This is a genomic window from Microcystis sp. M_QC_C_20170808_M9Col, from assembly GCF_007095495.1.
GTDB classification, from domain to species: Bacteria; Cyanobacteriota; Cyanobacteriia; order Cyanobacteriales; family Microcystaceae; genus Microcystis; species Microcystis aeruginosa.
Genome location: NZ_SFBZ01000243.1, coordinates 1 through 53,214 on the forward strand (window position 1 = coordinate 1; position 53,214 = coordinate 53,214).

At 41.8% G+C, this 53,214-nt stretch carries 42 protein-coding genes; 24 read left to right on the forward strand and 18 right to left on the reverse strand.

Annotated elements, in window-relative coordinates; genetic code table 11:
- A partial coding sequence (locus tag EWV68_RS14085) for a DUF2887 domain-containing protein (protein WP_287170169.1) occupies positions 1-304 on the forward strand: 304 nt, incomplete at its 5' end.
- A gap of 68 nt (positions 305-372) precedes the next feature.
- Here the strand turns inward: EWV68_RS14085 and EWV68_RS14090 are convergent.
- Positions 373-684 carry a hypothetical protein gene (locus tag EWV68_RS14090; protein WP_287170170.1) on the reverse strand — a complete coding sequence of 104 codons (312 nt, stop codon included), beginning with the start codon at positions 682-684 and terminating at the stop codon, positions 373-375.
- Positions 685-1,224: 540 nt separating this feature from the next.
- On the opposite strand from EWV68_RS14090, the gene EWV68_RS14095 reads away from it, so the two are divergent.
- The gene (locus EWV68_RS14095; protein WP_061432262.1) at positions 1,225-1,557 is read left to right on the forward strand and encodes a DUF4164 family protein; all 333 of its coding nucleotides are present in this window, start codon (positions 1,225-1,227) and stop codon (positions 1,555-1,557) included.
- A 104-nt stretch (positions 1,558-1,661) separates the two neighbouring features.
- Positions 1,662-3,014 (forward strand): TIGR03279 family radical SAM protein, encoded by a 1,353-nt coding sequence (locus EWV68_RS14100; protein WP_287170171.1) that lies wholly within the window; start codon positions 1,662-1,664, stop codon positions 3,012-3,014.
- A 143-nt stretch (positions 3,015-3,157) separates the two neighbouring features.
- Here EWV68_RS14100 and EWV68_RS14105 read toward each other — a convergent pair whose 3' ends face one another.
- Complete coding sequence (locus EWV68_RS14105) at positions 3,158-3,952, reverse strand: MlaE family lipid ABC transporter permease subunit (RefSeq protein WP_287170173.1); 795 nt, start codon at positions 3,950-3,952, stop codon at positions 3,158-3,160.
- Positions 3,953-4,138: 186 nt separating this feature from the next.
- Here EWV68_RS14105 and EWV68_RS14110 point away from each other — a divergent pair, with 186 nt between their 5' ends.
- The gene (locus EWV68_RS14110; RefSeq protein WP_287170175.1) at positions 4,139-5,323 is read left to right on the forward strand and encodes a class I SAM-dependent rRNA methyltransferase; all 1,185 of its coding nucleotides are present in this window, start codon (positions 4,139-4,141) and stop codon (positions 5,321-5,323) included.
- Here EWV68_RS14110 and EWV68_RS14115 read toward each other — a convergent pair.
- A complete protein-coding gene (locus tag EWV68_RS14115) occupies positions 5,290-5,700 on the reverse strand; it encodes a VOC family protein (protein WP_287170176.1) in 411 nt (136 codons plus the stop codon). The two genes, EWV68_RS14110 and EWV68_RS14115, sit on opposite strands and share 34 nt — an antisense overlap.
- Positions 5,701-6,134: 434 nt before the next feature.
- Between EWV68_RS14115 and EWV68_RS14120 the strand changes: the two genes are divergently transcribed.
- A complete protein-coding gene (locus EWV68_RS14120) occupies positions 6,135-6,944 on the forward strand; it encodes an SDR family NAD(P)-dependent oxidoreductase (protein ID WP_012264659.1) in 810 nt (269 codons plus the stop codon).
- A 61-nt stretch (positions 6,945-7,005) separates the two neighbouring features.
- Here the strand turns inward: EWV68_RS14120 and EWV68_RS14125 are convergent, their stop codons facing one another.
- The 5 genes from EWV68_RS14125 to EWV68_RS14145 all read right to left on the reverse strand — a co-directional run bounded on the left by EWV68_RS14125 (position 7,006) and on the right by EWV68_RS14145 (position 13,599).
- Positions 7,006-7,872, reverse strand: a complete 867-nt coding sequence (locus EWV68_RS14125; RefSeq protein WP_061432369.1) for a 6-pyruvoyl trahydropterin synthase family protein — start codon at positions 7,870-7,872, stop codon at positions 7,006-7,008.
- 389 nt (positions 7,873-8,261) lie between these two features.
- Complete coding sequence (locus tag EWV68_RS14130) at positions 8,262-8,435, reverse strand: type II toxin-antitoxin system HicB family antitoxin (RefSeq protein ID WP_072319767.1); 174 nt, start codon at positions 8,433-8,435, stop codon at positions 8,262-8,264.
- 8 nt (positions 8,436-8,443) lie between these two features.
- Positions 8,444-8,947, reverse strand: a complete 504-nt coding sequence (locus tag EWV68_RS14135) for a hypothetical protein (RefSeq protein ID WP_287170177.1) — start codon at positions 8,945-8,947, stop codon at positions 8,444-8,446.
- A gap of 8 nt (positions 8,948-8,955) precedes the next feature.
- Complete coding sequence (locus EWV68_RS14140; RefSeq protein ID WP_002794452.1) at positions 8,956-9,552, reverse strand: hypothetical protein; 597 nt, start codon at positions 9,550-9,552, stop codon at positions 8,956-8,958.
- Positions 9,553-9,612: 60 nt separating this feature from the next.
- Entirely contained in the window at positions 9,613-13,599 is a 3,987-nt protein-coding gene (locus tag EWV68_RS14145; RefSeq protein WP_287170178.1) for a magnesium chelatase subunit H, read from the reverse strand.
- 727 nt (positions 13,600-14,326) lie between these two features.
- Here EWV68_RS14145 and EWV68_RS14150 point away from each other — a divergent pair.
- The 4 genes from EWV68_RS14150 (at position 14,327) to EWV68_RS14165 (ending at position 18,640) form a co-directional block, all read left to right on the forward strand.
- Complete coding sequence (locus EWV68_RS14150; RefSeq protein ID WP_287170179.1) at positions 14,327-14,758, forward strand: HEPN domain-containing protein; 432 nt, start codon at positions 14,327-14,329, stop codon at positions 14,756-14,758.
- A gap of 7 nt (positions 14,759-14,765) precedes the next feature.
- Positions 14,766-16,106, forward strand: coding sequence for a KGGVGR-motif variant AAA ATPase (locus EWV68_RS14155; protein ID WP_287170180.1), 1,341 nt, complete (start codon positions 14,766-14,768; stop codon positions 16,104-16,106).
- Positions 16,107-16,112: 6 nt separating this feature from the next.
- The gene (locus tag EWV68_RS14160) at positions 16,113-17,609 is read left to right on the forward strand and encodes a P-loop ATPase, Sll1717 family (RefSeq protein WP_012264671.1); all 1,497 of its coding nucleotides are present in this window, start codon (positions 16,113-16,115) and stop codon (positions 17,607-17,609) included.
- Positions 17,610-17,764: 155 nt separating this feature from the next.
- A complete protein-coding gene (locus EWV68_RS14165) occupies positions 17,765-18,640 on the forward strand; it encodes an N-acetylmuramoyl-L-alanine amidase-like domain-containing protein (RefSeq protein WP_287170181.1) in 876 nt (291 codons plus the stop codon).
- 203 nt (positions 18,641-18,843) lie between these two features.
- On the opposite strand, the gene EWV68_RS14170 is transcribed toward EWV68_RS14165, so the two are convergent.
- The 8 genes from EWV68_RS14170 to cobW form a co-directional block, all read right to left on the reverse strand.
- Positions 18,844-20,019: a hybrid sensor histidine kinase/response regulator gene (locus tag EWV68_RS14170; RefSeq protein WP_061432272.1), complete on the reverse strand. Its 1,176-nt coding sequence runs from the start codon at positions 20,017-20,019 to the stop codon at positions 18,844-18,846.
- A 219-nt stretch (positions 20,020-20,238) separates the two neighbouring features.
- The gene (locus EWV68_RS14175; RefSeq protein WP_002758488.1) at positions 20,239-20,685 is read right to left on the reverse strand and encodes a response regulator; all 447 of its coding nucleotides are present in this window, start codon (positions 20,683-20,685) and stop codon (positions 20,239-20,241) included.
- Positions 20,624-22,930, reverse strand: a complete 2,307-nt coding sequence (locus tag EWV68_RS14180) for a sensor histidine kinase (protein ID WP_287170182.1) — start codon at positions 22,928-22,930, stop codon at positions 20,624-20,626. The genes EWV68_RS14175 and EWV68_RS14180 overlap by 62 nt, the downstream gene beginning before the upstream one ends.
- A 345-nt stretch (positions 22,931-23,275) precedes the next feature.
- Positions 23,276-24,049 carry a hypothetical protein gene (locus EWV68_RS14185; protein ID WP_061432274.1) on the reverse strand — a complete coding sequence of 258 codons (774 nt, stop codon included), beginning with the start codon at positions 24,047-24,049 and terminating at the stop codon, positions 23,276-23,278.
- A gap of 90 nt (positions 24,050-24,139) precedes the next feature.
- Positions 24,140-24,367 carry a hypothetical protein gene (locus EWV68_RS21920; RefSeq protein WP_002784868.1) on the reverse strand — a complete coding sequence of 76 codons (228 nt, stop codon included), beginning with the start codon at positions 24,365-24,367 and terminating at the stop codon, positions 24,140-24,142.
- On the reverse strand, positions 24,364-24,588 hold the full coding sequence (locus tag EWV68_RS14190) for a hypothetical protein (protein WP_061432275.1): 225 nt from the start codon (positions 24,586-24,588) through the stop codon (positions 24,364-24,366). The genes EWV68_RS21920 and EWV68_RS14190 overlap by 4 nt, the downstream gene beginning before the upstream one ends.
- 608 nt (positions 24,589-25,196) lie before the next feature.
- Entirely contained in the window at positions 25,197-27,248 is a 2,052-nt protein-coding gene (locus EWV68_RS14195) for a M3 family metallopeptidase (RefSeq protein WP_287170183.1), read from the reverse strand.
- 653 nt (positions 27,249-27,901) lie between these two features.
- Entirely contained in the window at positions 27,902-28,936 is a 1,035-nt protein-coding gene (cobW, locus tag EWV68_RS14200) for a cobalamin biosynthesis protein CobW (protein WP_287170184.1), read from the reverse strand.
- A 203-nt stretch (positions 28,937-29,139) separates the two neighbouring features.
- Between cobW and EWV68_RS14205 the strand changes: the two genes are divergently transcribed.
- Positions 29,140-29,328: a hypothetical protein gene (locus EWV68_RS14205; RefSeq protein ID WP_002801713.1), complete on the forward strand. Its 189-nt coding sequence runs from the start codon at positions 29,140-29,142 to the stop codon at positions 29,326-29,328.
- A gap of 40 nt (positions 29,329-29,368) precedes the next feature.
- On the opposite strand, the gene EWV68_RS14210 is transcribed toward EWV68_RS14205, so the two are convergent.
- Positions 29,369-31,273, reverse strand: a complete 1,905-nt coding sequence (locus EWV68_RS14210; RefSeq protein ID WP_287170185.1) for a polysaccharide biosynthesis protein — start codon at positions 31,271-31,273, stop codon at positions 29,369-29,371.
- Positions 31,274-31,663: 390 nt separating this feature from the next.
- On the opposite strand from EWV68_RS14210, the gene crtH reads away from it, so the two are divergent.
- The 10 genes from crtH (at position 31,664) to EWV68_RS14260 (ending at position 46,799) form a co-directional block, all read left to right on the forward strand.
- Positions 31,664-33,175 (forward strand): carotenoid isomerase, encoded by a 1,512-nt coding sequence (gene crtH, locus EWV68_RS14215; protein ID WP_287170186.1) that lies wholly within the window; start codon positions 31,664-31,666, stop codon positions 33,173-33,175.
- A gap of 207 nt (positions 33,176-33,382) precedes the next feature.
- Positions 33,383-35,062: an ABC1 kinase family protein gene (locus EWV68_RS14220; RefSeq protein ID WP_287170187.1), complete on the forward strand. Its 1,680-nt coding sequence runs from the start codon at positions 33,383-33,385 to the stop codon at positions 35,060-35,062.
- Between the two features lie 141 nt (positions 35,063-35,203).
- Entirely contained in the window at positions 35,204-35,689 is a 486-nt protein-coding gene (locus EWV68_RS14225) for a DsrE family protein (RefSeq protein WP_061432281.1), read from the forward strand.
- Between the two features lie 555 nt (positions 35,690-36,244).
- Positions 36,245-37,969 (forward strand): diflavin flavoprotein, encoded by a 1,725-nt coding sequence (locus tag EWV68_RS14230; RefSeq protein WP_287170188.1) that lies wholly within the window; start codon positions 36,245-36,247, stop codon positions 37,967-37,969.
- Between the two features lie 189 nt (positions 37,970-38,158).
- Positions 38,159-38,659 carry a phosphate-starvation-inducible PsiE family protein gene (locus EWV68_RS14235; protein ID WP_061432370.1) on the forward strand — a complete coding sequence of 167 codons (501 nt, stop codon included), beginning with the start codon at positions 38,159-38,161 and terminating at the stop codon, positions 38,657-38,659.
- A 242-nt stretch (positions 38,660-38,901) separates the two neighbouring features.
- The gene (locus EWV68_RS14240) at positions 38,902-40,647 is read left to right on the forward strand and encodes a diflavin flavoprotein (RefSeq protein WP_287170189.1); all 1,746 of its coding nucleotides are present in this window, start codon (positions 38,902-38,904) and stop codon (positions 40,645-40,647) included.
- 117 nt (positions 40,648-40,764) lie between these two features.
- The gene (locus EWV68_RS14245) at positions 40,765-41,484 is read left to right on the forward strand and encodes a hypothetical protein (protein ID WP_061432284.1); all 720 of its coding nucleotides are present in this window, start codon (positions 40,765-40,767) and stop codon (positions 41,482-41,484) included.
- A gap of 5 nt (positions 41,485-41,489) precedes the next feature.
- Positions 41,490-41,762 carry a hypothetical protein gene (locus EWV68_RS14250; RefSeq protein ID WP_061432285.1) on the forward strand — a complete coding sequence of 91 codons (273 nt, stop codon included), beginning with the start codon at positions 41,490-41,492 and terminating at the stop codon, positions 41,760-41,762.
- 330 nt (positions 41,763-42,092) lie between these two features.
- The gene (locus tag EWV68_RS14255) at positions 42,093-42,836 is read left to right on the forward strand and encodes a DUF1995 family protein (protein WP_287170191.1); all 744 of its coding nucleotides are present in this window, start codon (positions 42,093-42,095) and stop codon (positions 42,834-42,836) included.
- Positions 42,837-43,010: 174 nt separating this feature from the next.
- A complete protein-coding gene (locus EWV68_RS14260) occupies positions 43,011-46,799 on the forward strand; it encodes a DUF7149 domain-containing protein (protein WP_287170192.1) in 3,789 nt (1,262 codons plus the stop codon).
- A 56-nt stretch (positions 46,800-46,855) separates the two neighbouring features.
- On the opposite strand, the gene bioD is transcribed toward EWV68_RS14260, so the two are convergent.
- Positions 46,856-47,530: a dethiobiotin synthase gene (gene bioD, locus EWV68_RS14265; RefSeq protein WP_002763308.1), complete on the reverse strand. Its 675-nt coding sequence runs from the start codon at positions 47,528-47,530 to the stop codon at positions 46,856-46,858.
- 360 nt (positions 47,531-47,890) lie between these two features.
- On the opposite strand from bioD, the gene ilvB reads away from it, so the two are divergent.
- The 4 genes from ilvB to prmA all read left to right on the forward strand — a co-directional run bounded on the left by ilvB (position 47,891) and on the right by prmA (position 52,944).
- Positions 47,891-49,744 (forward strand): biosynthetic-type acetolactate synthase large subunit, encoded by a 1,854-nt coding sequence (ilvB, locus tag EWV68_RS14270; protein WP_287170193.1) that lies wholly within the window; start codon positions 47,891-47,893, stop codon positions 49,742-49,744.
- A gap of 335 nt (positions 49,745-50,079) precedes the next feature.
- Positions 50,080-50,229: a hypothetical protein gene (locus tag EWV68_RS14275; RefSeq protein WP_287170195.1), complete on the forward strand. Its 150-nt coding sequence runs from the start codon at positions 50,080-50,082 to the stop codon at positions 50,227-50,229.
- 107 nt (positions 50,230-50,336) lie between these two features.
- Positions 50,337-51,914, forward strand: coding sequence for a phosphoglycerate dehydrogenase (gene serA, locus EWV68_RS14280; RefSeq protein WP_194033139.1), 1,578 nt, complete (start codon positions 50,337-50,339; stop codon positions 51,912-51,914).
- Between the two features lie 133 nt (positions 51,915-52,047).
- Positions 52,048-52,944 (forward strand): 50S ribosomal protein L11 methyltransferase, encoded by an 897-nt coding sequence (gene prmA / locus EWV68_RS14285; protein WP_061432292.1) that lies wholly within the window; start codon positions 52,048-52,050, stop codon positions 52,942-52,944.
- Positions 52,945-53,214 lie beyond the last annotated feature (270 nt).

Sequence of the window (53,214 nt, forward strand, 5' to 3'; positions counted from 1 at the left end):
AGAACTTTTAGAATTGATAGAGACAATTTTGGTTTATAAGTTACCCCAAGTCAGTAGAAAGGAGATAGAAGCGATGTTTAGTTTAAGTGATTTAAAACAAACTAAAGTGTATCAGGAAGGTAGAGCGGAAGGTAGAGCGGAAGGTAGAGCGGAAGGTAGAGCGGAAGGCCGACAAGAAGGCGAATTAGCGGCAAAATTAGCCTCTATTCCTCGTTTATTGGCATTAGGATTAAACTTTGAACAGATAGCACAAGCTTTAGAATTAGAGATCGAACAGGTTAGACAAGTAACTCAAGGGGAATAGGAAAAGTTCAAAGCGATCGCATTTTAATAATGGTTTCCCAATCTCGATAGCTATCGATCAACAGTAAATTATTCTCCGAACTTTGATAAACTGATACGATTGCCGGTGGCTATCTTTTGCCGGTAGCCATCAAGTAAAAATCGGCAACCCCGAAAATCTCTCAAGTCTTCTGTAGCTAAAGAGAAATCAAAAGTACAAACCCAATAAGACAAAATTATTCCTAATCTGCCTTCTTCTAATTCGCTGACTGCCACTATTTGATTATCAGTATTTCTTAAAACAATTGTCCCATTTTTGTATATATCCGTAAATCCGCCAGTTGCTATACACGGACTACCGACTTGCCATTGATTATTAATTGGCATTAAGTAGGGAGGCACAATTATTTGTAGGATGGGTTAGCGGTAGCGTAACATAATCGGGCGTTGGGTTTCATGCTTCAACCCAACCTACGTTCTTGCCATTGATTATTAATTGGCATTACTTGTTTAAATATTGTCATAGATCCAGTGAGAGTATTAACTGGACTAGCTATTACTGCTTACTGCATGGCAACCAACAAAAATGTGGACAAAGCTTTAATCATATACAACTTCAAAACTAATACAAATATTCCACAACGCCTTATTGTATTTTTACTGAAAATTTTTTATAACATTTTTAAATTATGTACGTTATAACTATTAAGATTATTAAACCAATCTTAGTATTTGAGTATTAATTACTTACTTTTTTATTGGTGCTATAATATTTTTAACTTTATTTAAATAAAAGTCATGCAAAAAATACAAGTGATTCCAAGAAAAGGTAGTTCCAATTAATCTTAACCCCTAATAGGGATTGAAACTTGGAGGCAAAAATCAGCGATACTGATATTGAGATCACGATGGTGAATCCAGAAGAGATAAAGGAGACAGAAAATGGATAACGAAACCGTCACTTATTCCCTAGAAGCAGTTCTGACAAGGATTGAAGGGAAAATTGACTCTCTGGAAAAACGGATCGATGAGAGATTTGATAAGGTAGATAAGAGATTTGATAAGATAGAAGAACGGTTGACGAAAGTGGAAATAGGACAAGTCGAACTCAAAGGGGAGATTAAAGCCTTAGATGAGCGACTAACCACAGAAATTAAAGGGTTAACTGCAAGAGTTGCCTATCAGGAATTTACCAATCGGGGGATTCTCATCGCTCTGGTTGTGGCCATTTTAGGAGGGGCTGCTAAACTTTTTGGTTTTTTCCCCAATCCCTAACAGCGATCGCCCTAAAATGCTGTAGAATTAGCTTGACAAAAGTGAGATGCAGCCAAAGACTCTCTGGGAAATGCAGTTAAATAATTGGATGGCGACCTAAAAATATGAGTGAATTAACTATTCGTCCAGCTAAAATTACTGGTGTCATCCCAGATTCGATCGCCGCCGAGGTGGGTTTTGAAATCGGGGATGCGCTCGTCTCTATCAATGGTAATCGTCCCCGGGACTTAATCGATTATCAATTTTTATGTGCCGATGAATTTTTAACCCTAGAAGTGCTTGATAGTCAGGGCAAAAATCACCGGATAGAAATCGAAAAAGATTATCATGAAGACTTAGGTTTAGAGTTTGAAACTGCCCTTTTTGATGGCTTAATTCAGTGTAATAATAAATGTCCTTTTTGCTTTATCGACCAACAACCAGAGGGCAAAAGAGAAACTTTATACTATAAAGATGATGACTATCGCTTAAGTTTTCTCTATGGCAGTTATTTAACCTTAACTAATCTCACCTCAAAAGAATGGCAGCGGATCGAAAAGATGCACATATCACCGCTTTTTGTGTCCGTTCATGCCACGGAACCCGATCTGAGGATTCGTCTCTTAAAAAATCCCCGCGCTGGTCAAATTTTAGACCATTTAAAATGGCTACAAGCCAGACAATTACAAATTCATGCCCAAGTGGTAGTTTGTCCCAATATTAATGATGGAATTCATCTCGAAAGAACCCTGTTAGATCTGGTTTCTTTTCATCGGGGAGATATTCCCTGTGTGGAGTCGATTGCCGTAGTTCCCGTGGGATTAACCCGCTTTCGTCCCCAAGAAGATGAATTAATTCCCGTTAGCCAAGAAAAAGCGCGAGAAGTGATCGAACAAGTCCAAACTTTACAGAAACAATTTCGTCAAGAATTTGGCAGTAATGTGGTGTGGTTAGCCGATGAATGGTTTTTAATTGCCCGAGTCGATTTACCACCTCAATCTCACTACGAAGACTATCCCCAAATCGGTAACGGAGTTGGCTCGATTCGTCAATTTATTAGGGATTTCCAGAAGACAGCCAAGAAGTTATTACCCGCTCAAATTACTCCCTCTAGACGGTTGGTATGGGTAGTGGGAAATGCGGTAGAACAAGCTTTTCAACCCCTAGTTAAACAGTTAAATAATCTGCGGGGTTTAACCGTGGAATTAGTGGCTTTAAATAGTGATTATTGGGGTCAGGAAATCACGGTTACGGGTTTATTAACCGGGCAAGATATTCTCAAAGGATTACAAGGTAAAAATCTTGGGGATGGGGTTTTATTACCCTCCCTAATGCTCAAGCATGGGGAATCGGTATTTTTAGATGATTTCACCCTAGAAACTGTTATTAATCAGTTAGGAGTCCCTATTTATCCAGTCCTGGGAGTGGAGGAATTAATTAAAACTTGTCTCACTCTCAATCCCTTGAACAGATCCTAATCTTGAGAATAGACAATTATCAGTAATCGGTGATCAGATTTGAGTTTTTAGTGAGCGGTATTAAGTAGAAAATTGCCGTTTTCTTGGCACTGATTACTGATTACTGATTACTGATTACTGATTACTGATTACTGATTACTGTCTTAGCCTAGCTCCACATTACCTGTCCCTTGAAACATCAGCCAAGAGAGGAAAAAATTAGCCACAAAAATCGCTAACAAAGAAGTTACCACAGCCGTGGTAGTAGATTGACCAACTCCTTTAGCACCGCCGGTGGTGGTTAAACCCCAACTGCAGCCGATAATAGCAATTAAAATCCCAAAAATTAGGGACTTTAACATAGAACTAATTAAATCCCATGTTTCCAGAAAATTTTGGGCTGATTGTAAGAATAGGGAATAGGAAATACCGTAAAGACTATCGGAAATAAATAAACCACCCAGTAGCCCTGTGACTAAAGAGATAATAGTGAGCAGGGGTAACATTAAACTACAGGCAATCACCCGGGGAATGACCAAATAATCGATCGGATCGGTTTTTAAAATATATAAAGCGTCAATTTGTTCTGTTACTCGCATTGTACCAATTTCGGCGGCAAAAGCCGAGCCAACTCTCCCCGCCACCACCACCGCGGTTAAAACCGGGGCTAATTCTCTTGTTAAAGCCAAGGAAAGGACTCCCCCAACAAAACTACCCGCCCCAAAAAAAATAAATTCTCTGGCTACCTGAATAGTGAAAACCATACCCACAAAAGCAGCAGTAATTAGGGCAATTGTCAAGGATTCTGGCCCCACAATACTCATTTGTTCCAGAGTATTACGCCGGTGGATTTTGCCATTAAGAATATGTAAAAAAGTTTGTCCCGCTAACAAACCGGCAGCCCCCAAACGCTGAAACCATAAACTTAAACCACTGGCAGCATCACTTTTTCTTGGCATTTGTCGAGGGACTATCGCTAAAATCTAACTTATTATAGGCGAGAATTCCCTCTGATTATCCCTCGATTGTGGCGACTTGCTTTGATGCCACTCGATCGAGGGATAACAAACCATGGTTTTGTGCTGCTGGCAGGGGATAATAGAATTATCTAGTAGCCGTCAGCTATCAACCCTGATTCTTTATCCATGCCAGATTTAGCGAAAATTATCCTGAGAAACCATAAAATTGATGCTGTTAAACGATTCCATCCTTGGATATTTTCCGGGGCGATTAAAGAGATGGAGGGAGAAGTCAAAGAGGGTGCTATCGTTGAGGTTTATAGCGATCGAGGCGAATATCTAGCCACTGGACTGTATAATCCTAGCAATATTGCCGTTAAAATTCTTTCTTTCCAAAAAGTCAGCGATATTGCTCAATTATTTCTCGAAAAATTCCAGAATGCCTATCAGCTGCGGCAACAAATCGGTTTAGTGGATAACCCGAAAACTAACTGTTATCGCTTAATTAACGCGGAAGGAGACGGTTTACCCAGTTTAATCGTCGATTGGTACAATGGCACGGCGGTTATTCAAGCTTATTCCCTAGCTTTATACCAACGTCTCGATCTGATTGTCGATTGTCTGAAAACTATCTACGCTGACAATTTACGGGCAGTTTACGATAAAAGTGCCGCAGTTTTGGCGAAAAGCGCCCATATCTCCGAGAATAAATACTTATTTGGTCAAAAAAACGGCAATGAGGTGTTAGAATCCGGCCATCGCTTTATTATTGATTGGGAAAAAGGACAAAAAACGGGATTTTTCCTCGATCAAAGGGAAAATAGAGCAATATTAGCCCAATATTGTCAGAATAAACGGGTTTTAAACACTTTTTCTTATTCTGGCGGCTTTTCCGTCTATGCTATGCAAGCGGGGGCTGCCCTAGTCCATTCCGTTGATAGTTCCCACGGTGCGATCGATCTTACCGAAAAAAATATCGCCCTGAATAATCTCGGTGAAGTTCCCCATCAATCCTACAGCGCCGATGTTTTTAACTTCCTGCGCGACTGTCAGGAGGATTACGATCTGATTGTCCTCGATCCCCCCGCTTTTGCCAAAAGTATCCAATCCCGTCATCAGGCGGTTATGGCTTATAAAAGATTAAATCAGCAAGCTTTCCAGAAAATTCGCCCCCAAGGTATTATTTTCACCTTTTCCTGTTCCCAAGTGGTTAACGAAGAACATTTTCAGGGGGCTGTCATGGCGGCAGCCATTGAATCGGCTCGCCCAGTGCGAATTTTAGCACGTTTAAGCCAACCGGCGGACCATCCCACCAGTATCTATCACTCGGAAGGTTCCTACCTGAAAGGATTGGTTTTAGCGGTGGATTGATGGAAAATTAAACGATTACCATCCGGATCATAGATGTAGATTTCCGGACCGTGGGAAGCCTGGCTAATTTCTCCCCTAGCACCATAGCCGATTTCGCTCCAATGCTCGAGGGCTTTTTCGAGACTCTCCACCTCGAAACAAATGCTCATGCCACTGCCCCTAGAATCGCTAAATTCGTCTCTGTGGGACTCTTTAGGGCAAAAAAGACCTAGTTTAAGGTTAATCAGCCTAAATTCCGCATAAACGTCGGCAAGGTAGGGGTTTGGTTCCTGTTGCAACAGTTGACGATAAAACTGCACCGAGCGATCGAAATTACTCGTTCCTAGGACAATAAAAGCCTCTGTGTAATTGAATGGACTATCGGGGGGGTTATTCATTGGGGTTGGGGATTAGGAGATGGGAGATTGCCCAAAAGATATACTTCAGTGCGGTGAAGATGTCAAGTCCCTTGTACTGCCAATAGTAGTCGCGTCCATTGCCAGACTTTCTATCTCCCTCGGTAGTAAGCTCTTTAAAATACCTATATCTGCAAGTCCCCTGGGGTTTCCATCCGATCGAGGATCACCCTGAGCGTTCATCCGATCGAGTGATTTTGGGGAAAAAGTGTTAAAAAAGATTGCTGTTTGTAAAGACAACTGTTACCGTGGGTTCAAGAGTGCGCTTTGAAGGAGGAAAAATCCCATGCACCCTAACCTATCCATCTATCCCTCGATTGCTTCGCTACTTATGTAGGGTATAGATGCACAAATCAAAGATTTCAGAAGCAAAACCAATAAATTCCCGTACTGTTGCTTAAAACAGGAGTTTGATCATGAAATTACAGGGAAAAACTGCCCTAGTCACGGGGGCATCCCGGGGTATTGGACGAGCGATCGCCTTAGAATTGGCCCGACAAGGTTTAAGCAGAATTGTGATTGTTGCCAGAGATCAAGAGCGATTAGAAAAACTAGCCAAAGAAATTGAGTCCCTAGGGGTCATTGCCACACCTTTAGCCCTAGATTTAACCGAAAATGACCTTGTTAGTCCTTCAATTATCCGCGTTTGGCAAGAATGCCGCGGCATTGATATCCTCGTTAACTGTGCCGGTATTGCCCATCAAACCCCCTTTCTACGCTCGCAATTTTCGCAAGTGCAAGCAGAAATATCTTTAAATCTGATGGCCCTGTACACGGTTACTCGCTTAATTGCCCGCCGGATGGCAATTCGGGGACAGGGAACGATTGTCAATGTTTCCAGCATGATGGGTAAAATTGCCGCTCCTAGCTTTGCTACCTACTCGGCCACCAAATTTGCCATTTTGGGTTTTAGTCAAGCTCTCAGGTCGGAATTACGGGAACACAACATCAAAGTTGTCACCCTCTTACCCTCTTTAACCGATACGGATATGGTGCGAGAATTGCAGTTATTTCGATGGTTAAAACCGATGAGCGCCGAAGAAGTCGCCCAAACCCTAATTACCGGGTTAAATAGGGAAAAAACGGAAATTGTCGTCGGTTGGCAAAGTCATCTAGCTCTTTGGTGTCAAAAATTGGCCCCGAAACTGCTCGAGAAAATTGTCGATTTAGCCTCTCCCTTACGCCAAAGCAAAGGAAAGCGAGGATGGCGAGAAGTGTTTAACTAGGGTTTAATTAAATCCATCAGGGTGAGCCATGCTCACCCTAATCACCTTAACTAACAGGCAATTAAACGGCTGTCAGGGTTTTTTCTAGAAGTTGTCGGGGAGCTTGAACCAAACCACGACAGTGGATTTCCGCAGAATTATTGGGACTTTCAATCAGTTTAACTTTATCTAATTCGGCTCCTAATTGGCGGATCCGTTCCCCTAATAGTTGAGCGATATGTAAGGCAATATTTTCTGCGGTGGGAACCACTTCGGCAAAGTAGGGAATATCCTTATTTAAAAAAGCATGATCGAAGGGTTCTACTACCAATTCATCGATCGCTTTTTGTAAATCCCCTAGATCTACAATCATACCGGTGCGGGGATCGATTTCCCCCGCCACGGATACTTCTAGGTGATAATTATGGCCATGACCGTTTACCCTGGCGCATTTGCCGTAGATTTCCGAGTTTTGTTCGAGGGTTAATTGCGGTAAAGCCAAACGATGGGCGGCGCTAAAATGGGTTTTGACGGTTAAAGTTGCTTCCATATCTTTTCCTTGATATTCTGCCCACAATTCGGGGTGTTCAAATAGTTGAATTTTGACTAATGGTAAATAGGGTGCTAATCTTTGCCAGATAACTCTGGCGATATTTTCTGTGGTGGGTAGGGTTTGCTGAAATTCCGGCCAGACTTGATTGAGATAGGAGTAGTCTAATTGACTGGTTATCTCTCGTTTAATTACCTGTTTCACGGTGGAGAGATTCTCCACCATGCCATAAGGATTGAGTTCTTTGTATAGGGAGACGTATAATTCGTAATTGTGACCATGACCGGGAAAACGGCTACCAAGACCAAAACGTCTTTGATTTTCGGCTTCGTCCCATTCTGGTAGATAATAGCGATGGCTGGCTGAAAACCGCGCTCGACGATTGATGATGCAATCCATAAATGTGGGCGATCGATGACTTTGTAAAGTTACGTTAAGAGTAACCCTTTCTAGCATAAACCAGTTTTGTCCCCTCCTGCTTGCGGACCGGAGAAAGTTATCCCTCAATTCCAGCAGAATGCGATCGCTGTGAGTCGATAGTGAGAAAATTTATCTTTGAGAAGGTGAAGGAATTACTTTTTTACCACTATGATAAACTGTCTCTATCCATAACTTTCTAGCTCCCTCAATTCTTCTTTAGGAGCAATCGAGATGGGATACTTTAGTGGGCAAAAAAGTAAATTCGTAGGTCGGGTTGAGGTCACGAAACCCGACAGAAACCCTCAGTTGTTGGGTTTCACTTCGTTCAACCCAACCTACGCAAAAAGATCTACCAAAATAAACCGTCTCTATCCAAATTCGCTCGCTTCTTCAATATTAATAATCACTTCTTCTAAAGTTTCACCCTGACTCATACATCCGGGTAAATCGGGAATTAATGCCGTGTATCCGCCTTCTTCTTCGGGATAAATTGAAATCGGATATTTAAGAGACAGAAAGTATTCTAATATTGGTTGTTCCATCAATAGGTCTAAATAGGTCTAACTGAGTCGCCAATTTGAGGGTTTTCAAAAGGTAACGTTTCGGATAATTCCCATACTAGCAGTTTATTTAACAATTCACGATTTATTAGCTCGGATATTGGCTTTTTATCGTTCTTAGAATTCGCTCCTACGGCTCTTTTTAAGAATTTTCCTATCAAATCGGACGGGGTTTCTTGTTCTTTAAGCAACAACTCCAGCAATCTAGATCCTTTATTATTGGCTCTATCCGATTGTAAAATCGATATTTTTTCTTGAACAAAAGTAATTGTCCCCGTCCCTCTCACTAAGTCAAGATAGCCTAAAGACTCACCAGTCTGAGGATCTTTTATTTCCTCTTCGCTGGTATTGTAAACTAACATTCTTTGACCTTCTCGAATTCCACTAATTTCACCTCTATTGATCACTAATTTATAGTCGTCAATAACTTTGACAACTTTGGCGGGAAAGGTTCCTTTAGGAGATAAAATGGGTTTTTCGGCTACATTTTCCATATTTTCCTCTATGGTGAACTATGTTTTCTAAGAACGCCAGGTCTGACTCTGGTTTCTTGAATAATTTTTAAATCGTTACTCGCCAATCGATCTAGAATTACCTGATAGATTGTTTGAGGTTTGTCAATGATCGCGTGTATCTTGCCGTCCTTTGGATTAATATATTCAACAAAACCCTCTCCTATTAATCTTTCAAACCCATCTTCATCGGTATAATAAAAAGAGACAAGTAACTCGATCGTAAACAGACTAGAGGAATCAAGAAGGCATAAAATATTATTATTTCCTTGCTTTTGAGACCTCAAAATCCTGGGAGTAATTCCCTGTTTAATAATATTTTCTAAATTTTGGTTTACCTCCTGAAGTTGCTTAACTTCTGCCTCTAATTTTTGTTTCTGTCTAAGAAGTGTGTTAACAGCGCTTAACAAAGTGGCTATAAACAGTAGGGTGAAGAAACTGACAATAATTACTAGATCTAGAGGAATAGAAGTATTGAATGGATAACGAATTAAAGCAATACCTCCTAAAAATCCAAGAAGACCGAGTAAAACCCCTTGAATTTCGTTAAAACTAGACCAGATTAACCCCCAAAAGTTATTTTTCATCTTTTTTGAAAACTCAAGAGACCGGTGATTAGCCAGTCTCTCAAGTCTTATCTATCTATTCTACTCGATTCCTTCGATACGGTCCTCCACTTCTTGATAAAGTTCCTGTAAGCGGTCTAAATTCTCTTGAGAAGTTTCCCAGTAACCGCGACCATTAACTTCTAGCAGGGTTCCCACCATCTTGCGGAAAGAATTAGGATTGAGATTCATCAGACGCTGACACATTTCCTCATCTTGAATAAAGGTGGTGTTGACATCTTCATAAACCCAATTATCCACCGCGTCAGCAGTTGCCGACCATCCCATGGTATTAACCAAACGCTTCGATAATTCTCGGACTCCTTCGTAACCATGACTTAACATTCCCTCGTACCATTTGGGATTGAGTAACTTGGTGCGGGTATCCAAGCGCACGGTTTCCGATAAAGTACGCACCTGAGCGTTAGCGGTGGTAGTATCAGCAATATAGGCCGCCGGTTTTTTGCCATCATCGCGTAAACTAGCCACAACTTTTGTCGGGTCGGAGTCGAAATAGTGGGAAACATCGGTTAAACTAATCTCGCTAGAATCCAAGTTTTGGAAAGTTGCCTCCGCAGTTTTTAAAGATGCTTCAAACAACCGACGATTATCGGCCATCATCCCCGGATTATCCGAGTCGAAAGCAAAACCCTTGCGGTTGAGATACATATTCTGTAACTCTTTTTCGTCTTCCCAACTGCTATTTTCCACCGCGAGATTGATGTTAGAAGAATAGGAACCAGAAGCATTAGAAAAGATGCGGGTGGCTGCCTGTCGAACCGTTAAACCCATTTCTTTTGCTTGTGACCTAGCGTGTTTGCGGACATAATTCATCTCCACCGGTTCATTTGCTTCTGCAGCCATTTTTACGCCTTGGTCAAGCAAATTCATCTGATTAATAAATAAATCCCGGAAAACACCAGAACAGTTGACCACCACATCAATGCGCGGTCTTCCTAACTCCTCTAGGGGAATCAATTCCAGTTTATTCACCCGTCCCAAAGCATCGGGAAGAGGACGAACCCCCACCATCCAGAGAATTTGTGCTAGGGATTCCCCATAGGTTTTGATATTATCCGTTCCCCAGAGAACACAAGCGATGGTTTCGGGATATTTACCGCCATTATCCAGTTTTTGCCGTTCTAACAGACGATCCACCACGATTTTAGCCGATTTTACCGCCGCTAGGGTCGGGATAGACTGGGGGTCTAAAGCGTGGATATTTTTACCCGTCGGTAAAACTCCGGGGTTGCGGATGGGGTCGCCACCAGGACCGGGAAGAACGTATTCCCCTTCCAATGCTTTTAATAGCGCCCCTAATTCATTATCAGCACAGACCTGTTCTAAACAGAATTCTAGGTATTCAAACAGGGGTTTTAACGCCACTGGATCAACTTGTGGATAACCCATCTCATGTAAAGTTTCCAGCCAAGGCGATCTTTTGCCTATATTCAAGAAATTCAGCTTAGAAAGCATCGATACCCGACCTGACCCGTCGGTTTGGGACTTGACTAAAGTTGCGACGGCAGCGCGAGTCGCTAGGGTGATGTTTTGCAGTAATTCCACATCCTCTAACACACCTCGATCGCTATTGCGATAAACTTCCTCTAGATCCCGGCCGATGCTGTTGGCAATAATTCGGGGTAAGGAAAGTAAATCGTCTTCTTCCCGGTCTAAACTGGCAATATTGACCAAAGTTGCCACCGCCTCTTCCGCTGAGGGGGGTTTCCCGATAACGTGCAGTCCGCAGGGAAGCAAGCGCGATTCAATTTCCATCAGTTTACGATAGACCGAACCGACAATATTATCCCGTTCCTCTTGACTGAGATAGGCGGTGTCACCATCAGGTAAACTTATATCTTTGTCGAGATTGACTAATAAACATTTATCGACAATGGTATTGACAATTTGCACCCCACGCCCACTATCCTTCAGGGTTTGGTAGGAACCGATCAACTCGCTTAGTTCTTTTAACCCTTTGTAGAGTCCAGCATTTTCTGCGGGGGGAGTGAGATAGGAGATGGTTTCCGCATAACTGCGACGTTTAGCGATCGTCGCTTCGCTGGGGTTATTAGCGGCATAATAGTAGAGATTGGGAATCATCCCGATGAGGTTATCGGGGTAGCATTCCCCAGACATTCCCATCTGTTTCCCCGGCATAAATTCTAGGGATCCGTGGGTGCCAAAATGAAGAACCGCGTCTGCTTTCCAGACTTGATTGAGATAGGTGTAGTAGGCTGCAAAACCGTGGTGGGGACTAGCAGAACGAGAAAATAGCAGACGCATGGGATCCCCTTCATAACCGAAGGTGGGTTGAACCCCAATAAAGACGTTACCGAATTCTTTGCCGTAGATTAACAGATTTTGTCCATCACTGTTGAGATGTCCCGGTGGTGGTCCCCAATTTTCCTCTAAACGGACGGAATAGGGGGTTAAGCGTTCGTATTCCGGTACGGACATCCGATAGGCGATATTTAGCTCTGGACTATGGTATTGTGCTTGAGCATCATGGATTACCGCTTCCATCAGTTCTCGGGGAGATGCGGGTAAGTCCTGCAAGTCATAACCGTTATTTTGTAACGCTTGCATCACTTCGTAGATAGAACCGAACACATCTAGATAGGCTGCGGTTCCCACATTCCCTTTATCGGGGGGGAAACTAAAGACGGTGATGGCGACTTTTTTGTTTAGTTTCGGTTTCTTTCTTAGGTTAGCCCATTTTAGCGCCCGTTGAGCGATCGCTTCTACCCGGTCCTGTAAAGCGATCGCTTTACCCGTGGCCCCATCCCGGCCCGATAATATAATAGGTTCGATCGCACCGTCTAATTCGGGAATAGCAATCTGTAGCGCCACTTGAATCGGGTGTAACCCCAAATCGCTTTCTTCCCATTCCTGGGTGGTTTGAAAAACTAGCGGTAACGCGCACATATAGGGACGATTGAGACGTTTTAAGGATTCTATCGCTTTCGGGTGATCTTGTCGCGCTGGACCTCCCACTAAAGCAAATCCTGTCAGGGAAATTACTGTGTCAACGATGGCAACCGCTTCCACTCCTTTTAAGCTTTTATCCCAGAAATATTCTTCTACGGGTTTGGAAAAGTCTAATCCCCCAGCAAAAACAGGAAGTACTCGCGCACCCATAGACTCGAATTCCTGCACGAGAGCGACATAATGAGCGTCATCACCAGTAACGAGGTGAGTTCTCTGTAAAATTAAGCCAACACAGGGAGCCAAGGGGTCTTTGAGGTCATCGGGAATATCACTGCGGTTATTGTACCAAGCGAAGTATTCCTTGACATCCTCGAACATTTTCATCGATAAAGGATGCCAGATACCCAGATCCGGATAAACTACCGGTTCCTTGTAAACTACGCTGTCATCTTTGTTATCAAAGACGTACTTATCGGCCAACATTAACAGGAAGTTCTCTAAATTTTCTGCGGAACCTCCTAGCCAATACTGGAAACTTAACATAAAGTTGCGTGCGTCCTGAGCTTTTTCCATGGGGAGGTATTTCAGGACTTGCGGTAAGGTTCGCAATAACTTTAACATCGCATCTTGGAAACCAGCGCCAGAGTTTTCCCTGCGCTTTTTCATAAAATTAGCGATGACACTCTTAGACTGTCCCAATTGTGCCATAGAAAAGCAACCTAACTTATTTAAGCGCATTACCTGGGGCATAGAGGGAAAGACGATCGCTGCGTCTAATTTATCCCGATGGGGACTGACAGCGGCCACAACTTTATCGGCTAAATCTTCGATAAAGATGAGAGAAGCAATGAAAATATTAGCTTTGGCTACATCCTCTTGAAAATTGCGATAATTTTCCCCATCGCGCAGTTCTTCGATTAAATAACCACTAATTTCGATCGCTAGTTTCCGGTTGTTAGCGTTGATTTCCCTGACCGCACTACTCAGCGCACTTTGGTACTGAGGTTCTAGCACGACATAGACCACCTTGACCAGCGATCGACCATTCAACGCGTCGGGAACTATGTGACGAATGGTGGACTTGACGTGAGTGAACATATATGATGGTTCTCCTTAGGATTGCTGAGTCTGGTATGAAGTGATTTTCGTCATCAGATGACGATCGCCCTTTGTTTAAGGTATTTAGATATATATGTTTCTGTTTTGTATCAGAAAATGTCACCCCAATGAGCATTTACTCTGGGTTTTGACACAATTTGATAAATATCTTGCCATATTTTGTAACAGATGGTAAAGAGCTTTCGGAGTAAATGCTCAGACTTTTCTTTACAAAAATTAATATTTAATCTATTGACTTTTAATTACAAAAATGTTAAAAGTTAGCACCTCAGACGAGATGTCCCTGTTCAAAGATGATCAGGGTTAGGATTCGAGATCATCTCATAGAGAGCTGCAAGTGCTATAACTCGATCAAGATCAGCTTTTTGCAAGATCAGCTTTTTGTCCTTGTCCTAGACCTCTGGTAAAAATCAAAAATTGTTGTTAGGGTTAGGAGTTAGTAGCAGGTAAGCTGTACTGGATTTAAACTGAGTAGGGGAAATTTTAGTACAAATGCTTGGACTGGCAACTCCGGCGCTCTGGTGCAGTCTTAAGGAGTAATTTAGATAGTCAACAGCTTAATTATAGTGAGGAAATCAGGCAATAGTTTCAGAAAATTTGGCAAGTTTAGGTTGAAAAATCAAAAATGAAGTAAAGTTCTTAGAGTTTCGTTATGGTGGTAGAATTTGTTTATGGCTAAAAAGTTTTTATTTGATTCGATACGTCTATGACCGAGTTATTTGCTAGTGCAGCGGGACGACATTTGCAAGATGCCAAAATTTTGCTGTCTAAAAACCGTTGGGACAATGCCATTTACCTAGCTGGTTATGTAGTAGAATGCGCTTTTAAGCTTTTAGTAGAACAGTATTTTAAAAATGATCAAAAAGCCGCTAAAAAATTCGGACATGATCTCAAGGAATTAGAAGGTAAAGCGAGGGAAAGATTAGGAATTCTCTATCCTATTTTAGAGCAACAGTTACCAGTTTCTCGCATCCAGGGAACTGTCCTAGGGCAAAATCACCCAGAAAGAAGATATTATCAATCTGGATATTGGACTGAAGATCAGGCTAACTCGGCCGTTGAATGTGCTGAAGAAATTTATCGAGATATTATTCTCAGATTAGTGCTAAACGGTTATATTTCTAGTAAGGATATTTAAGATTCTGATGATTAGTTTTAGTGAAACTTTTGCTAGGGTAAGGGAATGCTTTCAGGATTCCAGTCTTGGTTCTCTTGTAGCCAAACTAGAATCCGTGACTATTATTCGTGATGTTGAGGGAAAAATTCGCTTATTTCTAGAGTTAAAACAGGAAAACAAGATAGAATCAAACGAAGAAAATCATCTATCTACACTCCTGTCTGAAAAACTTGAGGATTACTATGGCCATGATATTTGGTGGCAAAAAGGAGAAGGAGATGCTTATAAAGCCCTGATTGATCTTATCATGGAGGAAAAAGTTGAGGCACCTTGGTTCGATGAATCGGCAAGCTTGAAATGGTATATTCTAGAACGTCATCTGGCTAAACAAGCATGGACAGAGAATAAAATTGGGCAGCAATTGCCCTGGGATTTTGAAAAAGTTGAAAAAGGATATAAACCAGCTATTGTCTCCTTTTTTTCCTTCAAAGGAGGAGTTGGTCGCACCACTACTATGGCCGCTACTGCCTTAACTTTAGCGCGGAATGGTCATCGAGTCGCTATAGTTGATCTTGATTTAGAAGCTCCCGGTCTGGCCACAATTTTTTCTGAGGATTTTGCCGATAATTCTGGTGTCATGGACTATTTGCTAGAAAAGAAAGTTCAAAAAGACAAATGGAAACTGAGTTTAAAAACTATTACTGACTTGTATTTGTTAGGAGATGAAGGTGAAATATTAAAATTGCTACCAGCAGGAAATGTGGATCAAGATTATTTAGAAAAATTGGCTCGTTTAGACTTTCAAAATATTGTCAATGGTCAACTACAAGGCATTTTAAAACAAATGCTAGAAGAAATAGAAAGGTTAAGCAGACCACTGGATTTTATTCTCATGGATGCAAGAGCAGGTTTTCATGATATTGGTGGTTTAGCTATTACTTATTTTTCCCATGCAGTGGTTATTTTTGGTACGGAATCTCGACAAAGTTGGGCAGGATTAACCCAAGTTATCCAACATTTAGCCCTATCTAACCCTGAGGATCCTTTACCATTAATTTTAGTTCATGCTCTCGCTCCATCTTTAGGAACAGTTGGCCGAGAAATAGAGTTACGAAAGTTTCGAGAAACCGCCTATACAATTTTCCAAGAAAAGTATGATAATTATACTGGTGAATCATTTGTCCCGATAGTTGTCCCTTACGATAATAGTCTGCGGGGGGATATTGCCCTCTTGACTCGTGACTCAACTCCAGAAGAAAAAGAGAGATTAGCAAATCTCGTGAAAGTTATGACCGATTCTCCTTATCAAACTATTGCTGAAAAGCTTTGTCAATTATTTGGACGTGATGTGATTATAAACAATCGGTAAAAAATTATGGCTGAATTCGATAAAAAAAAGTTACTGGAATTAATGAGAGAAATTGCTCCTGGAAAAGCAGCAGCCGAACAGGAAAGTGATAATGAAGAAGTATTTCTCAAAAATTTCTTGCCTGTGGTTGATTATAAACGGGCATTGGAACCAAGCATTTTATTAATTCAAGGTGGTCGGGGTGTGGGTAAAACAGAATTATTTCGTTTACTAGCCATTCCTTCTGGACGAGAAGCTTTAGTTAATAGTTTAAATATTCGAGGTCTTGCTCCTTTAAATCAGACCAGATGGATGGCAGGATTTGGTCGCACTCTCAAAACTGAAAAACGATTTCCGATACCAGAAATTATAGAAGAAGAAATGCAAAACGCTACTAATCTTGAATGGCGTAGTTTCTGGTTAGGATTGATTTTAGGTGTCATTTTACAGGAAAAAGAATCTGATATTGCCAGCATTATAGGTCAAGAATTAGATTCAAATATTACTACTATTCTTCAAAATAGGTTATCGCTTTTATCAGAATGGAGAATTTTAGTTAAAGATAATTTTGAACATCTAAATTATGTTCTTGACAAATTAGACGAACGATTAATTACTTCTGACCACTGGCTATTTATTACTTATGATGAATTAGATCGGTTATTGACTACTTATAATGCTCTAGCTAATCCGATTAGAGAATTATTAGCTTTTTGGCTCGATCGCTCTCGTCGTTGGGAGAGAATTCGACCAAAAATATTTCTTCGTACCGACCTATTTAGAGAGGAATTTTTGGGATTTCCTGATGCTTCTAAATTACAATCCCATCGGCTAGAATGGCGACCTTCTTGGCTCTATCAACTCTGGATTAAACGGTTAGCTAATTCGGCTCAAGAAATGAGAGACTATTTACAGATTATCCCTAATTTAATTTATGAAAGCTCAACCCAACTAGGATGGAATGTTAGAAGTGATGAACAATTATTTCAAGAATTAATCGAAATAATGATCGGTAAATATATGGGAGCTAGTCCTAAAAAAGGCATTACCTACCGATGGATACCTAATCATCTTCAGGATACTGGGGGTAGAATTGCTCCTCGCTCTTTTCTAAAATTATTCGACAAAGCGGCAGCCAAAAGATTAGAACATTTTGAAAGTTTTGAACAACTGACTGAGCTATACCTTCTACAACCCTCTGATCTCCAGAGTGCTTTAATGGATACTTCAGAGGATAGAATTAAAGAATTAGCACAGGAAGAATATCCTTGGTTAGAATCTCTAAAAACTAAGTTAAAAGGGTTAGAAGCTCCTATATTAAAAGAAACTTTTTTAGAGGCTGTGCGCTCAACTCACTGGAGTACTGAAAAACAACCTCCTGTTAAGGAACCTGAAGAAATTATGCAATATCTAATACAATTGGGTGTGGTGGAAAGTCTCCTCGATGGTCGAATTAATATACCTGAAATTTATCTATATGGGTTTCAAGTTAAACGTCGTGGTGGGGTTAAACGTCCTCAATAACTTGAGGATATCGACAATAATTTTATGTAGAATAAATAGTAAAATACATGAAACAATAATAACTAATACTGGCAGATTTTAACAGTTGATAACTCCGATAGTTAATGTGTATTAGTCGGTGATAAACCCTTATTATTTTCAGTAATCGATCGACAATGTTTTTTAATTGGATAACTTTACCCTATTTATTAATTAATCCTGTTTTAATTCCCTTGAGTATAGCTCGATCGGAAACTATTCTTGCTCAAGAAGTCAGCGATCCTAATTATCAAAAACTGGTGCAGTACGCCCAAAATACACAACTCGATCGCTTACCCATGGCCGATATAATCCAGAATATCGCCGCTCAATTTTTAGGAGCAAAATATCAAGCAGGATTACTCGATCGCTCTCCTACAGAAAAATTATTTATCTCTTTAAAAGAGTTTGATTGTGTCCTCTTTGTGGAAACAGTTCTCGCTTTGAGTCACAATTTTGCTTTAAAAAATTATCAGTATTCTGCTTTTAGTCAGCAGGTTTTAAATCAGCGTTATCGCCACGGTATTCTCGACGGTTATTGTAGTCGCCTGCATTACTTTTCCGATTGGATTAATGACAACCAAAAACGAGGCAATCTAGAAAATATTACTCAAAAATTAGGAGGAATTACTCTTGACAAAAAGCTCAACTTTATCAGCAAAAACCGCCATCTATATCCCCAGTTAAAAACTCAAAGTAATTACGATTGTATTCAACAGTTAGAACGGCAATTAGAAAGCTTATCCTTAACCTATATTCCCACCGCTAAGATTAAAGATATTTATCCACAACTGCAAGCTGGCGATATTATCGGTGTCGTGACTAATATCGCCGGTTTAGATACCACCCATACCGGTCTAGTTTATCGCTTTGCCGATGGCAAAATTGGCTTAATTCATGCCTCTCCTGCCGGTCAAGTTACCATTGCTAAAGACCTAGAAAAATATATCACTAAAGTGGACAAAGCCATCGGTATTTTTGTCGTTCGTTCCCTTGATCCAAGAAATAGGTAGGGTTGGCTGAATAAATCTAAAAACCTTGTTGGATAAGACTTTTAGACCTTTTTGAAATCCAAAAGTGCCTGGCATGGGAGTGATCAGGGGGAAATTCAGGTACTTTTTCCCTGAAAATTAGGTAAAAACTTTTTCAGCAGACCCTAGGTAGATAGGGAGCGAGGGCAGCAGAAAAAAATTGTGATCTCACCCTATTGTTCATCTCAATTTAGGTGTTCAATGTCGGTAATAATCGGTAAAATCACCGTGATCTTTGTGCCTTTTCCTTCCTCACTTTCCAGGTAAATTTGTCCTTTGTGCGCTTCCACACAGCGTCCGACAATGGCTAATCCTAATCCCGTTCCTTGAATATTATCGACATTGCTACCGCGATAAAAAGGTTTAAATAAATTTTCTTTATCTTTGCTGGGAATACCAATTCCTCGATCGATAATTTTAAAGACTACCTGCTCCGATTCGACAATAATCTTAAATTCTACGGGGTTGCCTTGGGGTGAATATTTGAGAGCATTTCCCAGTAAATTTGTCAAGATATGTTTAATTAAATTTATATCCCAAAGTCCTCTTTCTAAGCTGCCCTCAATTTGGAAAATAATTGCTAATTGCGGCTCTGGCTTAACCGTAAAAGATTCTACCAATTTCTGACAATAATCCAGCAAATCCACCGGATCAAATTGACAGTATAATCTCCCGGAATCGGCCCGGCCAATTAATAACACTTCTGTGAGCAATTGATCCATGTCTTTAATGGCCGATCGAATCATGCGAAAATAGCTAACTTGCTGATCTTTTGTCAACCGATCGCGACTTTCTTCTAATAATCCAGCCGAGAGTAAAATTTTATTTAAAGGATTGCGAAAATCGTGGGATAACATGGAAACAAATTCAGTTTTTAACTGATTTAATTCCTGAGCTTTTTCCAGTTGATTAGTGCGTTCAATCACGCTCATTTTTAAAGCTTCGTTGGATTCTCGTAAAGCTTCCTCCATCTGTTTTCGCTCGATCGCATAACATAGCGATCGAGTTAAAATTTCTAAACTTACTTCTCTTTTAATTAAATAATCCTGCGCTCCCTGACGCAGTGCTGCCAAAGCTAAATTATCATCATTAGTATTAGTTAAAACCACGATCGGCAATTTCGGAGCCGTAATTAAAAGGGGAGCTAAGGATTGCAAACCCTGACTATCTGGTAAAGTTAGATCTAATAAAATTACATCAAAATTTGTTTGTTGTAATAGAGAAATCGCCTCGGACAGTCTTGACACATTAACCAGATGAAATTCTTTTTTTTCATTACCCTTAAGAATTTCCTTTAATAATCGAGCTTCGGCTAAATTATCCTCGATTAAAAGAACTTTTATATCCTGCGAGAGTCCCATTTTTTAATCAAGAGTTAAAGAGATTTGGGAGGTTAGGAAGTGGGGTGTGGGGTGTGGGGTGTGGGGTGTGGGGTGTGGGGTGTGGGGAGAATAAAGCTGCCTCCTGCCGACCGCCTCCTGCCGACCGCCTCCTGCCGACCGCCTCCTGCCGACCGCCTCCTGACGACCGACTCCTGATAACTGATAACTGATAACTGATAACTGATAACTGATAATGATTCACTCCCCGGGTAAAGTAGCGGTTTCTAACCAAAAAGCCTCGATATTTTTGACAATTTTGAACAAATCGTTGAGATTGCGCGACTTGGTTATATAACAATTAACGTGCAGTTCATAGCTATAAAAAATATCCTCCTCGTTGCGAGAAGTGGTTAAAACCACCACAGGAATTCTTTTTAAACTGGGATCGTTTTTGATTTCCGCTAACACCTCCCGTCCGTCTTTTCTTGGTAAATTCAGATCGAGAAGAATCAGATTAGGACGGGGAGAATCGAGATACTCCCCTTCTCGACGCAGATAATCCATGGCGTTGACACCATCCCTAACGATAACTAATTCGTGCGGGACGGTGCTAGTTTTTAATGCCTCTTGGATGAGGCGAATATCAGCTTTGCTGTCCTCCACTAATAAGATAATTTTGTGTGGCACGTCCTCGCCAGCGCTCACGCTCGTTACCTCCTAGGGGAATTGTAAAATAGAAAACCGCTCCTTTACCTAATTGGGATTCTACCCAAATTCGTCCGCGATGACACTCGATAATTTTCTTGCAAATCGCCAAACCCATACCTGTGCCGGGGTACTCGTCGCGGGTGTGTAGTCGTTGGAAAATCACGAAAATGCGTTCGGAAAATCGGGGATCGATACCAATTCCATTATCGGTGACAGAGAACAGCCATTCCTCCTCTTGACGTTGGGCAGCAATATGAATAGTGGGAGTTGCTTTTCCCCGGAATTTAATGGCATTACCGATGAGATTTTGGAACAATTGCATTAACTGGGTTTTATCTGCCATGACAATTGGCAAGGGATCAACGGTGATTATAGCTTGACTTTCCTGAATTCTCCCTTTCAGGTTAGCGAGAGCTTTTTCCAGTGCCAGATTAGCATCGATGGTATTAAACTCTACCGCCTGCATATCCACTTTCGAGTAAGCCAGCACATCATCTATTAATGTTTGCATCAAACTGACACCTTCGACGGCAAAAGTAATAAATTCTTTAGCATCTTCGTCCAGTTCTTCGGTGTAGCGCATTTCTAGCAACTGCACATAGTTGGCGACTTGATTGAGGGGTTCCTGTAAATCGTGGGAGGCGACGTAGGCGAATTTTTTTAATTCGGCGTTTGATAGTTCCAAATCCCGCGCTAAACGTGCCAACTCATCGGCTTGTTTTAAGATGATATTGACGATCGCTTTTCGTAATTCTAGTGCTGCGTTAATTTCTACTGCTTTCCAGGGTAAAGATTTGAGACGAACAGTTTCTTTCCAGAGGGAGAAAGATTTACGCGGACAGAGACGAATATCACCATCTATGGCAGTCGTTTCCATCGCTTTACCCGGATCACCACCCCAGTTCACGGTTTGAATTACTTCCGGACGAAACCAGAGGAGATAATTACGTTTAGAAATGGGAATTGCTAGTAAACCACTGGCAATGTCTTTAAACTTACCCGCATCGGCATAAATTCGCGGTAAGGAATTGGTATAGTAAACATCTTCATGGACGTTTTTTTCTAGCCAAGTAATCAGATAATTTAGTTCTTCTTCGCTCGGTGTTACTCCAATTAAGGTATAATTGCCGCCTAAACAAATAGCGGCTCCCGTGGCTTTAGTTAGATCGAGCAGATTCGGTTTATGGGCAATTAATCCATCAATAAAGTTATTAGCTTCCGCCATATAATCGATTAATTGCGATTGCACAAAGCTTAATTTTACTCGATAGTCATAATCCTCGGTTTCTTCCCGTGCCGATATTTCCGAGAAAATTACCCTTCCTAAGAACTCACAAGCTTTACGGAGTTCGTAGGGTACATATTTAGGGGTGCGGTGATGACAGGCAATAATGCCCCAGAGACGTTTATTTTCAATTAGAGAAATGGTTAGAGATGCTCCCACTCCCATATTATGCAGGTATTCTAAATGACAGGGAGAAGCACTTCTAAGACTGGACAGGGTTAAATTTAAGGGTTGTTGGGTTTCGGGATGAAGACTAGGCACTAGATCGACGGGTTCAGAGGTAGCATCGGGAATCTGTCGAATCCAATTAGCACTTAATAAATTTCGTGCCGGGAGAGGGATATCGGAAGCGGGATAACGTAAACCGAGATAGGGTTCTAGTTGCTCTATTTTGTCTTCTGCTATCACATCACCGTTATCTTCTTCGTCGAATTTGTATAACATAACTCGATCGAATCCTGTCATTTTTCTGACTTCTTTAACGATGATATTACAGAAATCTTTCAGGCTACGGGTGGCTTCAAGTTTATCGATCGAAGTTTTGGCTAGGTGATAGAATCTCAGGAAAGGAATGTTTTCATAGGAAATAGCTGGTTCTAACTCTAAAATCAGCATTTGTTCGGCGTTGCGGTGGAAAATAGCATCAAAGACAGCAAAATCATCCCCTTTAACCCGCGCCCAAATTTTGGAGGGATTGATAGCATCAAAATCGTTATTTTCTATGGCTGATTTTAGAGGATCGATCTGAAAGGGATCGAAGATTTCCTCTAGGGTTTTACCGATAATTTCCCCCGGAGAAATACCCAATAAACTGCGGCTATTACTGCTAGTTTGGCTGACTTTTAGCTCCGGTTCGCTGAGAACTAAAAGCACCCCGTGCGGTTGAATTCGGTTATAGAGATGGATCGGTTCCCGTTCGAGCGAAGTTGGGTTAATTGTCTCGGTTATAACTTCCATGTGTATTGCCCCCAGAGGATTTTTGCCAAGTGGAAAACTCTTTGTTTATTAAAACTATTTCTTCTCACTTTCAGGGAGCGATCGAGAATAAATTTACTTCTCTTAATCCCAGTCCATCAAAAGTAATAAAACTTTAATTAATCAGTTATCTATCGATCGAGCAGTTCTGTTCAGTTCCCTTTATTATAATCAGTTTTTCTCTGAGAATCTAGGGTAATTTGTTAAGAATTAAGATTTAATGTTACAAGGGACGGATAATTCTTAATAAAAATATATAGTAGGGTGTGTTAGCGAAGCGTAACACACCAAAATCTAAGATTTAAATATGATAGCAACCCTTTTTTGTTAATTACCTGGAGGCAAAGTATTATTATTGGTGATCATTTCTGCCAGCTTATAAACATTGAGAGGGAGACTAATTAACGGATTAATCTTTTGTGCTTTTTCTGGAACTATTTTTGTTAAAAATTTCCATAACTTTTGGGATATATTGTTCTTGGTTTCCTTATCTTCACCTTCGACTTCATTAATTCCCACCTCGGTGAGGGTAGCCAAAATTTCCTTGCGAAGACCATTATAGCCAACGATGTAAAATTTGTTAAGAGCTTCTAGGACTTCATTTAATTTAATCAGCAGAAATTGTTTAAACTTTTGCGTAATTTTGCTATCTTCAATCATTTGAATTAAACCTAATATTTCTTCCCTTAACCTGTTCAAATCCTCTTTGCTTAAACATATTTCCTCAAAATCTTCTACACAAGAAGGAAGCCAATATAGAGCTTCCCAGTCAGGAGAGTTTAGTGGCTCTGCTAAAGAATTTGACCAAGGCATTTCAAGTCTTGGAAATACACTAATTAATTTACACTTAATTTCTTTCATAAGTTTTTTATAGGAAGACTGTTTGTTTGAAGAAAAATATTGTAGTTGATCTTCTATGTGAGAAATAAGCTCTAGCAATTTACCAAAACCTTGATAAAAAGAATCGGGATCATTTTTCACTTCCATTGCTCTTGATAAAACTTTTTGAACTGATTCGTTAGTTTCGTCTTGAGAACATCTTTGTAGGATAATTAATAAACGTTCGGCTGGATTATGAATCGGTAGAGGAGATGATTCCATAAATTTTATCAAAGGCTAGATTGGTGATGTATAGAACAATAGTATTGTAACCTATCATTGTCTATTTTTACAGCAAGTTTGAGAGCCTATTTATGAAAAAATGTTAAGTAGATAATGTGTTAAGATCGCTATTGTCGAAGTCCCAATAGTTTCAGAGTAAAAGACCCCACTTAACCTATTATGAGATTTTAAAGAAGGGGTGAAGGGGTTATCTGCTAACAAATGTAGAACCTCTGATACCTTGCTTTGTAGTTGAGGATTTTTGCTGATTAAGCGTTGAAAAGCTCTTTTAAAGCTTTTGTCAGCAACTAATTTCATTCTTCTTCATCCTCTAACAAATAAGCCATTATCTCTTCAGCACTGCCTTTTTTTGCTGTTCCCATTGCTAAAGATTTTAAGGTTTCTTCGCCATTTTTAGCCATCTCCTCCAGGCGTTTCTCAATGCGTCTTTTACGAATTAGCTCAAACAAATAATCTTGGTCTTCAATGGATAGACTCTCTACCGATTCGATCAGAGCTTGAAAAAATGCGATACTCATTAAAGTTTACTCCTGTTAGTTAACTTTTTTCCTGATATGCTAAGTAGCTGGTTATAATTAAATTAAAAATGGATTTTAGGTTCGATCCCCCCTGCCCCCCTTGATAAGGGGGGTGCCGATAGGCGAGGGGATCTGACAACTTTTAACGCCTACCTACTTATCACAATATATTCAAGTAGGGTGCGTTAGGCAATCCCTTGTTTTCAGGGAAAAAATCAAGAGCTAAATATTGCCGTAACGCACCACAAAGAAAAGTTTTTGGTGCGTTACGCTACGCTAACACACCCTACTGCCCTTGTTTTCAGGGAAAAAATCAAGAGCTAAATATTGCCGTAACGCACCACAAAGAAAAGTTTTTGGTGCGTTACGCTACGCTAACACACCCTACTGGACTGTTTCAGCTAATTTGGTGTATTAGAAAAATGCTATAAATTCTATAATCTAAGACTTTAAGCCGAAATCTATTGCCCTATTTTAGTTGAAACAGTCCAGTAGGGTGCGTCAGACAATCACTTGTTTTCAGGGAAAAAATCAAGAGCTAAATATTGCCGTAACGCACCACAAAGAAAAGTTTTTGGTGCGTTACGCTACGCTAACACACCCTACTTTTATAACCCGCTATGACGGAGGAGAGGCTCGGTACTAGGTTCGCGACCGCGGAAAGCTTTAAAAACATTCATAGGATGAGAACTTCCCCCCATAGCTAAGACAGTATCGCGAAAACGGCGGCCGATCGCTTTCACTGCTTCTTCGTTATCTAACCCCACTTCCTCGAAGGCGGCAAAAGCATCGGCGCTGAGAACTTCTGCCCATTTATAACTATAGTAACCCGCCGCATAACCGCCAGCGAAAATATGCCCAAAAGAACACAAGAAAGCATCTTCCGGTAGAGGAGGAATTATTGTCGTCGTCGCCGCTAAACGCTGTCTGACTTGTTTAGGAGTTTCGCCGCCATTGGGTTGATAACGATGGTGTAATTCCAAATCTACTAAAGACAAATGTAACTGACGCAGCATAGCCGAACCGCTCATATAATTCTTAGCTAGGAGCAGTTTTTGATAGTAATGTTCGGGGAGAGTGGCGCCGGTTTCGTAGTGTTTGGCCATACTCATTAAAGTAGGGCGATCATAACACCAATTTTCCATAAATTGACTGGGCAATTCCACCGCATCCCACTCAACGTTATTAATACCCGCTGCGCCAGAATAATCCACAGTGGTTAACATATGCTGTAAACCGTGGCCAAATTCGTGAAATAGGGTAGTTACCTCCTCAAAGGTCATTAAACTGGGGTTTCCGTCCACTGGAGGCGTTTGATTGCAGATTAAATAAGCCACAGGTAAACGCACCTCGGTGCCGGTTTTGGCCCGACCGATACAGACATCCATCCAAGCACCGCCGCGTTTTTCGGCGGGACGACTGTAGGCATCGAGGTAGAAATAGGCGATTTTTTCGCCCTTTTCGTCATTAATCTGGAAATAACGCACATCGGGATGCCAGATAGGGGACTGACCGTCGGCGGCGATAATTTCTACCGCAAAAATCCGTTTAGCGAGGCTAAATATGCCTTCTAAAACCCGTGGTAGGGGGAAATAGGGGCGTAATTCCTCGGCACTAAAGTTAAACTTGGCCTGACGCTGTTTTTCTGACCAATAGGCTATATCCCAATGCTTGAGATCGTCGGTTCCCGCAAAAGTTTTTAAGGCCTCTAAATCCTGTTTTGCCGCTTCATAGCTTACTTGCCGCAAATTGTCAAGCAATTTCTCGATTTCATCCACAGAATTGGCCATTTTCCTGGCAAGACTGACCTCGGCGTAGGTACTATAACCTAAAAGATGGGCCTGTTCCTGACGAAGTTGCAAAATGCGATCGATGAGGGGATTATTATCCAATTCTCCCAGATCGGCCCGACTAACGTAGGCTTTATAGAGTTTTTCCCGCAATTCACGATTATCGCTGTACTTCATAAAGGGGAAATAACTGGGAAAATCGAGGGTAATCACCCAGGGGCCGGTTTCGCTGCTGGCGTTAGTTTCTCCTTGGGTGCGGGCGGTTTGGGCGGCTAAACTAAGGAGACTAGGGGGTAAACCGGCGATATCTTCTGGGGTTGTTAGTTTCAGTTGAAAAGCTTTGGTGGCATCGAGGATGTTATTAGAAAATTTCGTGGTGATTTCCGCTAATTCCAGTTGAATCGCGTTAAATCTGTCTTTTTTCTCCCCTACTAATCCCACCCCAGCCAATTGAGCATCCCGCAGGGAAGCTTCGACAATGCGCTGTTGTGCCTCGTCTAATTGCCCCCAGCTTTCTCCTTGGCGCAGGGACAAAAATGCTTCATAAATGGGTTTACTTTGGCTTAAACGGCTAATAAACTCGACTACCTGTGGTTGTACGGTTTCGTAAGCTTGACGCAATTCTGGGCTATTTTTTACCCCCATCAGATGACCGATAATCCCCCAACTCCAGCTTAAACGTTCTTCGATCCGGGTGAGGGGTTCGACTAATTTTTCCCAAGTGGGGGCAATCTGCGCTTCTAGATCGGTTAATTCTCCAGCCAGTTCCTGCAAAAGTTGCGTCATGCCAGGGACAATCAGGCCGGGTTGGATTTGGTCAAAAGCCGGTAATCCTTGACCGGCAAGCAGCGGGTTACTGGTGTTCGTCATAATTGTTGGTCTGCAAGGGTGGGTAATCTGTATCTTTTACCACCCTAACCTAAATCCCTGACCATCTATCCAGGCGATCGAACGCCGGAGCTTTTTCAGTGGGGTGTGGGGTGTGGGGTGTGGGGTGTGGGGTGTAGGGTGTAGGGTGTGGGGTGTAGGGAAAGAAACCTCTTTCATCTGTGGGGGTGAAAATTTTTTCATTGGGACTGCCTCTGTTGATCAAAGATAAGCAAACATTATCTATTGACTGCGAAAGATTGAGAATATTTAAATTAACATTCCGCAATATTTATAAATTCTTAAAAATTAATTGAGAAAGATTTTTATTTAATAACGATGTTACAAGGGTTACAGCGATTTGATAGAATTTCATAGTCGGTTATTCTGTGCTTTTTTGGGCAGCAACGCTTGAAACCTTTGCCACATATAGAAGGTGATCCTAATTAAGACGGTTAAATCAGTCAATTTCACCCATAACGATGATCTTTTTTTTGTGTAGTTTTATTGCAAAAAAAAAGTTTTTTTGACAAAAAGCACAAAGTATGATATGGACAACGTATTTCTGGCTGCGAGTAATTATTGTAGAGGGGGAGAAGGGAGAATAAATAAAAATAATCTCCCTACCCCACAGCCTGTCCCTAGGAAAAACTTCTTCAGCAAACCCTAGTTAAGGCCTGCTCGATTCTCTGACCATCGAGGGAGCGGCCGATAAAGACCAAGCGGGTTTGCCGCATTTCCGTGGATTGCCAGGGTCGGTCGAAGAAAGAATCAAAACGATCGCCGACTCCCTGTAACACCATACGCATCGGTTTATTAGCCACGTTAACAAATCCCTTGACCCGATAGATTTCTTCTCGGGCTACCAATTCTTTAATCCGTTGGGTCAAAATTCGGGCATCTACGGGAGAATCGAGGCAAAACTGCACAGAATTGATCTCCTCATCGTGATCGTGTTCTTCCTCGTGATCATGATGACTAGGACGACTAGCTAAATTATCCTCGACGGCGGCATTAAATCCCAATAGCACATCGGGGCTAATTTGTCCATCGGCACAAGTAACTATTTTTACCGTTGATCGCAGTTGTGTTTTCAGCCAATTAATAATTTTTTCTAATTCGATTTCGCTGATGAGATCGGTTTTAGTTAAGAGTACCAGGTCAGCGCAGGCCAACTGATCCTCAAATAACTCCTCAATGGGCGTTTCGTGTTCTAAATTGGGGTCTGCTTGCCTTTGTGCCGTTAAAGCGTCCAAATCCGCCACCAGACGACCCCTAGCGACAGCAAAACCATCCACCACCGTGATTACTCCGTCCACCGTGGCACCGTTGCGGATTTCCGGCCAGCGAAAAGCTTGAACCAGAGGTTTAGGTAAAGCTAACCCCGAAGTTTCGATCAGCATACAATCCAACTGTTGCCGTCGCTCCAGCAATTTCTGCATGGTGGGGAGAAATTCTTCCTGCACTGTACAGCACAGACAACCGTTGGTCAGTTCCACAATATTATCGTTGGGGTTGTCGTCGCAGGTCTGACAACTTTTCAACAAATCACCATCAATTCCCACTTCTCCGAATTCATTGACCATAACGGCCACCCGTCGGCCTTGATTATTTTGCAGTAGATGACGGATGAGGGTAGTTTTTCCCGCACCCAGAAAACCCGTGATCACAGTAACTGGAATTTTGTGCATAGATAGAGCGATCGATCATGTTTCTAGATCAATCTATCAGACTCTCGGTCTAGGGTTGAGGGTTTCAGCGCTAATTCTTTAGGATTGCCCCACCAATTGCCGGACTGTCACAAACTAGCTGAAATTTTCCTAGTTAGTCGTTATTCTGGTAAAAGTTTCAGCCGGCTAAAATAATCGCTGAAAAACTTTTGTGGGAGTGGATCATGTTACAACGTCTTTTTTTAGCCTTTACCCTCGCTTTTCCTCTTTATTTAAGCATTGCTATTCAACAAACTTCTCCTCTAGCTGATAGAGTAAATCGCCCTTCTTCTCGCGGGATCAATAAAATTGAGCAGACGGTAAAAACTATCCAAAAGCAATTAAAACAAAAGCATTCGGTTCAATTAGATTAATAAATTTTGTCAAAAAGAGGAGAAGTAAAACTCCTCTTTTTTACTTTTTACTTGACAAACTACTGGCTATTTGCTGCGGAGGCCGGTATTCAGGAACTAAATCTTGTAGGGACTTAACTAGGCCTTGACGGTCATTAACTTGAATATAATTAAGCAGTTGTTCTAATTTGATTTGCAATTTTTCCCAAGCAAGAAAGTGTTCATGAGCGCAAAAAATCTTTGGGTGAGCGGTGGGACGAGCTTTATCGGTATCGATTAATAATTCTTCGTAGAGTTTTTCCCCCGGTCTTAATCCTGTGATTTCAATATCGATATCTTGTCCTAATTCCAAGCCACTTAAACGGATCATCTGTAGGGCCAAATCGTAAATTCTTACCGGTTCACCCATATCCAACAGGAATACCTCACCCCCCTTAGCCATGGCTCCTGCTTGCATAACCAAACGCACCGCCTCGGGAATAGACATAAAATAGCGAATAATATCGCGATGGGTGAGGGTAATATTCTTACGTTGGGCGATTTGTTCCCGGAAACGCGGCACCACGGAACCGCTACTATCGAGAACATTGCCAAAGCGGACGATAGCGCAACAGGTGGAAGTGTCGGGTAAAGCGGCCAAAGCTTGCACGACTAACTCAGCACAGCGTTTACTGGCCCCCATAATGTTAGTCGGTCTGACGGCCTTATCGGTGGAAATGAGAACTAAATTACTAACTGAATTCTCGATCGCGGTCTGAGCGACATTTAAGGTTCCCCAAACATTAGTGTAAATCCCTTGACTAGCATTGGCTTCCACAAGGGGAACGTGCTTATAGGCGGCCGTGTGATAAATTGTCTCAATCTGGTGTTGTTGGATGACTCGGGCCAGATGATTGCGGTCGAGAACATTGCCTAGATAGGCATACTTGCGTAAATCGGCATAATTTTCACTTAAATCGAGATCGATTTTGTAGAGGGAAAACTCGTTTAATTCGTAGATTACCAAGCATTTTGGCTTGAGGAAGGCGATTTGTCGGCATAATTCCGAACCGATGGAACCGCCCCCCCCAGTGACTAACACCGCTTTACCCGTGACATTTTTTCCCAAAAGTTCGGCATGGGGTAGAATTTCTTCCCGTCCTAATAATTCCGAGACATCGACACTGCGAATCTGATTGATGGCCGCTTCTCCCGATAAAATTTTTGAGAGGGGAGGGACGGTTTTAATGACGATGGGTAAAGTTTCTAGACTTTCGATGATTTGCCGCTTTTTGGCCTTGGCTACATTCGGAATAGCGAGAATAACCCAGTCAAAAGACCGTTTTTGGTGCAGTAATGCCAATTGAGAGGGGGAATAAACCCTAATACCTTGGATAACTCGCTGCTGCAAATCGGGATTATCATCAACAAAGGCCAATAAACGATAGTGGGGGTCATTTTGTAGGGAACGTGCTAATTGACAACCCACAACCCCCGCACCATAGATAACAATTGTCGGTTCCCTATCCACACTACTGACGTAAATATTCAGACGGTGAAAGACAGAACGAATCAATAATCTCACCCCGATAACCAATACTAGGGTTAACAATGCGTCGATAATCAGGACTGAACGCGGCAAAAAAGCATCCCCTTGAAAGTAGGCAAGACTGATTAAAACCCCTGAACTATAGAGAACCGCTTGCAGTACGGAGGCAAGAAACTCTAACCCTGTATAACGTACTACGGGACGGTAAATACCTCTGAGATAGAAAACTAGAACTTTAATAGCAATTAAGCCCAATATTTCCCCCCAAAAATGTCTAATTTGCTGATATTCGAGGCTAAGATTCAACCTAAGATAGAAGGCTAGATAGATGGTTAGACTAAAAATAAGGCAATCGGTGACCATTAAAAGAGATCGCTTCGATGACCTAGATAGGGAATTGGCTAATTTAAGGATTTTTTTGGCCAGTTTTCTATACATTATCCAATTGATTAATTAATTTTAGGTAAATTTACTTAGCTCCTCTCGACTTGGTGTGATAATCAGTGTTTATCGTTTCTAGTAGTCTTGCTAGGCAAGGCTTTGAAGACTATCTTTCCAGAAAATTATCCCTATTCTTCTTGCTTCCACACAGAAACAAGAAGAGCCAATATTCTTGATAACAGTAGAGCTGCCGAGCTGCCCGTCTTTCCGGAGATGATATCACCCAAACCCAATTATGTCAAGCGGCGGGATTTGTCAAGACTTTTTTTCCTTTTACCAACTTTTCATCTCTCCCCAAAAATTTTTTGCTCCCGCAAACTAGCCGATAAATCACCGCTAGTCAAGGTTAAAATCAAGAATTGACACAAAAATTTATCGAGTCAAGTTATGAGTAATCAGTACGATGCGATCGTGATTGGGTCGGGAATCGGGGGATTGGTGACAGCGACGCAATTAGCGGCAAAAGGGGCAAAAGTCTTAGTTTTAGAGAGTTATCTGATTCCGGGGGGCAGCGCGGGTTATTTTGAACGAGAGGGTTATCGTTTTGATGTGGGTGCTTCGATGATTTTTGGTTTTGGCAAAAAGGGGACGACTAACCTCTTAACCAAAGCTTTGGCAGCGGTGGATATGAGTATCGAAACCATTGCCGATCCCGTCCAGATTCATTATCATCTCCCGGACGGATTAGACTTAAAAGTTCATCGCGACTACGAACAATTTTTACAGGAATTAATTAGCCATTTTCCCGCAGAAAAAACCGGTATCCGGCGCTTTTACGATGAATGCTGGCAGGTGTTTAATTGCCTCAATAGTATGGATTTACTATCACTGGAAGAACCCCGCTATCTGACTAGGGTTTTTTTCCAGCATCCTTTATCCTGTTTGGGATTGGTCAAGTATTTACCCCAAAATGCGGGAGATGTGGCCAGAAAATATATTAAAGACCCGAAATTATTGAAATTTATCGATATGGAATGTTATTGTTGGTCGGTAGTACCCGCCGATCGCACTCCGATGATTAATGCGGGAATGGTCTTTAGCGATCGCCATTACGGCGGAATTAACTATCCCCGAGGGGGAGTAGGACAGATTGCTCTCAAGTTAGTCGCGGGATTGGAAAAAGCCGGTGGTGAAATCCAGTATCAAGCGAGAGTGAATAAGATTATTTTAGATGCAGGACGAGCGATCGGGGTAAGATTGACCAATGGTAAGGAATATTACGCTAAAAAGATTGTTTCTAATGCCACCCGTTGGGATACCTTCGAGAAACTACTCCCCCCGGAATCTCTCCCCCGCAGTGAAAAAAATTGGCAAAAACGCTATCAAAAATCCCCCAGTTTCCTCAGTTTGCATCTGGGAGTCAAGGCCGATGTATTACCGTCAGGAAGCGAATGTCACCATATTTTACTAGAAGATTGGGAAAATATGGAAGCAGAACAGGGAACTATCTTTGTTTCTATTCCTACCTTACTCGATCCCTCCCTCGCACCCCCGGACCATCATATCATTCATACTTTCACCCCTAGCTGGATTGATCAATGGCAAAAACTGCCCCCCCAAGAATATCAACAGAAAAAAGAGGCCGCTGCTCATCGTCTCATCGATCGCCTGAAAAAACTCTTTCCCAAACTAGATACAGGATTAGATTATATCGAAATTGGCACGGCCCGCACCCATCGCCGCTTTTTGAATAGAATCGATGGCAGTTACGGCCCAATACCGCGAAGAAAACTGTTAGGCTTGTTAGGAATGCCCTTTAATCGCACAGCTATTCCTAATCTTTATTGTGTGGGAGATAGTACCTTCCCCGGTCAAGGATTAAACGCGGTGGCCTTTTCCGGTTTTGCTTGCAGTCATCGTCTAGCGGTAGATCTCGGTTTGCCTCGTCCCAGAGATTAAAAGCTGAAAATCAGGATTTTTACCGGCGAATTCTTAAACCGGAAGGGAATACTTGACAGCGTTTCTCAGAAGGATGAAGCGCGTTTTTGCGACTGGAATCCTTACTTCGGCAAGGTTTAATTTATACTTCACCTTGATGAGAAACGCTGTAGATCGGTTTTGCTGATAACTGATAACTGATAACTGATAACCGATGACTGATAACTGATGGTTACTCCCTTTGATTCCCCCAAATCTTTACATTGGCAGCAAAGCTTGCGAGCGCCGATTGTTCGTCAATTGGAGATATTTAGCTTTACAATGAAGTTTTTGACTTTTTTGCTCTGGGATCGTTTAACGGGGGCTAATAGGGGCAAAAAACGGCAAAGGAGAGCGAAATGGTTAGTAGATCGCCTCATGAATTTAGGACCAACTTTTATTAAAATTGGGCAATCTTTATCGACGCGAGCAGATTTAATTCCGCTCGAATATATCGAACAATTAACCCAATTACAGGATCGAGTTCCCGAATTTAATAGTCAAGAAGCGATCCGAGTTATTGAAACAGAATTAGGACAACCCCTAGATAATTTATTTGCAAGTTTTACCGTGTCTCCCCTCGCTTGTGCCAGTTTAGGACAAGTGCATCGAGCGCGGTTATTAAGTGGGGAAGAGGTCGTTATCAAGGTACAAAGACCGAATCTGGAAGGACTATTTAATCTCGATTTTGAATTGTTGCATCGTCTCACCCGTTGGTTAAATATTTTCCCCGGGGTGAAAAAATATAATTTAGAAGCTATCTACCAAGAATTCTTTGAGCTACTCTTTCAAGAAATCGATTATATTCATGAGGGCAAAAATGCCGAACGCTTTCGGGAAAATTTTAAGAATTATCCTCAGGTAAAAGTTCCTTTAGTTTACTGGCAATATACCACCCGCCGGGTATTAACTTTGGAGTATGTGCCGGGGATTAAAGTGGATGATCGAGAGACTTTACTAGCTAACGGTATTAATGTAGATGGGATTATTCAACTGGGGATCTGTTCCTATCTCAAACAACTATTACAGGATGGTTTTTTTCAATCGGATCCCCATCCGGGTAATATGGCAGTCAGTCAGGAAGGGGAGTTAATTTTCTACGATTTCGGCACGATGTTCGAGTTAAAGTCCGTCGCTAAAGATCAAATGATTGAAACCTTTTTCGCTATCTTGAGAAAGGATACAGAAACAGTCTTAAAAACCTTGATGTATATGGGTTTAATTGAACCCGTTGTAGAGCTGCAACCCGTGCGAAATATCGTGCAGTTTCTCTTAGATGAATTTCGCGATAAACCGGTAGATGTGAGGGCCTTTGAACAAATTAGCGATCAAGTGTATTTAATGTTTAAACAGCAACCTTTTCGCTTACCTCCCCAAATGACTTTTATTATTAAATCTGTCACCACTTTGGATGGGATTGCCCGCTCTTTAGATCCCCAGTATAATTTATTAGCGGCTAGTCAACCTTTTGTGAAAAGTCTAGCGGTATCGGGAGGAACTACCAACACCATGCTTACCCTAACTAATCAAGCGCGCACTTTTCTTAAACAACAATGGCAAAAAGGTAATAAAAACGAGAGAATGATCCGTCAATTAGAGGAAAAAATCCAGCGAGGAAATTTAGTTTTTCAAGTTAAGTCACGGGAAAATGAACGACTTCTGAAAAGAATTTATCTGGGAATTAAAATATTAATTAATGTCTGTCTATTGGGATTTAGCATTATCTCAGCCATATTTTTATTAGACACCAACTATAGCAAACTGGCCATTATTCCCTTCAGTTTAGCTGGGTTATTTGCTTTATTTTTTCTGCGTTCTTCCCTGGCTTTATTGATTCAGGAAAGATTAGATAAAATGTTAGACAAGTAAAGAATTATCATTTTTATTAGTAGATGGTTTTTGTTATCGGCAACAAAAATTAAAGTTTGACGGGCTGTCTGTTGACAAGATTTCCAGAAATTATCATAATGAAAATGTTTTCATTGCACCCAGCAGCAAGAGGACAGGAAAATGTTGTTAAAATCTTTAGCCCTTAGTTCCCTGGTCGGATTATCCTTAGTTACATCTATCCCAGTCTTGGCTAATCCTTCCCTTTCTCCAGTACAAACTAACGAAGCAATAATTGCTGTCGGTCAACAAAAAACCGATTTATTTGTTAATTTAACCACCGATGATCCTTGGCGAGCTGCAATGGCCATTGGTGTCGCCACCAATATGCTAAAAAAAGGTCACTCAACCACTATTTTTTTGAATATTACAGGGGTACACTTGGCCGCGAAGACAATTCCTCAACACACTAACGGTATCACCGGTAAAACCCTGCAAGCAATGTTAGTAGATTTCATCAGTCAAGGGGGAAAAGTCTTAATTTGTCCCTCCTGTATGAAACAAGCAGCAATAAAACCTGAAGATCTAATTGCCGGTGTGGTGACAAGTTCCCCCGATTCCCTAGAAGCAAATTTATTTAACGAAACGGTTAAAGTAATTAGCTGGTAAATCTAGCATTTTCTAGAGAATCTAGAGACCTTAACAATAAGGCCTCTATTATTAGTAGATTTATTTTTGCTTAAAAGAGCGGCCGCTCTTGACTCAGTCGTTATACCATTTTTCTTGGTTCGTGGACCGCCCTCCCAGAAAGCTAAGCTGTTGACTATCTAGGGTTGGCTGAATATTACTGGGAGCCTTACTAGAAAACGGTTTTGGGACTTTTTTAGTCAAAAAAGTGCCAGAGACAAACGTTGAGAAATCGAGCCGAGGGACTCATACTAAATCCGTTGAGTATAGGCTACATATCAGGACAGGCACTCATGCAATAGGCAAGAGGCAAGAGGAGCAATAAATAATCAGTCTTTAATAACCGGATTTAGTATTCAGATCTTGATTCGGCAAGGCCAGCACTCAAATTAATACCCGCGACCATAGAGAAAAGGTTATATAAATCTAACTAATCATTTACTTGAGTAATTGGTATTTTACAAATCGCTGAAAGCAAGTCACCATAGGAATTAAGCAAATGCAGTTCCGAATCAAATCCTGTGGGAGATAAAAATTATGGTTGCTTTAATCACCCCAAAACCCGCTAAAACCAGCCGTTTAACCACACAAATCCAAGAAATCGCCGAAAATACTTTTACCTTGCGCTGTTTGGATTGGGATCGCGATCGTTTTGATATCGAATTTGGTTTAGAAAACGGTACCACTTATAACTCTTTTGTTATTCAAGGGGAAAAAACCGCCCTAATTGATACATCTCACCGCAAATTCGATCGCCTTTATCTGGAGGAATTAACTAAACTAATCAACATCAATCATCTTGATTATTTAATTATCAGTCACACCGAACCCGACCACAGTGGTTTAGTCAAAGAAGTTTTGGAATTAGTCCCAGAAGTTACCGTGGTTGGGGCAAAAGTTGCCATGCAATTCCTCGAAAACATGGTACACAGACCCTTTAAACAATTAATCGTTAAAAGTGGTGATACTTTAGATTTAGGCAATGGTCATGTCTTAGAATTTGTTTCAGCCCCTAATCTTCATTGGCCTGATACTATCTTCACTTTTGATGCTAAAACTGCCACCCTTTTTACCTGTGATGCTTTCGGAATGCACTTTTGTGATGATCAAATCTACGATCGAGAAAAAGACCTGCTAGAAGCCGATTTTCAAACCTATTATGACTGTCTGATGCGACCGAATGCTCGTTCAGTTTTAGGGGCAATTAAAAGAATCGAGAAATTTGAGATTAATCTCATTGCCACTGGTCACGGTCCCCTATTAAAACACCATATTTCTGATTGGGTGGGACACTATCAAACTTGGAGTCAAGAACAAACTTCTGCCGATACTTTAGTGGCTATATTCTTTACCCAAGATTACGGACAAAGCGAACATTTAGCTACTATGATCAGTCAGGGTTTGACCAAAAATGATGTGGTGACAGAATTAGTCGATATGAATAATGCTGATCCCCACGAAGTCAGAGAATTAATCAATCAGTCTAAGGGAGTTGTCATCGGAATGCCTCCCCAATCTTCCCTGACTAACCAGACGATTTTAAGCACAATTCTTGCTGCAGTTAATGGCAAACAAGCGGTAGGATTATTTGAGTCAGGAGGTGGGGAAGATGAACCAATTTTTCCCTTGAGAAATAAATTACAGGAAATGGTCGCGATCGAAGCTTTTCCTCCTCTTTTAGTTAAAGACAATCCCAATCAATCCCTCGATTTTATTGCCGATGAAGCAGGAACCGACCTCGGCCAATGGTTAAGCCGAGAAAAAACGATTAAACAAATTAAATCGATTAACAACGACTTAGAAAGAGCTTTAGGCCGTATTAGTACCGGATTGTATCTAATTACTTCCCAAAAAGCCGATTTATCTAGTGCCATGATTGCCTCTTGGGTGACACAAGCAAGTTTAAATCCTTTAGGTGTGGCGATTGCAGTGGCCAAAGATCGGGCAATGGTATCCTTTTTACAGCCTAGCGATACCTTTGTTTTAAATGTTTTAGCTGAGGATAATTACCAGAAATTAATGAAACATTTCCTCAAGCGTTTCTCTCCCAGTGCTAATCGTTTTGAAGGCATTAAAACCTATACTTCTAACAATGGATCACCAATTTTAGCCGATGCCTTAGCTTACATAGAATGTGAAGTAACCAGTCGTTTAGATTGCGGCGATCATTGGGTAGTTTATTGTACCGTTAATACCGGACGAGTTGCCCGTTTAGATGTCTTAACTGCTGTCCATCATCGCAAAGTTGGCAACCATTATTAACAGTTATCAGTTATCAGTTATCAGTTATCAGTTATCAGTTATCAGTTATCAGTTATCAGTTATCAGTTATCAGTTATCAGTTATCAGTTATCAGTTATCAGTTCACCGATTACTGGTTACTGGTTACTGCTCACTGAAAAATCCCCCCGACAGCTAACACCTAATTCTATCAATCTTAGGAGAAATAAAATGTACGAACCAATTAAAAAACCTTCCCCAATGATGGTGCGAGTAGTGCAAGTCTTAGAAATGATTCAAGATTTAATTGTTATTTCTCTCTGTATCGGTTTATTTAGCTTCATGGTGTTAGAAGTCAGAGAAATGTTTATGTCTCTGCTGCCACCGATTCAATTTCGGATTATTACCGCCGATATTTTATTCCTCTTAATTCTAGTAGAATTGTTCCGATTGTTGATTATTTATTTGCAAGAAAAACGAGTTTCTATCGGTGTTGCCGTGGAAGTTTCTATCGTCTCGGTTTTGCGAGAATTAATTGTCAGAGGAGTCCTAGAAACTAATTGGACACAAGTATTAGCTGCCTGTGCTTTTCTAATAGTTCTCGGTACATTAATGGTGTTAAGAGTTTGGCTTCCTCCCACCTTTGAAGGTATCGATCCTGAACAAAAAGTTTCTGAACGTTATCGTCAACATTTAGTTAAAGAATTAACTGAAATAAACAGCAAAATTTAGTCAGTTATCAGTTATCAGTTATCAGTTATCAGTTATCAGTTATCAGTTATCAGTTATCAGTTATCAGTTATCAGTTATCAGTTATCAGTTATCAGTTATCAGTTATCAGTTATCAGATAGGAAAATGGGGTAATAGGGTAATGGGGAGATAGAGTAATTTCCCCTAAAACCCTACTCCCCCAACACCCCACACCCCACACCCCACACCCCACACCCCACACCCAACACCCAACTTAACAATTATGACCACTAATACCTTAATTCCCAAGCCTGCTATCAATAATCGCCCCCGCGATGTTCAAACCGCCGAAATTGCCGATCAAACTTGGGTTTTTCGCGCGCGTACTTGGGACAGATTAAAATTTGAAATAGAATATGCTCGTCAACGGGGAACCACCGCTAATTCCTATCTTATCTCTGGCGATAAAACCGCCTTAATCGATCCTCCTGGAGAATCCTTCACCGAAATTTATTTAGAAGAAATTCGTCAATATGTACCCTTACATCGTCTCGATTATCTGATTCTCAGTCACGTTAATCCCAACCGTATCGTCACTTTAAGGGCATTATTAGCCGAAACCCATCAAATCACCCTCCTCTGTTCTAAAGCTGCCGTCAATACCCTTAAAAATGCCTTTCCCGATGCCCAAATTTTGGGCATACGAAGCGATGAAATCCTTGATTTAGGGCAAGGTCATCAACTAAGTTTTATTAATGTCCCTACGCCGCACTGGCCTGATGGTATCTGCACTTTTGACCAAAAAACCCAAATTTTATACAGCGATAAATTCTTCAGTGTGCATCTGTGCAGTGACGATATTTGGGATAAAAATTGGAAAGAATTAGACGCAGATCGTCGTTATTATTTTGATTGTCTCCATGCTGTGCAATCCAAAGCGGTAGAAACAGCCCTCGACAAAATTAAAGAATTTCCCGCCCAATATTATGCACCCGCCCACGGTCCGATAATTCGCTATAGTCTTAGTCGTCTTGCCCACGATTATCGTTATTGGTGTCAAGAACAAAAAACTCGACCTCTACAAGTGGCTTTATTATATGCTTCTGCCTACGGAAATACTGCCACCCTAGCCCGCTCGATCGAACGAGGATTATTAGAAAATGATCTGGCCGTAGAATCAATAAATTGTGAGTTTGCCACCCCCGCCGAAATTAGTCAAGCGATCGAAAATTGTGACGGATTTATTATCGGTTCTCCCACCTTAGCCGGTCACGCTCCTACCCAGATCCAAACCGCTTTAGGAATCGTTCTTTCCACGGCAGCAAAAACTAAATTAGCCGGGGTTTTTGGTTCCTACGGTTGGAGTGGGGAAGCTGTAGATTTAATTGAAACTAAACTCAAAGATGCCAATTATCGCCTCGGTTTTGAGTCTTTGCGCGTGCGTTTTAGCCCCACAGAAAGCAGTTTACAAGCAGGTTATTCAGCCGGAGAAACCTTCGCCCAGACCTTGAAAAAAACCAAAAAATTGCGGGTTCCCCAACAGGGAATGACCGAAACACAAATCGATCGCACTGCCCAGGCCGTTGGTCGGATTGTCGGTTCCCTCTCTGTTCTCACCACTCGTCAGGGGGAGGATCATGCTGGTTTCCTGACCTCTTGGGTATCCCAAGCCAGTTTTAACCCCCCGGGGCTAATTATCGCCGTTGCTGACGAACAAGCCGCCGATCGCCTAATTAACTCGGGAACCGCCTTTACCTTGAATATTCTCAAGGAAGGGCGCAATTTACGCCGTCATTTTTCCAATCGCATCAAATCTGGCGGCGATGTCTTTACGGGATTAGAAACCCAAGTCGGGGAAAATGGCTGTCTGATTTTAAGCGAAAGTCTCGCCTATCTAGAGTGTACGGTCAAAGAGCGACAACTCTGCGGCGATCGCTGGTTAGTCTATGCTACCGTCGAGCGGGGTCAAGTTTTGGATAGTAACGGTGTCACCGCCATCGGTCATCGCAAATCCGGTAGTCAGTATTAAAACTGGACTAGCGGGGCAAAGCTCCTGACTTTCCCCCCATCATCGAGATTTCTGGGAAACAAATGTTATGTTAGTATCTAAAGTTATCCGACCGGGCTATTTTGTCTTTGTTTCCCCATGAAAAAATTGCCGCTAATCCTATCGGTGGGGAGTGTCGCTTTATTGTTGGTAGGATGTCCAGCTTCTGACCAAGCTAATCAATCCCCACCGCCCAGCCAAGAAACCCCCACCCCCTCTCCCAGTCCCCCGGCTGCCCAACCACCTGCCTTTAGCGGTGCTGTGCAACCGGCCACCGAACCAACCCCCCCAAGGGTAGCGGGATTGATTCCCGCTACCGATCCTGACCAAAAACGGGCAGAAATTAATCGCGGTCGCAGCGATCCCTTTGCCCCTTTTCCCCTACAACCAAATATTACGATTACAGTGGCGGAAGAACCCCCAGCTGGGACTCCGGCGGCTACCGCAGCCGCACCCCCATCCGCATCCGTAGGCAATCGTCCCACTCCCAGACGACCGATAGTTAAAGCGCCGCCACCGCCACCGCAACCAACGGAAGCGGAAGAAGTGCAAGTATCGGGCATCGTCCAGTTACCTACCACTGCTATGGCGATCGTGAAAGCCCCCGGAGAAGCCACGGAACGTCGAGTTATCCCCGGTTCTACCCTCTCTAATGGTTTAATTTTAGTTAAAGCGATCGATACTAATCCCGATAACCCCTATATTGTCTTAGAACAATACGGTCGAACTATTACCCGTCGTTTAGGGGATGGTGTCCCCGAACCCGCCGCCGCACCGCAAGCCTCGATCAGCTATAATATTTCCGAATCAGGAGAATAAAACCCGTGCGATCGATTGCTATTCAACAAAAACAAACCATTATTTATCCGCGAATGCCCTTGGCTATCTATCGGGAGATAGCCAGCCATTTAGAACAGGTTCAGGGGGTCGAAACCCATCTCACTCCCCAGCAGTTCCAACAATTCGATTATCACCAAAGTCAGATCGGTAGTCTAGAAATTAACTATACCGAGACTTTTCAGGAAAGCGATCGCCCTCTGGTGACGGCAATTCTCGATTATTATGCCCAACGTCACGGCTCCTATCGGCTTTCCTAAGCTTTCTCTCCTCACCTTTTCTCCGATTACCGAATTTCTTGTTAAAAACTAAAGGTATTTTATAGGATTTATCTTAATGCTGGGGATGATGCCAAATCCCGTCATACTTCATCTAAATTTAAGTAGGGTTTGCGGCAAAAAGTACGGGCGAAGCATTCGGATAGAAAATCTACGGTTTCACCGATAGGTTATTGCCCGAATGCTTCGCCCCTACAGGACGTAGGGTTCATTCATGAATCAACCCTACCTTTTATAAAAATTAAAATCTTTCTGATTTTAAGCCACCGACGACCAGTGGTAGTCACTGATAACTGATAACTGATAACTGAAATGACCCTACCCAATTCCCTAGAAGAAACAATCCTGCAAGCAAAAGCCGCCGCTCAACTGGCTCTAGAATCGGGAGCTAGACGCATACAAGTGGAATTAGTTATCCCAGAAATTGCTCTACAAGCGCAAGCTTTAGCCCTTGATTTTGCCTCTATTTTTGACAGTTATGGTTCTGGTTTAAGGGTAATTTTTCCCGATACCGGGGCCGCCATGTTAGCCCGACGGGATTGGGGCGAAACAGTTTTTCAACTGGGAGATTTAGGTAGTCGTTTTATTCCCGTCGAAAACAAAATTAAGCCCGAAGATGAAGCTTTTTTAGTTGTTTGTCCCTCCTCGGTGGAGATTAATTCCGTAGAAAAACTCTGTTACCTTGCCGAAGATCGTCCCGTAGTTCTTCTAATTCCCCAATTGGAAGATGTATCGGTGGTGGGTATCGGTTACGCAGCCCGACAATTGCGAGAAAGATTTTTAAGTATCCTAGAAAGTTGTTATTATTTTCGTCCCTTGGAATCAGCGATCGTGTATCGTTCCTATCCTTCTTTGTGGCAAGTTTGGCTAGAAAAAGAAGACGGTTACGAGTTAATTTCCGAACAGTCCACTAAACCCATGGGCGAAGCTTTAGAAAATCTAATTCTGAAAGCTTCTAGTAATACTCCTAAGGATGGTTCTAATCCTGCTAATAAAGCCAAAAAGTCCGGTTTATTTGCCACTATGGGACGCTTCTTAAAAGCATTACAACAGTGACATACTCCCCCCGTCAAGCTACGCTGTGATGGGGGATTTTTGCCCCATTGCTGTTAGAAATTCTTGGCTTCTACAGATTGACCTCGATTGCAACTTTTATCCTTCTATTTTAACCGATCATTTGGCAATGCTATAATTAAAATTAATCGGTAGTTTCCCTAGAGGTAAACTTTTATGATTGTCAATAAGCGAGAACTCAAACAAGCCTTAAATCGTGTGTACTTAAAAATCAAGCCTGATACTGAAACAATTCAGGTTTTTCAAGCTAATTTAACGCGCTTGTTGGAGCAATGTGACAGCAAAAAGTCGGAAGAGTTTAATAAAAATTTGCTGATAGATTTTTTAAAAAATACCTATTATACCGATCGCTATTTTATCAATACAAAAGAGCGCATTGATCTGGTGATTCATAATAACCAGGATGTTAACAGTCCAGTGGGGGTCATTTTTGAGACGAAGAAACCTACTCGGACAATAAATGCAGAAATGCCAAGACTAGATAATCTCAATACTAAGGCTTTTCAGCAGTTAGTTTTATATTTTCTCCGCGAAAGGGTGACGGATAAAAATCTTGAGATTAAACACTTGATCGTAACAAATATTTATGAGTGGTTTATTTTCGATGGCAAGATTTTTGAGGAGTTGTTTTTTGCTAATAAGGCTCTAGTTAACCAGTTTTGCGATTTTGAAGAAGGGAGACTGAGTAGTACGAAAACGGATTTTTTCTATCAACAAATTGCCGAACCAGCGATCACTAAAGTTATTGAGCAAATTAAGTTTACTCATTTTGATCTGCGAGATCTGGAAAATTTAGATTTGCTTGATATTTACAAGATTCTTTCGCCAGAACATTTACTTAAGTTACCTTTTGTTAATGACAGTAATACTTTAAATAAGCCTTTTTATAATGAGCTTTTGTATATTATTGGTTTGACGGAAATTAAGGAAAAAGGGAAGAAATTAATCAAACCAATGAAAGCAGGCGATCGCTGTGATGGTTCCCTGATTGAAAATGCGATTAGTCGGTTGGATAGTCTAGATAAGACTTCAAAATTAACTGAAGAGTTTGGAACTACGGATGAAGAACGGCTTTTTAATGTGGCGTTGCGGTTATCAATTAATTGGATTAATCGGGTTTTGTTTCTCAAATTATTGGAAGCGCAATTAATTAAATATCATCAAGGCGATCGAGATTTTGCCTTTCTCAATTTGGCGAAAGTTCCCAGTTATAGTGATCTCGATAGTTTGTTTTTTGATGTGTTAGCCAAGGAGAAAAATAAGCGCGAGGCTAAGGTTAAAACGATTTTTGCTCATGTACCTTATTTAAATAGTTCGCTATTTCTACCAACGGAGACGGAACAGCAAACGATTTTTATTGGCAATTTGCGGGAGCGAACTTTACCCATTTTTACAGCGACGGTGCTAAAAGATAATCAGGGTAATAAGCGAGTAGGTGAGTTAAATGCGTTGGCTTATTTGTTTGAGTTTTTGGATGCTTATAAATTCGATCGAGATGAGTTAGAAAATCCTCAAGAAGATAGCGAAAAGTTAATTAATGCTTCGGTGCTGGGGTTAATTTTTGAAAAGATTAATGGTTATAAGGACGGTTCTTTTTATACGCCGAGTTTTATTACCATGTATATGTGTCGGGAAACGATACGACGAGCGATCATACAGAAGTTTAATGAAGTAAAAGGCTGGAATTGTCAAACTTTAGATGATTTATATGAACGAATTGAGGATAAAAGAGAAGCGAATACTATTATTAATAGCCTGAAGATTTGCGATCCGGCGGTGGGTTCGGGACATTTTTTAGTTTCCGCTTTGAATGAGATAATCGCGATTAAGAGTGAGTTACGGGTTTTATTAGATAGTTCGGGTAAGTCGCTAAAAGATTATCGGGTAGAGGTGCGAAACGATAAGTTATTGGTTTATGATGATGAGGGGAATTTATTTGCTTATCATCCGAATAATAAAGAAAAGCAACGGGTACAGCAAGCCTTATTTCATGAGAAACAGACGATTATTGAAGGGTGTTTATTTGGGGTGGATATTAACCCTAATTCCGTGACTATTTGTCAGTTGCGGTTATGGATTGAGCTTTTAAAGAATGCTTATTATCGCGAGGATGGCAACTTGGAAACTTTGCCAAATATTGATATTAATATCAAGTGTGGTAATTCTTTGATTAGTCGCTTTGCTTTGGATGTGGATGTTAAACAGGTTTTACAGAAGCAGAAGTTTAGTATTGAGGAATATCGCAATGCGGTACAGACTTATCGCAATGCGGAAAATAAGGAACAAAAGCGGGAGATGGAAACGCTGATTGCTAAGATTAAGGCTGGGTTTAGTGCTAATTTATTAATTAGTGATCCTAAGAAGGTGAAGTTACGTCAATTACAAGGGGAGCTTTATAATCTGGAAAATCAGGGTTTATTGTTTGAGGAGACTAAGACGGAGCAAAAAGCGCGGGAGAAAAAAGTAACTAAGTTGAATAATGAGATTGATAAGCTAACTGCTGAAATTGCAGATATTGAAAGCGGTAAGCTGTATAATAATGCTTTGGAATGGCGGTTTGAGTTTCCTGAAGTGTTAAATGATGATGGTGATTTTGTTGGGTTTGATGTGGTGATTGGGAATCCTCCCTATATTTCAATACAAGATTTAAAAAAATCTAATTCTTTGGTTTGTGATTATTATTCTAAAAATTATCAAACAGCAAAAAAAGGCAACTTTGATATTTATCTTCCTTTCGTTGAAAAATCATTAAGCTTGTTAAATTCGCACGGTATAGTTGATTTTATAATGCCTTCTCTTTGGATTTATAACGAGTACGGAAAACCACTAAGAAGCTTAATGATTAAATCTCATTATTTATTAAGATTTTTAGATTTTGGCTCTACCCAAGTTTTTATTGATGCAACTATTTATACTGCTTGTCAACAATTTAGTAAAAGACCTAGACCTTTTTTTAGATATTTAAAAACAGAAGCTGATAACTTTGAGACTGAAGGATTTTCGGAAATTTATTTTTCTAGCTTAAATGAAAATAATTGGAGTTTGGGAAAAGAACATATTTTGTTAATCAAAGAAAAGCTTGAGTTAAATTCAAAACCTTTAGGTGAAATAGCGCAAATTTTTGTTGGGATTCAAACAAGTGCAGACAATATTTATCATTTACAAAAAATTTCGCAAGGAATATATTTTTCAAAAATACTAGATAAAGAAGTTGAAATTGAAGACTCTATTATGAAACCACTAATTTCAGGAACAGATGCTAAACGGTATAAAATTCCAAATACAAATAAATATTTGCTTCATCCTTATGAAGCGAGTGGTAATTTTGCTTTGTTTGACATTAATTTATTGAAAAATAATTATCCAAAAGCTTTTAGATATTTAAAAGATAATGAAGCTATTTTGAGAAGTCGAGAAAACAATAAAATGAATACTGATTTATGGTACGGATACAATTATCCTAAAAATCTTGACAAACAAACTTTATCAAAAATAGGAGTTGCTCAAACTGTCTCTGATTTACAATGTTTTCTTGATGAAAAAGGAGATTTTTTCTTAAATAACGTTCGAGTTAATGGAATTAAACCTATCAATGAAGATGAAGTAGATATAAAATATTTATTGGGTATTTTAAACTCTAAAGTTGCAAATTTTTATTTTAAATTAGTTGGCAAGCCAAAAGACAATGGTTTTTTCGAGGCGAACAAACAATTTATTTCGCCAATTCCCATTAAAATTGTAGATCACAAATATCAAATAAAAATTAAGTTATTAGTTGACAAAATTCTCACAGCTAAAAAAGACGATCCTAACGCTGATACAAGCGAATTAGAAAAGCAGATCGATCACTTAGTTTACAAACTCTATCAACTCACCTATAATGAAGTAAAAATCATTGATCCAGAATTTGCCCTAACAGAACAAGAATATCTGGACTTACCCTAATTTATTCTCCCTTTTGCCTCTTGCCTTGTGCCTTTTGCCTCGTCTCAACAAGCAATTTAAATGCTTGACAGCTTAATTTCCGGCCAACTAGCTACCACCGAGGCCAATTTATCCAAATCCCGACGATCTTCGATAAAGGGAAAAACACCTAAAACCGGACAATTAGTCAAGGATTGAATTAAATCGATCGGTGTTAACTGCTCTATCTCCGTCTCCGTGCGCGGTTCGAGACAATTAAGGATAATTCCGCCCAAATTGACCTTTTTTTGCTCTGCTAGGGCAATATTAGCCACCGTTTGGGAAATCGCTCCCAATTTCACCGGCACCACTAAAAGGGTTTTTAACCGCCATTGAGCCGCTAAATCCGCCAAAGTTAGCTCGTGGGTGACAGGACAACCTAAACCCCCCAAACCCTCAATTAAAACCAAATCTTGGCTTTTTTGTAGGTTCAGCAGAGCTTGCCACACTGTCCCTAAAGGAATATCTCGACCTTCCAAATCAGCAGCCACAGGAGGCGCTAAGGGTGCTTGATATTGCAGCGGTGTGATCATTTCTAATTGACCCTGAAATAAGCCCTCATACCATTCTCGATCGCCTTGACCCGTTTGCATTAATTTCATCAACCCCAAGGCCTTGGATGGATAGTATTTTTGCCAATAAGCCACTAAAGCAGTGGTGACAACGGTTTTACCCGCATCGGTATCCGTAGCCGCAATCAAAAGACTATTCATAAAACTCCCAGGCTCAGTCAAGATCAGGTAAAATCACCAATATTTATCATCTTATCCCCACTTCCCCACTTCCCCACTTCCCCACTTCCCCACTTCCCCACTTCCCCACTTCCCCATCACCCCACACCCCACTTCCCCACTTCCCCACACCCCACACCCCACACCCCACACCCCACACCCCACTTCCCACTTCCCCAGATATTGCATGGGTAAGATGCAAAAAGAAAAAAAACTGCAGCCAAAAAGGTGAGATGGAATACACTAAAAGTATAAGGTTATCAATTTTGCTATTTTTCAAGTTGCATCCTAGGCAACAGAATTGCAATTATCCCTCTAGTTAGAAATTGGACGGTTTGCCCTGTGGTTTCATCACTTCCCAAGCCCAATAACTCTTTAACAACGGTTCCCCAGCGTTGTTCTGGTGCTTATGCCTTGATGGACAGTCTCAAACGTCATGGCGTTAAGCACATCTTCGGTTATCCCGGAGGTGCGATCCTGCCCATCTATGACGAACTCTACCGCTTTGAAGAGCGGGGAGAATTACAACATATTTTAGTGCGCCACGAACAAGCGGCCGCCCATGCCGCCGATGCCTACGCTAGGGCCACCGGCAAAGTGGGAGTCTGTTTCGGTACTTCCGGCCCCGGGGCGACCAATTTGGTGACAGGCATCGCTAACGCACACATGGACTCCATCCCGATGGTAATTATCACCGGTCAGGTCAGCCGGGCGGCCATCGGGTCCGATGCTTTCCAAGAAACCGATATTTATGGTATTACTCTCCCGATTGTTAAACATTCCTATGTGGCTAGAAACGCCCGGGAAGTAGCGAGAATCGTCGCTGAAGCCTTCCATATCGCCAGTACAGGACGACCAGGACCGGTTTTAGTCGATATTCCCAAAGATGTCGGTTTAGAACTATGCGATTATATCCCCGTCGAACCGGGAGATGTGAAACTAACCGGCTATCGTCCCACGGTTAAGGGCAATCGCCGTCAAATCGAGGCCGCTTTACACCTCTTGGAAACCGCCGAAAAACCTTTACTTTACGTTGGCGGGGGTGCGATCGCAGCGAATGCCCACGCCCAAATCGCCGAGTTTGCCGAGCGTTTTCAGTTACCCGTCACCACCACGTTAATGGGGATCGGTGCTTTTGATGAACATCATCCCCTCTCGGTGGGAATGTTAGGAATGCACGGCACCGCCTACGCTAATTTTGCCGTGACCGAGTGTGATTTATTAATTGCCGTCGGCGCTCGTTTTGATGACCGAGTAACGGGGAAATTGGACGAATTCGCCTCGAAAGCTAAGGTAATCCATGTGGATATTGACCCCGCCGAAGTGGGCAAAAATCGCGCCCCTGACGTGCCGATTGTCGGGGATGTGCGGGTAGTTTTAGAACAAATACTCCAAAAAGCCAGAGAATTTGATTATCCCACTAATTCCGATCGCACCCAAGCTTGGTTAGCCCAGATCGAGCGCTGGCGACAAGATTATCCCCTGCAAGTACCTCGACCAGAAGGCAGACTTTCCCCCCAAGAAGTGATCGTTGAGGTGGGTCGTCAAGCACCCCACGCCTACTATACCACCGATGTGGGCCAGCATCAGATGTGGGCGGCCCAATTCCTCAAAAATGGCCCCCGACGTTGGATTTCTAGCGCGGGATTGGGGACGATGGGTTTCGGTTTACCGGCTGCGATGGGGGTAAAGGTGGCTATTCCCGATGAGGAGGTCATCTGTATTAGTGGTGATTCCAGTTTCCAAATGAATCTACAGGAATTGGCCACCCTAACCCAATTTAATATTCATGCCAAGACGATTATTATTAATAATGGTTGGCAGGGTATGGTACGTCAATGGCAAGAAGCTTTCTATGGGGAACGTTATTCTAATTCCAATATGGAAGCGGGAATGCCGGATGTGGAACTGTTAGCCCAAGCTTACGGCATTAAAGGGATTACTATTCGCCATCGAGAAGAATTAGCCGCAAAAATTGCCGAAATGTTGGCCCATGATGGTCCAGTTTTGGTCAATGCGATCGTGACTAAGGACGAAAATTGTTATCCCATGGTCGCCCCCGGTCAAAGTAATGCGCGTATGATTGGTTTACCGAAAATTGTCACTGGGGGTTGTGAAATGCTCAATTGTCCCAGTTGTGGCGCGGTTAACAGTTGGAATAATAAATTCTGTCCTGAATGTGGGGCGAAATTGTAGCCAAACATTGTTAATTAATTAACCAGCCTCCGTTCAGGATAACGGAGGTTTTTGGCTTTTTCTCTACTGTTGAAACATCATAAGTAGGTAGGCGTTAAAAATTATCAGATGCCTCCTTATTAAGGGGGATACCCCCGCCTATCGGCACCCCCCTTATCAAGGGGGGCGGGGGGGATCGAACCTAAAATCCATTTTTAAGTAGGTAGGTATTAAAAACTTTGAGATCCCCCCGCCTATCGGCACCCCCCTTATCAAGGGGGGCAGGGGGGATCGAACCTAAAATCCATTTTTAATTTAATCATAACCAGCTACTTAGAAATTTTCAAATAGAAGCAATGGCAGCCCTAGAAAAGGCTTTAGAAAAAGAAGCAGAAAACTCGATCGCCCCCGTGATTAAATTAGCAATATCTGAGCGACAACGGCAAGAGGCTGACATCAACACCATGGACGACAAAGAGAAGGACAACCTAAAATCTTTTCGCTAATTTTGCCATAGACTGCACCCTTTGCTTCTAAAATGGGCTATTGCGGCTAGATACCAATATTGGTCTAGCATTTGCCCGTAGACTGAAAAAAGCACGTTATAAAGATTATGGCCAAAGTTCTGGTATCCGATTCGATCGATCCGGTAGGAGTAGAAATTCTGTCACAGGTTGCCCAAGTGGACGTGAAAACAGGACTATCCGCTGAGGAAATCATTCAAATTATCCCCGAATACGACGCACTGATGCTCCGTTCCAGTACCCGCGTCACCAAAGAAATCGTCGAAGCGGGCAGCAAACTGCAAATTATCGGCCGCGCGGGGGTAGGAGTCGATAATATCGATGTTCCCGCGGCCACTCGTCAGGGTATTATTGTCGTTAACTCTCCCGAAGGTAACACGATCGCCGCTGCCGAACACGCCTTGGCCATGATGTTATCCCTCTCCCGTCATATTCCCGATGCCAATCAGTCGGTAAAAGCGAATAAATGGGAAAGAAATCGCTTTATCGGCACAGAAGTTTATAAAAAGAACCTAGGAGTCGTCGGTTTAGGTAAAATTGGCTCCCACGTCGCCGCCGTTGCCAGATCCCTCGGCATGAAAATTCTCGCCTACGATCCCTTTATTTCCAAAGAACGGGCCGATCAACTCGGTTGCACCCTAGTGGATCTGGAACTACTCTTTGCCGAGTCCGATTTTATCACTCTCCACGTCCCGAAAACTCCCGAAACCCAGCATCTTATCGGTCGGGAAACCATCGCTAAGATGAAACCCACGGTCCGCATCATTAACTGTTCCAGAGGCGGCATTATCGATGAGTTGGCTTTAATTGAAGCCCTCGAATCCGGTAGAATCGCCGGGGCAGCCTTGGATGTATTTGAACAGGAACCTTTAGGCGAATCTAGATTAAGAGAATTATCTAACGTCATCCTCACTCCCCACCTAGGTGCATCGACTACGGAAGCACAGGTGGGTGTGGCTGTTGATGTGGCCGAACAAATTCGCGATGTCCTCCTCGGTTTGCCAGCGCGTTCGGCCGTTAATATCCCCGGACTAACTCCCGATGTTATGGAAAAACTGCGCCCTTACCTGCAATTAGCGGAAACTATGGGTAATCTCGTCAGCCAGTTAGCAGGAGGTCGCTGTGACTCGTTAAATGTCCGTTTACAGGGAGAATTGGCCACTAAAGACAGTCAACCCCTGGTGATAGCGGCAATTAAGGGTTTACTTTCCCAAGCCCTCCGGGAACGGGTAAACTATGTTAATGCGGCGATCGAAGCTAAGGAACGCGGTATCCGGGTAATCGAAACCCGGGATGCTTCCACCCGCGACTATTCGGGATCGATTCATTTGGAAGCTAATGGTTCCATGGGTACCCATTCCGTCACCGGAGCGCTGTTAAGTAACGGAGAAATCCGCATTACTGACCTCGATGAGTTCCCAATTAACGTGCCACCGAGTAATCATATGCTATTCACCCTTCACCAGGATATGCCCGGTATTATCGGCAAAATTGGCGCACTTTTAGGCAGTTTTAATGTCAATATCGCCAGTATGCAGGTAGGACGCAAAATTATTCGCGGTGACGCAGTTATGGCCCTGAGTCTCGATGATCCTTTACCAGAAGGTCTTCTCTCGGAAATTACTAAAGTCCCCGGTATCCGTGATGCTTATACAGTGAAACTCTAGATTAAATCAGTTATCAGTAAACAGTAATCAGTAATCAGTAATAAGTGAAAAGAAAGCTCTGAACTTGCCACTTAATACTGTTGACTGAAAACTCAAATCTGATAACTGATCCCTAATCACTGATAACTGATATATGTCTAATAGTTGGTGGGAAATTACGGTTTTGTGCGAACCTAGTCTCGAAGAAACGGTTTTCTGGAGACTGGAAAATTTTGGCTGTTCGGGAACGGCCACTGCTAAAAAACAATCCTCTTTAGAGATTAAGGCCTATATACCAGAAATTAAAGCGCAATTGCCCGATTTAGAGGCACTAAGCCTCTGGTTAAAGCAGGATGCTTTGATTTTAGGTTTTCCCGAACCTGTCAGCCATTGGCAGTTAATGGACGAGGAAGACTGGGCCAGCAGTTGGAAACAACATTGGCAAATTAGCGAGATCGGCGATCGCTTTTTGATCTGTCCTGCTTGGTTAAATCCCCCCGAAAATAACCAGAGATTGGTGATTAAAATTGACCCCGGTTCCGCTTTTGGCACGGGAACGCATCCAACCACGCAATTATGTCTAGAATCCCTAGAAATGCGTTTAAGTAGCCATCCAGAGCCTAAAATTATCGCCGATATCGGTTGTGGTTCCGGCATACTCGCGATCGGAGCGATTTTATTGGGGGCCAAAAAAGTTTATGCTGTCGATACAGATCCGCTGGCGGTGAATGCGACGCGCAGTAATCGCCATCTCAACCGAATTAACCCCGAAAATTTAGCTATTAATCAGGGTAGTGTCGAGGAGTTATTAGAATTAATTCCCGATGGTGTCGATGGCATCGTTTGTAATATTTTAGCCGAGACAATTATCGCTTTAATGCCCGAAATCAACCGTCTGGCAAAACCCACCACTTGGGGAATTTTAAGCGGCATCCTCGTCACCCAAGCACAAGCAGTTACAGATATTTTAGAACCCCAAGGCTGGACAGTGGCTGCCCTGTGGAAACGTCAAGAATGGTGTTGTCTTCAAATTCGTCGCGCTCTGGATTAATATAGCTATCAGTTATCAGCTTCTGAAAGCAAGAAGCAGCAAAAAAAATCTGGCAATTCTCCTACCCAAAAAGAAGGTTAGAAACTAAGTAGATTTAAGCTTTTAGCTTAACAAATGACAGTTTTCCACCACAGGGGAGTTCCAATGATACTTTACCGAAATTTTGGGTTAAAGCCCCGTCCTTTTAGGACGGCTTTTTAAACTATATCTTGTTAACTTAACTTTTATTGTGCTATACTGATTTTGTCTAAGTCCCCCCTGCGTAAAATG

What these genes read in the sequence shown, in the direction of transcription:
- EWV68_RS14220 (WP_287170187.1), top strand. Translation starts at nt 33,383, where the DNA reads ATGGTTACTCCCTTTGATTCCCCCAAATCTTTACATTGGCAGCAAAGC.
- EWV68_RS14125 (WP_061432369.1), bottom strand. Translation starts at nt 7,872, where the DNA reads ATGGATTGCATCATCAATCGTCGAGCGCGGTTTTCAGCCAGCCATCGC.
- EWV68_RS14195 (WP_287170183.1), bottom strand. Translation starts at nt 27,248, where the DNA reads ATGACGAACACCAGTAACCCGCTGCTTGCCGGTCAAGGATTACCGGCT.
- EWV68_RS14170 (WP_061432272.1), bottom strand. Translation starts at nt 20,019, where the DNA reads ATGGGACTCTCGCAGGATATAAAAGTTCTTTTAATCGAGGATAATTTA.
- EWV68_RS21920 (WP_002784868.1), bottom strand. Translation starts at nt 24,367, where the DNA reads ATGAAATTAGTTGCTGACAAAAGCTTTAAAAGAGCTTTTCAACGCTTA.
- EWV68_RS14145 (WP_287170178.1), bottom strand. Translation starts at nt 13,599, where the DNA reads ATGTTCACTCACGTCAAGTCCACCATTCGTCACATAGTTCCCGACGCG.
- bioD (WP_002763308.1), bottom strand. Translation starts at nt 47,530, where the DNA reads ATGAATAGTCTTTTGATTGCGGCTACGGATACCGATGCGGGTAAAACC.
- EWV68_RS14150 (WP_287170179.1), top strand. Translation starts at nt 14,327, where the DNA reads ATGACCGAGTTATTTGCTAGTGCAGCGGGACGACATTTGCAAGATGCC.
- EWV68_RS14110 (WP_287170175.1), top strand. Translation starts at nt 4,139, where the DNA reads ATGCCAGATTTAGCGAAAATTATCCTGAGAAACCATAAAATTGATGCT.
- EWV68_RS14240 (WP_287170189.1), top strand. Translation starts at nt 38,902, where the DNA reads ATGACCACTAATACCTTAATTCCCAAGCCTGCTATCAATAATCGCCCC.
- EWV68_RS14185 (WP_061432274.1), bottom strand. Translation starts at nt 24,049, where the DNA reads ATGGAATCATCTCCTCTACCGATTCATAATCCAGCCGAACGTTTATTA.
- EWV68_RS14255 (WP_287170191.1), top strand. Translation starts at nt 42,093, where the DNA reads ATGACCCTACCCAATTCCCTAGAAGAAACAATCCTGCAAGCAAAAGCC.
- EWV68_RS14160 (WP_012264671.1), top strand. Translation starts at nt 16,113, where the DNA reads ATGGCTGAATTCGATAAAAAAAAGTTACTGGAATTAATGAGAGAAATT.
- EWV68_RS14130 (WP_072319767.1), bottom strand. Translation starts at nt 8,435, where the DNA reads ATGGAACAACCAATATTAGAATACTTTCTGTCTCTTAAATATCCGATT.
- EWV68_RS14235 (WP_061432370.1), top strand. Translation starts at nt 38,159, where the DNA reads ATGTACGAACCAATTAAAAAACCTTCCCCAATGATGGTGCGAGTAGTG.
- EWV68_RS14100 (WP_287170171.1), top strand. Translation starts at nt 1,662, where the DNA reads ATGAGTGAATTAACTATTCGTCCAGCTAAAATTACTGGTGTCATCCCA.
- EWV68_RS14165 (WP_287170181.1), top strand. Translation starts at nt 17,765, where the DNA reads ATGTTTTTTAATTGGATAACTTTACCCTATTTATTAATTAATCCTGTT.
- EWV68_RS14180 (WP_287170182.1), bottom strand. Translation starts at nt 22,930, where the DNA reads ATGGAAGTTATAACCGAGACAATTAACCCAACTTCGCTCGAACGGGAA.
- EWV68_RS14135 (WP_287170177.1), bottom strand. Translation starts at nt 8,947, where the DNA reads ATGGAAAATGTAGCCGAAAAACCCATTTTATCTCCTAAAGGAACCTTT.
- EWV68_RS14140 (WP_002794452.1), bottom strand. Translation starts at nt 9,552, where the DNA reads ATGAAAAATAACTTTTGGGGGTTAATCTGGTCTAGTTTTAACGAAATT.
- EWV68_RS14260 (WP_287170192.1), top strand. Translation starts at nt 43,011, where the DNA reads ATGATTGTCAATAAGCGAGAACTCAAACAAGCCTTAAATCGTGTGTAC.
- EWV68_RS14230 (WP_287170188.1), top strand. Translation starts at nt 36,245, where the DNA reads ATGGTTGCTTTAATCACCCCAAAACCCGCTAAAACCAGCCGTTTAACC.
- EWV68_RS14275 (WP_287170195.1), top strand. Translation starts at nt 50,080, where the DNA reads ATGGCAGCCCTAGAAAAGGCTTTAGAAAAAGAAGCAGAAAACTCGATC.
- EWV68_RS14190 (WP_061432275.1), bottom strand. Translation starts at nt 24,588, where the DNA reads ATGAGTATCGCATTTTTTCAAGCTCTGATCGAATCGGTAGAGAGTCTA.
- EWV68_RS14210 (WP_287170185.1), bottom strand. Translation starts at nt 31,273, where the DNA reads ATGTATAGAAAACTGGCCAAAAAAATCCTTAAATTAGCCAATTCCCTA.
- serA (WP_194033139.1), top strand. Translation starts at nt 50,337, where the DNA reads ATGGCCAAAGTTCTGGTATCCGATTCGATCGATCCGGTAGGAGTAGAA.
- crtH (WP_287170186.1), top strand. Translation starts at nt 31,664, where the DNA reads ATGAGTAATCAGTACGATGCGATCGTGATTGGGTCGGGAATCGGGGGA.
- EWV68_RS14095 (WP_061432262.1), top strand. Translation starts at nt 1,225, where the DNA reads ATGGATAACGAAACCGTCACTTATTCCCTAGAAGCAGTTCTGACAAGG.
- EWV68_RS14245 (WP_061432284.1), top strand. Translation starts at nt 40,765, where the DNA reads ATGAAAAAATTGCCGCTAATCCTATCGGTGGGGAGTGTCGCTTTATTG.
- EWV68_RS14115 (WP_287170176.1), bottom strand. Translation starts at nt 5,700, where the DNA reads ATGAATAACCCCCCCGATAGTCCATTCAATTACACAGAGGCTTTTATT.
- cobW (WP_287170184.1), bottom strand. Translation starts at nt 28,936, where the DNA reads ATGCACAAAATTCCAGTTACTGTGATCACGGGTTTTCTGGGTGCGGGA.
- EWV68_RS14205 (WP_002801713.1), top strand. Translation starts at nt 29,140, where the DNA reads ATGTTACAACGTCTTTTTTTAGCCTTTACCCTCGCTTTTCCTCTTTAT.
- prmA (WP_061432292.1), top strand. Translation starts at nt 52,048, where the DNA reads ATGTCTAATAGTTGGTGGGAAATTACGGTTTTGTGCGAACCTAGTCTC.
- EWV68_RS14120 (WP_012264659.1), top strand. Translation starts at nt 6,135, where the DNA reads ATGAAATTACAGGGAAAAACTGCCCTAGTCACGGGGGCATCCCGGGGT.
- EWV68_RS14155 (WP_287170180.1), top strand. Translation starts at nt 14,766, where the DNA reads ATGATTAGTTTTAGTGAAACTTTTGCTAGGGTAAGGGAATGCTTTCAG.
- EWV68_RS14105 (WP_287170173.1), bottom strand. Translation starts at nt 3,952, where the DNA reads ATGCCAAGAAAAAGTGATGCTGCCAGTGGTTTAAGTTTATGGTTTCAG.
- EWV68_RS14225 (WP_061432281.1), top strand. Translation starts at nt 35,204, where the DNA reads ATGTTGTTAAAATCTTTAGCCCTTAGTTCCCTGGTCGGATTATCCTTA.